The 57171-nt window shown below is 71.0% G+C and carries 51 protein-coding genes (2 of these 51 cut by a window edge); 31 read left to right on the top strand and 20 right to left on the bottom strand.

Annotated elements, in window-relative coordinates; all coding sequences use genetic code 11:
• Window positions 1-1127 carry the end of an Hsp70 family protein gene (locus OP04_RS49450; protein WP_198153783.1) on the top strand. 1750 nt of this gene lie to the left of the window's left edge, so 1127 of the gene's 2877 nt are visible here — the last part of the coding sequence; its start codon lies off the left edge, out of view; the stop codon is at window positions 1125-1127.
• Here the strand turns inward: OP04_RS49450 and pabB are convergent.
• The 4 genes from pabB to OP04_RS10340 all read right to left on the bottom strand — a co-directional run bounded on the left by pabB (window position 1096) and on the right by OP04_RS10340 (window position 4715).
• On the bottom strand, window positions 1096-3249 hold the full coding sequence (gene pabB, locus OP04_RS10355) for an aminodeoxychorismate synthase component I (protein ID WP_033339308.1): 2154 nt from the start codon (window positions 3247-3249) through the stop codon (window positions 1096-1098). The genes OP04_RS49450 and pabB overlap by 32 nt on opposite strands.
• 16 nt (window positions 3250-3265) lie before the next feature.
• Window positions 3266-3490 carry a hypothetical protein gene (locus OP04_RS10350; protein WP_033339307.1) on the bottom strand — a complete coding sequence of 75 codons (225 nt, stop codon included), beginning with the start codon at window positions 3488-3490 and terminating at the stop codon, window positions 3266-3268.
• 69 nt (window positions 3491-3559) lie between these two features.
• On the bottom strand, window positions 3560-4015 hold the full coding sequence (gene mscL / locus OP04_RS10345) for a large conductance mechanosensitive channel protein MscL (RefSeq protein ID WP_033339306.1): 456 nt from the start codon (window positions 4013-4015) through the stop codon (window positions 3560-3562).
• 61 nt (window positions 4016-4076) lie between these two features.
• On the bottom strand, window positions 4077-4715 hold the full coding sequence (locus OP04_RS10340; RefSeq protein ID WP_033339305.1) for a FadR/GntR family transcriptional regulator: 639 nt from the start codon (window positions 4713-4715) through the stop codon (window positions 4077-4079).
• Between the two features lie 74 nt (window positions 4716-4789).
• On the opposite strand from OP04_RS10340, the gene OP04_RS10335 reads away from it, so the two are divergent.
• From OP04_RS10335 to OP04_RS10320, 4 genes are all read left to right on the top strand, one after another.
• Window positions 4790-6025, top strand: a complete 1236-nt coding sequence (locus tag OP04_RS10335; RefSeq protein WP_051797408.1) for a CynX/NimT family MFS transporter — start codon at window positions 4790-4792, stop codon at window positions 6023-6025.
• Between the two features lie 155 nt (window positions 6026-6180).
• Window positions 6181-7581 (top strand): efflux RND transporter periplasmic adaptor subunit, encoded by a 1401-nt coding sequence (locus tag OP04_RS10330; protein WP_232323530.1) that lies wholly within the window; start codon window positions 6181-6183, stop codon window positions 7579-7581.
• A 163-nt stretch (window positions 7582-7744) separates the two neighbouring features.
• Window positions 7745-8467 carry a response regulator transcription factor gene (locus tag OP04_RS10325; protein ID WP_033339302.1) on the top strand — a complete coding sequence of 241 codons (723 nt, stop codon included), beginning with the start codon at window positions 7745-7747 and terminating at the stop codon, window positions 8465-8467.
• Window positions 8464-10065 (top strand): sensor histidine kinase, encoded by a 1602-nt coding sequence (locus OP04_RS10320; protein WP_232323529.1) that lies wholly within the window; start codon window positions 8464-8466, stop codon window positions 10063-10065. Before OP04_RS10325 ends, OP04_RS10320 begins: the two co-directional genes overlap by 4 nt.
• A 543-nt stretch (window positions 10066-10608) precedes the next feature.
• Here OP04_RS10320 and OP04_RS10315 read toward each other — a convergent pair.
• A complete protein-coding gene (locus OP04_RS10315; RefSeq protein ID WP_051797403.1) occupies window positions 10609-12285 on the bottom strand; it encodes an ArnT family glycosyltransferase in 1677 nt (558 codons plus the stop codon).
• 202 nt (window positions 12286-12487) lie between these two features.
• Between OP04_RS10315 and OP04_RS10310 the strand changes: the two genes are divergently transcribed.
• The 4 genes from OP04_RS10310 to OP04_RS10295 are packed head-to-tail and all read left to right on the top strand — an operon-like array spanning window position 12488 to window position 16202.
• A complete protein-coding gene (locus OP04_RS10310) occupies window positions 12488-13693 on the top strand; it encodes an efflux RND transporter periplasmic adaptor subunit (protein WP_033339301.1) in 1206 nt (401 codons plus the stop codon).
• 20 nt (window positions 13694-13713) lie between these two features.
• Window positions 13714-14412, top strand: a complete 699-nt coding sequence (locus OP04_RS10305) for an ABC transporter ATP-binding protein (protein ID WP_085066363.1) — start codon at window positions 13714-13716, stop codon at window positions 14410-14412.
• Complete coding sequence (locus OP04_RS10300; RefSeq protein ID WP_033339299.1) at window positions 14409-15605, top strand: ABC transporter permease; 1197 nt, start codon at window positions 14409-14411, stop codon at window positions 15603-15605. Before OP04_RS10305 ends, OP04_RS10300 begins: the two co-directional genes overlap by 4 nt.
• Before the next feature lie 9 nt (window positions 15606-15614).
• Window positions 15615-16202 (top strand): hypothetical protein, encoded by a 588-nt coding sequence (locus tag OP04_RS10295; protein ID WP_051797401.1) that lies wholly within the window; start codon window positions 15615-15617, stop codon window positions 16200-16202.
• 137 nt (window positions 16203-16339) lie between these two features.
• Here the strand turns inward: OP04_RS10295 and OP04_RS10290 are convergent, their stop codons facing one another.
• Window positions 16340-16690 carry an STAS domain-containing protein gene (locus OP04_RS10290; protein WP_033339298.1) on the bottom strand — a complete coding sequence of 117 codons (351 nt, stop codon included), beginning with the start codon at window positions 16688-16690 and terminating at the stop codon, window positions 16340-16342.
• A 181-nt stretch (window positions 16691-16871) separates the two neighbouring features.
• On the opposite strand from OP04_RS10290, the gene OP04_RS10285 reads away from it, so the two are divergent.
• The 6 genes from OP04_RS10285 to OP04_RS10260 are packed head-to-tail and all read left to right on the top strand — an operon-like array spanning window position 16872 to window position 22535.
• Window positions 16872-17738 (top strand): STAS domain-containing protein, encoded by an 867-nt coding sequence (locus tag OP04_RS10285; protein WP_033339297.1) that lies wholly within the window; start codon window positions 16872-16874, stop codon window positions 17736-17738.
• The gene (locus OP04_RS10280; protein ID WP_033339296.1) at window positions 17738-18166 is read left to right on the top strand and encodes an STAS domain-containing protein; all 429 of its coding nucleotides are present in this window, start codon (window positions 17738-17740) and stop codon (window positions 18164-18166) included. The genes OP04_RS10285 and OP04_RS10280 overlap by 1 nt, the downstream gene beginning before the upstream one ends.
• Window positions 18167-18168: 2 nt before the next feature.
• Complete coding sequence (locus tag OP04_RS10275; RefSeq protein WP_157239608.1) at window positions 18169-18588, top strand: anti-sigma regulatory factor; 420 nt, start codon at window positions 18169-18171, stop codon at window positions 18586-18588.
• A gap of 37 nt (window positions 18589-18625) precedes the next feature.
• Entirely contained in the window at window positions 18626-19621 is a 996-nt protein-coding gene (locus tag OP04_RS10270; RefSeq protein WP_033339294.1) for an ATP-binding SpoIIE family protein phosphatase, read from the top strand.
• Window positions 19618-20979: a sensor histidine kinase gene (locus OP04_RS10265; RefSeq protein WP_033339293.1), complete on the top strand. Its 1362-nt coding sequence runs from the start codon at window positions 19618-19620 to the stop codon at window positions 20977-20979. The genes OP04_RS10270 and OP04_RS10265 overlap by 4 nt, the downstream gene beginning before the upstream one ends.
• Before the next feature lie 5 nt (window positions 20980-20984).
• Entirely contained in the window at window positions 20985-22535 is a 1551-nt protein-coding gene (locus OP04_RS10260) for a fused response regulator/phosphatase (protein ID WP_033339292.1), read from the top strand.
• A 1108-nt stretch (window positions 22536-23643) separates the two neighbouring features.
• Here OP04_RS10260 and OP04_RS10255 read toward each other — a convergent pair.
• Genes OP04_RS10255 through OP04_RS10235 form a run of 5 tightly spaced genes read right to left on the bottom strand, consistent with a single transcriptional unit; the run spans window position 23644 to window position 29169 of the window.
• Window positions 23644-25182, bottom strand: coding sequence for an FtsX-like permease family protein (locus OP04_RS10255; RefSeq protein WP_033339291.1), 1539 nt, complete (start codon window positions 25180-25182; stop codon window positions 23644-23646).
• Window positions 25179-25865 carry an ABC transporter ATP-binding protein gene (locus OP04_RS10250; protein WP_033339290.1) on the bottom strand — a complete coding sequence of 229 codons (687 nt, stop codon included), beginning with the start codon at window positions 25863-25865 and terminating at the stop codon, window positions 25179-25181. Before OP04_RS10250 ends, OP04_RS10255 begins: the two co-directional genes overlap by 4 nt.
• A complete protein-coding gene (locus OP04_RS10245) occupies window positions 25862-26398 on the bottom strand; it encodes a PadR family transcriptional regulator (RefSeq protein WP_033339289.1) in 537 nt (178 codons plus the stop codon). The genes OP04_RS10250 and OP04_RS10245 overlap by 4 nt, the downstream gene beginning before the upstream one ends.
• Window positions 26399-26439: 41 nt before the next feature.
• Window positions 26440-27015 carry a DUF4352 domain-containing protein gene (locus OP04_RS10240; protein ID WP_051797399.1) on the bottom strand — a complete coding sequence of 192 codons (576 nt, stop codon included), beginning with the start codon at window positions 27013-27015 and terminating at the stop codon, window positions 26440-26442.
• Between the two features lie 60 nt (window positions 27016-27075).
• Window positions 27076-29169 (bottom strand): S9 family peptidase, encoded by a 2094-nt coding sequence (locus OP04_RS10235; protein WP_033339288.1) that lies wholly within the window; start codon window positions 29167-29169, stop codon window positions 27076-27078.
• Window positions 29170-29287: 118 nt separating this feature from the next.
• On the opposite strand from OP04_RS10235, the gene OP04_RS10230 reads away from it, so the two are divergent.
• The gene (locus tag OP04_RS10230) at window positions 29288-30547 is read left to right on the top strand and encodes an FAD-binding oxidoreductase (protein ID WP_033339287.1); all 1260 of its coding nucleotides are present in this window, start codon (window positions 29288-29290) and stop codon (window positions 30545-30547) included.
• Window positions 30548-30911: 364 nt separating this feature from the next.
• Here the strand turns inward: OP04_RS10230 and OP04_RS10225 are convergent, their stop codons facing one another.
• On the bottom strand, window positions 30912-32951 hold the full coding sequence (locus OP04_RS10225) for a SpoIIE family protein phosphatase (RefSeq protein WP_033339286.1): 2040 nt from the start codon (window positions 32949-32951) through the stop codon (window positions 30912-30914).
• Between the two features lie 151 nt (window positions 32952-33102).
• Here OP04_RS10225 and OP04_RS10220 point away from each other — a divergent pair, with 151 nt between their 5' ends.
• Both OP04_RS10220 and OP04_RS10215 read left to right on the top strand, forming a co-directional pair.
• Window positions 33103-37527, top strand: coding sequence for a HAMP domain-containing protein (locus OP04_RS10220; RefSeq protein WP_033339285.1), 4425 nt, complete (start codon window positions 33103-33105; stop codon window positions 37525-37527).
• The gene (locus OP04_RS10215) at window positions 37527-38081 is read left to right on the top strand and encodes a response regulator (protein ID WP_033339284.1); all 555 of its coding nucleotides are present in this window, start codon (window positions 37527-37529) and stop codon (window positions 38079-38081) included. The genes OP04_RS10220 and OP04_RS10215 overlap by 1 nt, the downstream gene beginning before the upstream one ends.
• A gap of 5 nt (window positions 38082-38086) precedes the next feature.
• On the opposite strand, the gene OP04_RS10210 is transcribed toward OP04_RS10215, so the two are convergent.
• From OP04_RS10210 to OP04_RS10200, 3 genes are all read right to left on the bottom strand, one after another.
• Window positions 38087-38389, bottom strand: a complete 303-nt coding sequence (locus tag OP04_RS10210) for a helix-turn-helix domain-containing protein (protein WP_033339283.1) — start codon at window positions 38387-38389, stop codon at window positions 38087-38089.
• Window positions 38386-38739: a type II toxin-antitoxin system RelE/ParE family toxin gene (locus tag OP04_RS10205; RefSeq protein WP_033339282.1), complete on the bottom strand. Its 354-nt coding sequence runs from the start codon at window positions 38737-38739 to the stop codon at window positions 38386-38388. The genes OP04_RS10210 and OP04_RS10205 overlap by 4 nt, the downstream gene beginning before the upstream one ends.
• 62 nt (window positions 38740-38801) lie before the next feature.
• Entirely contained in the window at window positions 38802-39122 is a 321-nt protein-coding gene (locus OP04_RS10200) for an STAS domain-containing protein (protein WP_033339281.1), read from the bottom strand.
• Window positions 39123-39262: 140 nt separating this feature from the next.
• Between OP04_RS10200 and hemL the strand changes: the two genes are divergently transcribed.
• Genes hemL through ccsB form a run of 6 tightly spaced genes read left to right on the top strand, consistent with a single transcriptional unit; the run spans window position 39263 to window position 45140 of the window.
• Window positions 39263-40582, top strand: a complete 1320-nt coding sequence (hemL, locus tag OP04_RS10195) for a glutamate-1-semialdehyde 2,1-aminomutase (RefSeq protein WP_033339280.1) — start codon at window positions 39263-39265, stop codon at window positions 40580-40582.
• Between the two features lie 3 nt (window positions 40583-40585).
• On the top strand, window positions 40586-41239 hold the full coding sequence (locus OP04_RS10190; protein ID WP_033339279.1) for a histidine phosphatase family protein: 654 nt from the start codon (window positions 40586-40588) through the stop codon (window positions 41237-41239).
• On the top strand, window positions 41239-41811 hold the full coding sequence (locus tag OP04_RS10185) for a TlpA family protein disulfide reductase (RefSeq protein WP_051797397.1): 573 nt from the start codon (window positions 41239-41241) through the stop codon (window positions 41809-41811). Before OP04_RS10190 ends, OP04_RS10185 begins: the two co-directional genes overlap by 1 nt.
• Window positions 41804-42598: a cytochrome c biogenesis CcdA family protein gene (locus OP04_RS10180; RefSeq protein ID WP_033339278.1), complete on the top strand. Its 795-nt coding sequence runs from the start codon at window positions 41804-41806 to the stop codon at window positions 42596-42598. The genes OP04_RS10185 and OP04_RS10180 overlap by 8 nt, the downstream gene beginning before the upstream one ends.
• Before the next feature lie 47 nt (window positions 42599-42645).
• A complete protein-coding gene (gene resB / locus OP04_RS10175; protein WP_051797394.1) occupies window positions 42646-44175 on the top strand; it encodes a cytochrome c biogenesis protein ResB in 1530 nt (509 codons plus the stop codon).
• Complete coding sequence (ccsB, locus tag OP04_RS10170) at window positions 44175-45140, top strand: c-type cytochrome biogenesis protein CcsB (protein ID WP_033339277.1); 966 nt, start codon at window positions 44175-44177, stop codon at window positions 45138-45140. The genes resB and ccsB overlap by 1 nt, the downstream gene beginning before the upstream one ends.
• A gap of 155 nt (window positions 45141-45295) precedes the next feature.
• Here the strand turns inward: ccsB and OP04_RS10165 are convergent, their stop codons facing one another.
• Complete coding sequence (locus OP04_RS10165; protein ID WP_033339437.1) at window positions 45296-45922, bottom strand: hypothetical protein; 627 nt, start codon at window positions 45920-45922, stop codon at window positions 45296-45298.
• Between the two features lie 214 nt (window positions 45923-46136).
• Here OP04_RS10165 and OP04_RS10160 point away from each other — a divergent pair, with 214 nt between their 5' ends.
• Genes OP04_RS10160 through OP04_RS10150 form a run of 3 tightly spaced genes read left to right on the top strand, consistent with a single transcriptional unit; the run spans window position 46137 to window position 49097 of the window.
• Complete coding sequence (locus OP04_RS10160) at window positions 46137-47585, top strand: menaquinone biosynthesis decarboxylase (protein WP_033339436.1); 1449 nt, start codon at window positions 46137-46139, stop codon at window positions 47583-47585.
• Complete coding sequence (gene mqnP, locus OP04_RS10155) at window positions 47582-48478, top strand: menaquinone biosynthesis prenyltransferase MqnP (RefSeq protein WP_033339276.1); 897 nt, start codon at window positions 47582-47584, stop codon at window positions 48476-48478. The genes OP04_RS10160 and mqnP overlap by 4 nt, the downstream gene beginning before the upstream one ends.
• Window positions 48471-49097 carry a UbiX family flavin prenyltransferase gene (locus OP04_RS10150; protein ID WP_033339275.1) on the top strand — a complete coding sequence of 209 codons (627 nt, stop codon included), beginning with the start codon at window positions 48471-48473 and terminating at the stop codon, window positions 49095-49097. Before mqnP ends, OP04_RS10150 begins: the two co-directional genes overlap by 8 nt.
• Here OP04_RS10150 and OP04_RS56690 read toward each other — a convergent pair.
• A complete protein-coding gene (locus tag OP04_RS56690; RefSeq protein ID WP_332309666.1) occupies window positions 49090-49353 on the bottom strand; it encodes a BldC family transcriptional regulator in 264 nt (87 codons plus the stop codon). The genes OP04_RS10150 and OP04_RS56690 overlap by 8 nt on opposite strands.
• A gap of 224 nt (window positions 49354-49577) precedes the next feature.
• On the opposite strand from OP04_RS56690, the gene OP04_RS10140 reads away from it, so the two are divergent.
• Window positions 49578-50027, top strand: a complete 450-nt coding sequence (locus OP04_RS10140; protein WP_033339274.1) for an Lrp/AsnC family transcriptional regulator — start codon at window positions 49578-49580, stop codon at window positions 50025-50027.
• A 2-nt stretch (window positions 50028-50029) separates the two neighbouring features.
• A complete protein-coding gene (gene cds1 / locus OP04_RS10135) occupies window positions 50030-51118 on the top strand; it encodes an L-cysteine desulfhydrase Cds1 (RefSeq protein ID WP_033339273.1) in 1089 nt (362 codons plus the stop codon).
• Between the two features lie 62 nt (window positions 51119-51180).
• Here the strand turns inward: cds1 and OP04_RS10130 are convergent, their stop codons facing one another.
• Both OP04_RS10130 and OP04_RS10125 read right to left on the bottom strand, forming a co-directional pair.
• The gene (locus OP04_RS10130; protein ID WP_232323528.1) at window positions 51181-52977 is read right to left on the bottom strand and encodes a DEAD/DEAH box helicase; all 1797 of its coding nucleotides are present in this window, start codon (window positions 52975-52977) and stop codon (window positions 51181-51183) included.
• A gap of 232 nt (window positions 52978-53209) precedes the next feature.
• Window positions 53210-54355 (bottom strand): hypothetical protein, encoded by a 1146-nt coding sequence (locus tag OP04_RS10125; protein ID WP_033339272.1) that lies wholly within the window; start codon window positions 54353-54355, stop codon window positions 53210-53212.
• Between OP04_RS10125 and OP04_RS10120 the strand changes: the two genes are divergently transcribed.
• Entirely contained in the window at window positions 54303-55658 is a 1356-nt protein-coding gene (locus tag OP04_RS10120) for a hypothetical protein (protein WP_157239591.1), read from the top strand. The genes OP04_RS10125 and OP04_RS10120 overlap by 53 nt on opposite strands.
• A 36-nt stretch (window positions 55659-55694) precedes the next feature.
• Window positions 55695-56153 carry a hypothetical protein gene (locus tag OP04_RS10115; protein WP_033339270.1) on the top strand — a complete coding sequence of 153 codons (459 nt, stop codon included), beginning with the start codon at window positions 55695-55697 and terminating at the stop codon, window positions 56151-56153.
• Between the two features lie 231 nt (window positions 56154-56384).
• Here OP04_RS10115 and OP04_RS56420 read toward each other — a convergent pair whose 3' ends face one another.
• Window positions 56385-57171, bottom strand: the 3' portion of a protein-coding gene (locus OP04_RS56420; protein WP_033339269.1) for a C40 family peptidase. The gene runs 785 nt beyond the window's last position; only the last 787 of its 1572 coding nucleotides appear in the window; its start codon lies off the right edge, out of view; it ends in the stop codon at window positions 56385-56387.

Below are 57171 nucleotides of genomic sequence, written 5' to 3'. Positions count from 1 at the left end.
CGATCGCCGGCTCGGACATCAACCTGATCGTGCTGGACGAGCTGCTGGTGCTGGACGTCGACCAGGCGACGACGAAGGACCGGCAGGACACGCGCGCGATCCTGAGCCGCGCCGACGGCACCATGCTCTGGGACGTCGGCACCGTGTGGTCGACGCCGATCGCGTTCTTCGGCTCGGACGCGGTGATCGAGTACAAGGGCATCGGCTTCGAGGACTACAAGCTGTACCGGGTCGACCTGAAGACCGGCAAGGACCGCTGGAAGCGGAACAACATCGACGCCTCGCTGCCGATCGACGATCACCGCGCCGAGCCGGTGCGCGTCTGGACCGGCGACGGCGGCCCGGCGAAGAACGCGGGCATGCTGGAGCCGACCGAGTACCGGCTCTTCGACTCGTTCACCGCGTCGCCGGAGTCGATGGTCCAGCTCACCGACGATCTGCGGATCCAGGTGGTCGACGTGGCCACCGGCCAGACCAAGAGCCAGTCCGGGCCGAACGGGGTGCCGATCGAGGACGAGTTCTGGACCGCGTTCGACAACCAGGTGGTCGGGCTGCTCAACGCGGAGGCCGCGGGCCTGCCCACGGTCGCCGGCTACAGCCTGAGCGACTTCGCGCAGAAGTGGAAGTTCCCGCTGGCGGCCGGCGAGACCGTGGAGAACATCAAGCCCTGCGGCGAGCACGTGGTCTGCGTGGCCGTGGACAGCTCGAACGACGACTACCGCACGGTCGCGATCGACACCACGAACGGTAAGCAGGTGTGGGTGCAGAAGTCCGAGTTCAGCGACGACGACGCCTGGTACGTCACACCGAAGGGCCTGATCTGGGGAGCCCAGTTCTTCGACACCATGCAGAACGCGAAGCTGCTCGCCTTCGACGGCAAGGAGGTCGCCTCGCTCGGCGACGCCAACATCTACGCGATCCGGGACGGCAAGGTGCTCGGCGTCGCCTACGCGGCCACCTCGTCCGGCTGGGCGGTGCAGGTCGGGGACATCGCGACCGGCAAGGTCACCAACGCGGCCGATTTCAGCTCCGAGATGCCGAAGAAGGTCGCGTTCGCCGGCGACCTCGGCGCGATGATCGACGACAAGGGCGTGCTCAAGGTGTTCCAGGTGAAGAAACTGGGCTGAGTGTGGTGGTGGCCTTGAGCAGCATCTCCGCGTACTCGGCCGCCGGGTCGGAGTCGAGCACGATCGCGCCGCCGGCCCCGATGCTCAGCGTGCCGTCGTGCCGGACCACGGTGCGGATCACGATGCTGAGGTCGGCCGTGCCGCCGAGGCCGAGGTAGCCGAGCGCGCCGGAGTAGACGCCGCGCGGACCGGCCTCCAGCTCGTCGATGATCCGCATGGTGCGTTCCTTCGGCGCGCCGGTCATCGAGCCGCCGGGGAAGCAGGCGCGGACCGCGTCGACCGCGGTCGCGGCGTCGCGCAGCCGGCCGCGGACCGTGGAGACCAGCTGGTGCACGGTCGCGTACGACTCCGTGGCCATGAACGCGGGCACGCGCACGGACCCGACCTCGCACACCTGGCTGAGGTCGTTGCGGACCAGGTCGACGATCATCAGGTTCTCCGCGCGGGTCTTCGCGTCGTCGGCGAGCCCGGCACGGAGCTCCTCGTCGCGGACCGGGTCAGGGGAGCGCGGCGCGGTGCCCTTGATCGGCTTGCTCTCCGCGGTGCGGTCCGGCAGCACGCGCAGGAACCGTTCCGGCGACGAGCTCAGCACGCTCACCTCGCCGAGCCGCAGCAGCGCCGCGTAGGGTGCCGGGTTCGCGCGCCGCAGCCGCCGGTAGAGGTCGAGATCGGAGACGTCCGGGTCCGGCACGGTGAGCCGGTCGGTCAGGCAGATCTCGTAGCTCTCGCCGGCCCGCAACCGCTCCTGCGCTGCCGAGACGTCCGCCATGTACCGTTCGCGGCTCTTGCGGAGCAGCGGCGCCGGGTCGATGCGCGGCGGCGGTGCGACGTCCCGTTTCACCTCGGCCGGGATCGACGAGATCAGCGCCGCGGTCTCGGCCGTCCACGCCTCCGCGTCGCCGGACGACGGCAGCGCCACCGCCCACGCGCACCGCTCCACATGGTCCAGCACCACGAATCTGTCCACAAAAGCCCACAATGCATCGGGGGTACGCGCCGCGTGCGCGCCCGGCCCGGCATCATTTTTCAGCTCATAGCCGAAATATCCGACGTAACCGCCGCGGAAGTCGAACGGCAGGTCCTCCCGGCGCGCGACCGGCCGCGCCGCGATCCGCGCCCGCAACACGTCGAAGATCGACCCATGCTCCTCCGAGACCCGCACCGCGCCGGAAGCCCGCGGAAGTCCCGGAATCCGTGCCGCGCCGGAGGCGTGCGCCGCCTCGGCGGGCGGGTGCGACGCCTCGCCTCCCGGCGGCGCCGCGGAAGACGGTCCGCCGGAAGGCACGTCCGCCGGCAGCGTCGTCACCCGGACCACGCCGTCGCCCGCCCGGTAGGACAGCGTCTCGCGGGACGTGCCGAGGAAGGAGAAGCGGGACAGGCCGTCCGCGACCATGCTGCTGTCCAGCCAGAACGCGGGCGTGACCTCCCCGCACAACCGGGCGAAGAGCTCCTCCGGATCGGGCAGGTGCTCTACCCGTACCGTGGCGGGATTTTCCTGATCGGGTGACCGCGGCACGGAAGATGCCGGCGGAACCGGTGACCGGCGCGGCCGGAGCAGGCCGTTGAGCCGCAGGAAGTTGCGGATGATCTCCTCGCCGTGCGCGGACGCGATCGACTCCGGGTGGAACTGCACGCCCCACCACGGCCGGGTCGCGTGCCGCAGGCCCATGACCACGCCGTCCTCGGCCCAGGCGGTCGCGATCAGGCGCGGCGGCAGCGGTTCCGGCACGGCCAGCGAGTGGTAGCGGACCGCGACGAAGTCCTGCGGCAGCCCGGCGAACAGGTCGGTGCCGGCGTGCCGGACGCGCGTGAGGTGGCCGTGCCGGGGCTGCGGTGCGCGGGCGACCGTGGCGCCCGCGGCGAGCGCGATGCCCTGGTGGCCGAGGCAGACGCCGAGCACGGGCAGGCCGCGGCCGGCCAGGAGTCGTGCGGACGTGCCGAAGTCCGCCTCGCGACCCGGGTGGCCGGGGCCGGGTGAGATGACCGCCCAGTCGTATCCGGCCAGGTCGGGGAGGGGTTCGTCGTTGCGGACCACGTCCGGCTCGTCGCCGGTCACGCCGGCGACGAGTTGGAAGAGGTTGTACGTGTACGAGTCGTGGTTGTCGACGATCAGCGCGCGCATCGCCGCCAATTCTGGCTCAGCCGCTGGTGGAGAGTTCACGCCAGTTGCCGGGGCCGGTGAGCATCGCCCGGACGATCTCCAGCGCCGCGTCCTCGCTGTCGTGCTCGGAGAACTGCGACACTCCCTCGGCACCGCCCGCGCGCGCCTCGACGTGCCAGGTGTCCCCGTTGACCCGGAGGAAGACGTCCTTGCGGGCGATCCGCCCCCATTTGCCGTTCCACCAGTGCTTTCGCTGTTCCATAGCGACACACCCTATCGAACATGTGTTCGATAGGGTGTGTGATCTTTCCAGTGTGATCTTCCAGAAGGCTCAGCCCTGGCGCGGCGGGAAGTGCTCGCGACGGATCTGCTCGTCGATCGCGGCCCGGTTCGCCGGGCTTCCGCCGCCGGACTGCAGCAGGTCGCGGATCTCGGTGAGCAGGCGCACCTCGTCGCTCGGCGCCGCCGGCTCCGGCTCCAGGCCGCGCTTGCGCCGCTCGGCGAGCTTGTTCATCGGGTAGACGATCAGGAAGTAGACGACCGCGGCGGTCAGCAGGAACGTGATCGCGGCGTTGATGAACGCGGCGTAGGTGAAGACCACGCCGGTGGCCGGCGAGTACTCGCCCGCCAGGTCACCGCTGCCGCCGGTGACCCACTTGATCAGCGGTTCGAGGAACGACTTGGTGAACGCGGTGACCACCGCGGTGAACGCGGTGCCGATCACCACGCCGACCGCGAGCTCGATCACGTTGCCGCGCATGATGAAGTCTTTGAAGCCCTTGAGCATCCGGTACTCCGAGAATGTGATGGGGGTGGGATCTCACCGTATTGCCCCATTGGCCGAACGGCTATTCGAGATATGCCCCGGCCTCCTTGGCGGCCAGTTCCGCGTCCCCCGCACGGATGGCCGCGACCAGCCGGCCGTGGTCGACGTAACTCTCCGCGGTCATCCCGTCGTCCTGGAACGACCGTGCCACCGTGGCCCGCATCGCGTTGCGGAACGACGCGTACAGCTCGGCCAGCATGCCGTTGTGCGCGGCGCCCAGGATCGCGGTGTGCAGTGCCACGTCCGCCTCGACGAACTCGTGCAGCCGCCCGGCCGCCCAGGCCGCCTCCCGCCGGGCCAGCACGCGCTCCAGCTCCGCCACGTCCGCGGGCGTGCGGCGGGCCGCGGCGAGCCGGGCCGCCTCCACCTCGAACGCGCGCCGCACCTCCACGACCTCGTCGAACTCCGCGTCCGCCATCCGCCGCCCGACCACGCCGGCCAGCTCGTCGCTGGACATCACGTACGTGCCGGAGCCCTGCCGGCTCTCCAGCACGCCCGCGTGCACCAGCGCCTTGACCGCCTCGCGGATCGTGTTGCGGCCGACGCCGAGCGCCTCCACCAGCTGCGGCTCGGTGGGGATGCGCCCGCCGACCGGCCACTCGCCGGACGTGACCTTCTCGCGCAGCTCCTCGATGACCCGCTCCACCAGCCGGTATGTCATTCCTTACACACTCCTCCGAAAGCCTGCCCAAATTCATCCCATGAATTTAGGATGGGCGCGTGTCGACCTCTCCCATGGTGCTGGAACCCGCCGTCGCCGTCGCCCCCGCGGGTAGACGCGGCCGCGGCACCCTCCTCGTTCTGGCCGCCATGCTGCTGGTCGCGCTCAACCTGCGCGTGTCCATCACCAGTGTCGGCTCCCTGCTCACCGAGGTGCGGGAGGGTCTGCACCTCTCCGGCCTGATGGCCGGCGTGGTCACCACGATGCCGACCATCGCGTTCGCCGTGTTCGGCGCGTTCACGCCGGTGCTGGTCCGCCGCTTCGCCGCGCCGCGCGTGCTGGTCGGCGCCATGGTCGCGCTGGTGGCCGGCCAGGCGCTGCGCGTCGCCACCGACTCCGCCGCGGTCTTCGTGGTCACCGGCGCGCTCGCGCTCTCCGGCATCGCGATCGGCAACGTGCTGATGCCGATGCTGGTCAAGCAGAACTTCCCGGAGCGGACCGGGCTGATCACCGGCGCCTACTCCGTCTCGATGTCCATCGGCGCCACGGTCGGCGCGGCCACGGCGGTGCCGATCGCGCACGCGTTCGGCTCCTGGCGGGCCGGGCTGGGCGTCTGGGCGATCCTCGCGCTGGCCGCGATCCCGCTGTGGCTGCCCGCCGCGCTGCGCCGCTCCACCGTCGTCGCCGTCACGAGATCAAAGGCCGCCGCGAGGGTACGACCGGAGGTCACCCGCCTCGGCTGGGCCATGGCGATCTTCTTCGGCGCGCAGTCGCTCAGCGGATATGCCGCGATGGGCTGGCTGCCCACGCTGTTCCGCGATGCCGGCTACTCACCGGAGAACGCCGGCGTGCTGCTCGCGGTGCTGTCCGTGGTCGGCGTGCCGATGGGCCTGATCATGCCGTCGCTCTCGGCCCGCCTGAAGAACCTGCACGGCCTGATCCTGGCGCTGTCCGGGATGATGATGCTCTCCTACCTCGGCATGATCTTCGCGCCGCACGCCGGGGCGTACCTCTGGGTGGTCGTGCTCTCGATCGGCCAGAGCTCGTTCCCGCTGGCGCTGACCGTGCTCGGCCTGCGCGCCCGCACGGCCGAGGGGACCGTCGCGCTGTCCGCGTTCGCGCAGAGCATCGGCTACCTGTTCGCCGCGCTCGGCCCGCTGCTGGTCGGCTACTTCTACGGCCTGACCGGCGGCTGGACCGTCCCGATGCTGTTCCTGGTCGGCATGGCGCTGCTGCAGGCGGTCGCGGGCCTGGCGATCGCCGCCCCCAGATTCATCGAGGACGAACCCGCGCTCACCCGAAACCCGTGATCGGGGCGTCCCTCATGTTGTTCTGACGACATCGGGGACGCCCCGGTCGTGGTGCGCGGCACGGCTCTGAGGTCGCTCCCAGCCGGGACCGAGTCGGCTGCGAGGCGGGGTGGCGAGACTTCGCCGGTCGGGCAACGACCGGATGGGGTGTGAGCGTGGTGCTGCGGGGTCGACGGATGCGGGTCGCGGTCGGCGTGGCCGCTGCGGCGGTCGTGGTGGCGGGTGCGTCCACCGCGTACGCGCTCACCGCGCGCGACGAGGAGTCCACGGCGAGGACGTCGCTGGTCGCGGTGGAGACCGGCGACGTGACGCTCGCGGTCGCGGCCACCGGCACGCTGGCGCCGGCCCAGACGCGCAGCCTCAGTTTCGGCACGTCCAGCACGGTCACCGCGGTCAACGTACGGACCGGCGACGTGGTGAAGGCCGGCGACGTGCTCGCCGAGGTGGACAAGGCGGACGCGCAGGAGAAGGTGGACAAGGCCACGGAGGAACTGGCGTCCGCGCAGGAGGCGCTCTCCACGGCCTCGTCGTCTTCTACGTCTTCTACGGATACCAGCTGCGTGGCGGACACCGGCGGGGGAGCGGTGTACTCCTACGCCACCATCGGGACCACGCCGACACCGTCGCCCTCGGCTCCGGCCGGCGGTGACCCGGCGCCGACCGTCACGGTCACGGTGACCGAGACGGTCACGGTCTACGTGACGGTGACCGCCTCGCCCTCCGAGTCCCCCTCGGCCTCGCCGTCCGCGTCCCCGTCACAGTCGCCGAGCACCGGCCCCACGCCGACGCGTTCCCCGTCCGGCGGCGGGTCGACCGGCCCCTCCACCGGCGGCGGGTCGAACGGCGGCTCCAACGGCTCCACGGGTGGCGGGTCGACCGGCGACTCCTGCGGGTCGACCGGCGGCAGTGGCGGGACCGGCGGCACCGGCAGCCGGTCCGGCGGCGGCGACGCCGTCTACAACGCGGAGACGAAGGTGACCAGCGCGAAGAAGGCGCTGGAGGAGGCCGAGGACGCGCTGGCCGGCGCCGTGCTCAAGGCGCCGATCGGCGGGAAGATCCTCTCCGTGGCCGGTGGCATCGGCACCAAGGTCAGCTCCGGCAGCACGTTCGTCTCGCTCGGCGACGTCGGCGGCATGGAGGTCCAGGCGAGCTTCCCGGAGGCGGACGCGGGCCGGCTCGAGGTCGGCCAGATCGCCTCCGTCACGCTCGCGGACCGGCCCGGCGAGACGTTCGCGGCCACGGTCACCCAGGTCGACCCGGTCGGCACCGCCACGGACAGCATGGTCACGTACGGCGCGCTGATCTCGTTCGACACCGTGCCGGAGGATCTGCTCGTGGGCCAGAACGCCCAGGCCACGGTCACGATCTCGGCGGTGGCGGGCGTGCTGCGGGTGCCCGCGTCCGCGGTGCGGGACGTGAACGGCGGCAACGGCGTGGTGACCGTGCGGGCGAACGGCGTGGACGAGCAGCGGACCGTGCGGGTCGGGCTGGTCGGGGACGCGTACGCGGAGATCACCTCCGGCGTCGCGGCCGGCGAGACCGTGGTCGCGGGCTGACGTCGTACCCCAACTGGGAACTTAAGGTTTTCTTCAGTTTTCTCCGAGATCCCTCCGAGGCGACGTGGATACAAGTGGGAGCCGGTGTCCCGGTAACCCCGATCTTTCGGTGAGCTGCCGTGAACAAGCGGACAATCGGGCTTTGACGGCAGGAGGCAACACGGTGCGGCAACCGGAAGCACGGACCACGAAGGTGCTCGTGGTCGACGACGAGCCGAACATCTGCGCACTGCTCTCGGCCACGCTCCGGCTGATCAACTTTGAGGTCAGGGTCGCGAACGGCGGCCACGAGGCGCTGACCGCCGCCACCGAGTTCGAGCCCGACCTGGTCGTCCTCGACGTGATGCTGCCCGACCTGGACGGCTTCCAGGTCGCCCAGCGGCTGCGCGCCGGCAACCGCCCGGTCCCGGTGCTGTTCCTGACCGCGCGCGACGCGGTCGAGGACCGGATCTCCGGCCTCACCGTCGGCGCGGACGACTACGTGACCAAGCCGTTCAGCCTGGAGGAGGTCGTGCTGCGGATCCGCGCGATCCTGCGCCGCAGCCGCGGCGACTCCGACGAGGCCGAGGACAACGGCCTGCTGCGGTACGCCGACCTGGAGCTCAACGAGGACGCGCACGAGGTCCGCCGCGGCGGCAAACTGGTCGAGCTGTCCCCGACCGAGTTCAACCTGCTCCGCTACCTGCTGGTCAACGCGGGCCGCGTGGTCAGCAAGGCGCAGATCCTGGACCGGGTGTGGAGCTACGACTTCGGCGGCGACGGCCGGATCGTCGAGTCCTACGTGTACTACCTGCGCAAGAAGATCGACCGCTGGGAGCCGCCGCTGATCCACACGGTCCGCGGCGTCGGCTACGCGCTCCGGCTCCCCCGGGGCGCCGAGGAGTGAGCCTGCCGCCACCCGCTCAGGGCTTCTGGCGCCTCCGCCGGTGGCGGCACTGGACGCTGCGGTCCCGGCTCGTGCTGGTGATCGCATCGCTGACCGCGGTGGCGCTCCTGCTCGCGAACCTCGCCGGCGTGTGGCTGCTGCGCAGCTACCTGACCGGCCAGCTGGACGACCGGATCGCCCGCGGCGACGATCCCATGGCCATCAACCGGGTCTGCAACATGTCGTCCGACGACGAGCCGTTCGGCTCCGGCGGGCCCGGCGGCGCGCCGCAGCGGGGCAACGGCTGGCAGGGCGGGTTCGCCGGCCCGGCACAGATCTTCAACGTCTACGAGACGGACGGCACGCTGCTCTGCACGGACCGGCAGACCGGCGACGCGCAGATCGAGACGTCGGACGTGCTCGCGCAGCTGGGAAAGCCGGAGCCGTCCACCGTGCGGCTGTCCGACGGCACCTCGTGGCGGATCGCGGTGCAGGAATCCAAGATCGCCGAGACCCGGGACGGCAGCCGGCTGCTGGTGCTCAAGGGCGCCTCGCTGGAGGACATCGACAACACCGCGGACGGCCTGCTGATGATCAACCTGGCCGTGGAGCTGGTCGTCCTCCTGCTGCTCGGCCTGGTCGCCGCCGTCGTCGTCCGGCTCGGCCTGCACCCGCTCACCCGGATGGAGTCGATGGCCGCCAAGATCACGGCCGGGGACCTGTCCCACCGGGCCGACGACGCCGACCCGCACACCGAATCCGGGCGGCTCGGGATCGCGCTCAACTCCATGCTGGCCCGCATCGAGTCGGAGATCCAGGCGCGTACCGCCTCCGAAGCCCGGCTCCGGCAGTTCGTCGCGGACGCCGGCCATGAGCTGCGCACGCCGCTGACCTCGATCCGCGGATTCGCGGAGCTCTACCGTCGCGGCGGGGCGCCGCCCGGACCGGCGCTGGACGAGACGATGTCCCGGATCGAGGCGGAATCGGCGCGGATGGGGCTGCTGGTCGAAGACCTGCTGCTGCTCGCGAAACTGGACGAGCAGCGGCCGCTCCAGCGCAAGCCGGTGGACGTGCTGCAGATCGCGGCCGACACGATCCGGGACGCACATGCGCGGGTGCCCGATCGGCCGGTGCGGCTGGACGCGTTCGGGCCGGACGACGGCGAGTTCGAGCCGGTGACGGTGCTCGGCGATGAGCACCGGCTGCGGCAGGTGGCGACGAACCTGGTCAACAATGCGCTGGTACACACGCCGCCGGAAGCGCGGATCACCATCCGGGTGGGGCGGTGGAGCCCGCCGCGCGTGTTGCCGCCGTCGTTGCCGTCGCGTCGGCAGCATCCGGTGATGGCGCCGGTGCGGGACGCGGATCAGGCGGCGTATGCGGTGCTTGAGGTGAGTGATACGGGGCCGGGGATTCCGCGGGAACATGCGGAGCGGGTCTTCGAGCGGCTCTATCGGGTGGAGTCCAGCCGTGCGCGGGGGAAGTCGCATGCCGGGGGGTCTGGGCTGGGGTTGTCCATTGTGGCGGCGATTGTGCAGAGCCATGGGGGGCGAGTGGAGCTGCTGACGTCGCCGGGACAGGGGGCTACGTTTCGGGTGTTGCTGCCGGCTGAGCAGTAGGGGTTTGGTGGTAGCGCTCGTGGTCGCGGCAGGGGCGCCCTGACGCCGGAGGTTCGGTCGCTTTCGCTGTCGGGCGCTCCGCGCCCGAAATTTCGGTAAATAACGGTCGTGGCGGGCCGCAGTAGCCCCGCTCAGATACCAAAGGCTCAGTAGCGCCCTGGCGGGTATCGATGGATGCCTGCGCGGCAGGTGTCATGGGGGAGATCGTTGTTGCGCTCACTGCTCTTTCAAGCCACCGGAAAGAGCAGTGAGCGCAACAACGATCGGCGGGCGCGCATCCGGCTCGGCTGGGGACCTGTGCATCGGTCAGGCTGGCCACAGCGGGTCTGATCGTGAGCCGCGCCGCCTCAAGCGGGCGGCGGCGTGAATCGCGGCCTTGGGCCGACCCGCGCGAACCGGCTCCGACAGGGGCGGGCAAAGCGGAGCGCCAGCGGAGTCTTTGCCCGCCCCGAGGTTTGCCCGCGGGAGCATGCGGGCCGGACCACGCCGGAAACGGGAAAATGATCTTCAAAGTTTTTGATCTTGAGGTTCATGCGCGCGCGGCTAGAGGTCTTCCTGGTAGATCAGGTAGCCGCCGGCCGGCGTGATGTCGAAGATGCGGGTGGTGCGGTCCAGGAAGGCGGCGAAGGTGGTGTCCGTGTCGGAGCCGGCCAGCAGCACGTAGGCGGGGTTCGGGGCGGCACGGACGACGGCGCTGTAGGCGGGGAAGCGGTCGCCGCGCTGGTTGAGGCGGGCGTCGATGACGGCGCAGATGACCCGCTCACCGGTGATGAAGATGACCCGGTCGCAGGTGTCGCGGTCGGAGTAGATGCGGGTGGCGCCGGTCGCGTCGAGCGCGGCGACCAGTTCCCGGTCGTCGTCGGCGGAGGCGGAGAGGCCGGGGGCGTTCAGGATGAGCGTGGCGGTGGCGGCGACGGCCAGCGCGAGTACGGCGGCGAGCACCACAGACCCGGTCAGACCGGTGAACGCGGCGAACGCGGTACGGGCGCGGCGGCCCCAGAGGCGGGCGGCGGCGCGCCACAGCGGCCACAGGACGGCGGGCAGTGCGATCAGCGTGTAGTGCAGGTTTTTCGCGCTGATCTCGGGGGTGAGCGCGGAGTCGCCGGTGGCGAGGAAGCCCCCGAGGGTGACGGCGGCGCCGATGATCAGCACGAGGCGGCCGGCCTGGCGTGGGACGGCGCCGACCGGGGCGTTGCCCAGGCCGCGGATCGCGGAGATCAGCGCGATCAGCAGCAGCGCGAGATATGCCGGACCCCACCACGCCTGCCAGGCCACGCACTCGCCGGGCGCGCACAGGCCGGTGCTGAGCGGGATCGCGGTGAAGAGCGTGCCGGTGGCGCGGTCCGCCAGCGGCATCTGGATCAGGTTGCCGCTGGCCAGCACGATCAGCTGGAGCGGGTTGCGCGGTGAGCCCAGCACGGCGTAGGCGATCAGCGGCACCACGCCGACCAGCGTGCCGGTGGCGACGATCAGCCAGACGAGCGCGCGCCTGAAGCTGAGCAGCAGCATGACGGCGGCGGCGCCGACGAACGGCAGCACCCACAGATGGGTCCAGATCATGAGCCCGGCGAGTATGCCCCAGCCGAACAGGCCGAGGCCGGGATGTTTGAGCTCGGCCCCGGCCAGGCGCACGGTGAGCAGCGTCAGAAGGGCCACGGCGAAGAGCATTTCCGGGTACGCCCCGGCGCCGGTCACCTCGTCGCGGATCACCCGGTCCGAGCCGAGCGCGAACAGCCCGACCGACAGCGCCGCGAACCAGGGGGTGTAGAGGCGGCGGAGCAGCATGTACGCCGCGAGGAGGAAGCCGGCGAAGCAGATCAGCGCGGGCAGCCGCACCGACCACCAATCCGTGCCGAGCACGCGCACGAACGGCGCGGCCAGGAACGCCTGCAACGAGCCCATGAATCGTGCGCTGTCCAGGAAGAGCGGCAGCTCCTGCCCCTGTGCGATGCGCAGCGCGGCCAGGCCGGCGGCTGCCTCCGCGCCGTCGCCGGGCGGCACCTCGCCGCGCACCAGCAGCAGCCGGTAGCCGAGCCCGAGCACGCCGAACGCGATCGCCCAGCCGGCCGCGGCCTGCCGCACCGGACTGTCCGACGGCCGCCGGTGACCGCGCGGTTCCGGCCGCCCGGTGAGCACCGGCACGCGCCCCTCACCGCGCCCCGCCCGACCCTCGTAGTCGTCCCGGAGCGCGCCTCCCGGCACGGCCGTCACGGCGCTCACCGGTCGAGTTTGCCACACCCCACCGGCGTTTATTGAGGTCTCGCTATCGGTGCCGGGATCGCTCGGAACGGAGCGTGACGGCGGGGCCGGTATCCGCCCGCTGAGCGTACGGTCAGTGACGGAAACGGCCCGACAAAAGCTTCTCAGTCGGCTCCGAGGTTGTCCTGGGGCTGCGTCGAGTGGGGGCGGCGACGCTACGCGCATGTCTGTGCGACGACCCTTCTTCGCTCGCCGCCCCTCCTGGATTGTCAACAGCGGCCTCGGCCTGGCAATCGTGGGTGTCGGCGTGTGGGCCTACCTTTCTTTCGCCCAGCCCGCGCGCAGCGAGGCGAGCACGAACACCGGCACCACGCGGACGCTCACCGTGCAGCAGGGCACGGTGACGTCCTCGGTCAGCGCGGACGGATCCGTGTCCAGTGCGACCACGGCGAGCGCGAGCTTCGGCACCTCCGGCACGGTCACCGAGATCAGCGTCAAGGTCGGCGACGCGGTCAAGAAGGGCCAGGTGCTCGCGAAGGTCGATCCGACCGCGGCGAACCGGAACCTGACCGCGGCCAAGGCCGATCTGACGGCCGCGCAGGACGCGCTGTCCCGTGCCGAGGAGGAGGACAGCGACACCACGTCCGCGGAGACGCAGGTGACGCAGGCCGAGCTCGCGGTCGAGGAGGCGGAGGACGCGGTCTCCGGCGCCACGCTCACCGCGACCATGGACGGCACCGTCATCACGATCAACGGCAGCGTCGGGGGTACGGCGAGCGGTTCATCGTCCAGCGGCTCCCAGAACCAAGGCGGTCAGAGCGACAGTTCCTCGTCCGCGTTCATCGAGATCGCGGATCTGAGCAAGCTGCAGATCACCGCCTCGTTCGCGGAGGCGGACGCGACCAAGCTGGAGGAGGGCCAGACCGCGACCGTCACCTGGAACGCGCTCACCGGCACCACCGCCACCGCGAAGGTCGCCTCGATCGACCCGAACAGCTCCAGCTCGGGCGGCGGCAGCGGCGAGTCCGTCACGTACGGCGCCACGCTCACGCTCGACGAGGTCCCGGCCGGCGCGAAGTCCGGCCAGACCGTGTCCGTCGCGGTCACCACCGGCACCGCGGAGAACGTCGTGATGGTCAACTCGGCCGCGGTCACGTCCAGCGGGCGCGGGCACACCGTCACCAAGGTCGTCGACGGCCAGCAGGTGGCGACCACGGTGGAGGTCGGCCTGGAGGGCGACACGATGACCGAGATCACCTCCGGTCTGGCCGCCGGTGACCAGGTGCTCTACACGATCGAGGAGAGCAGCAGCAGCTCCCAGCAAGGCGGCGGAGGCTTCCCGGGTGGTGGCGGTCTTACCGGCGGTGGCGGCCCCGGTGGCGGCGGCTTCACCGGTGGCGGCGGCACGCGCGGCGGCGGTGGCCGATGACGACCGCGGTGATGAACAGGATGACGGAAACGAAGCCCGCACTCGAGGTGCAGCAGGTCCGCAAGGTGTACGGCGAGGGCGAGGCCACCGTGCACGCGCTGGCCGGCGTCTCGCTGACCGTGGACCGCGGCGACTACGTGGCGATCATGGGCTCGTCCGGTTCCGGCAAGTCCACGCTGATGAACATCCTGGGCTGCCTGGACATCCCGTCCACCGGCCGCTACCTGCTGGACGGCGTGGACGTCAGCCGGCTCTCCGACAAGCAGCTCGCGCTGGTCCGGAACAGGCTGATCGGCTTCATCTTCCAGTCGTTCAACCTGATCCCGCGCACCACCGCGCTGGCGAACGTGGAGCTGCCGCTCGCCTACGCCGGCGTCAAACCGGCCGAGCGGCGCAAGCGCGCGCTGGCCTCGCTGGACATGGTGGGCCTGGCGGACCGGGCGGGCCACGAGCCGAACCAGCTCTCCGGCGGCCAGCAGCAGCGCGTCGCGGTGGCCCGCGCGCTGGTCACCGAGCCGGCGCTGCTGCTGGCGGACGAGCCGACCGGAAACCTGGACAGCCGGTCCACGGAGGACGTGCTGAAGATCTTCGACGACCTGAACGCGCAGAACCGCACGATCGTGCTGATCACGCACGAGGCCGAGGTGGGCGCGCGGGCGAAGCGACTGATCCGCCTCTTCGACGGCCAGGTCCGCTCCGACGAGAGAAACAAGCGATGAGCTTCTGGGAGATCCTCAAGTTCGCGGTGAAGGGCGTGAGCGCGAACAAGCTCCGCTCCGCGCTCACCATGCTCGGCATCCTGATCGGTGTGGCGGCCGTGATCCTGCTGGTCGCGGTCGGCAACGGCTCCGCGCAGGCGATCACCAGCCAGATCTCCGCGCTCGGCACGAACACGATCACGGTGATGAGCACGAACCGCGGCGGCACCACGAACACGTCGCTGACCACGGAGATCGCGGACGCGCTGAAGGACCCGACGCTGGCGCCGGACGTGAAGTCGGTGTCGCCGGTGGTCAGCGCGTCCGGCACGCTCACGTACGACGGCACCGACCACGAGATCAGCCAGTTCATCGGCACCGGCACGAGTTATCTGGGCGCGCAGTCGTACCGGATGGATCGCGGGGTTGCCTTCACGGACGCGGACGTCGCGCAGGGCCGCCGGGTGACCGTGATCGGCCAGACCGTGGCGGAGGAGCTGTTCGAGGGCGTCGACCCGGTCGGCAAGCAGGTCACGGTCGGCGGCGCGCTGTTCACCGTGGTAGGAGTGCTGGCCGAGAAGTCCTCGTCCGGCGTGCAGGACTCGAACGACCTCGCGATCGCGCCGCTCACCGCGGTCCAGCAGACGCTGGCCGGTTACGGCTCGCTCAGCTCGATCGTGGTCGAGGCGACCGCGGCGGACCGGGTCACCGCGGCGCAGAACGAGATCGCCACGATCCTCGACCAGCGGCTCAAGGTCGAGGACGGCGGCACCGCGCCGTACCGGATCCAGAACGCCTCCCAGCTGCTGGAGACGCAGACCGAGACCGCGGACACGTTCACCGTGCTGCTCGGCGCCGTCGCGGGCATCTCGCTGCTGGTCGGCGGCATCGGCATCACGAACATCATGCTGGTCACGGTCACCGAGCGGACCCGGGAGATCGGCATCCGCAAGGCGCTCGGCGCGCCCCGCCGGGTGATCCTGACCCAGTTCCTGGCCGAGGCCACGATCCTGAGCCTGACCGGCGGCGGCCTGGGCGTGCTGATCGCGGTGCTCGGCGCCCGGTTCGAGATCGTCGGCGTCCAGCCGGTCATCGTGCCCAGCTCGGTCGTGCTGGCGCTCGGCGTCTCGGTGGCGATCGGCCTGTTCTTCGGCGGCTACCCGGCGAGCCGGGCCGCGAGCCTCCGCCCGATCGACGCCCTCCGCTACGAATAGGAACCTGAGATGGCCTTCACACGATCAAAGCACCGGGGTACGGCCGACAGCGGCGACACGGTGGTGCTGGACCGGGTCCCCGAGGACGGTCTCGCGGCGGAGCTGGCCGCGGCCGCGCCGAAGCGCTACTGGAACAAGTGGACGATCTATCTCGCCGGTGCGCTGCTGCTGACCGGTGGCCTGGTGGCCGGCGCCCAGATCCAGCAGCGCTGGGGCACGACGGCGACGTCCGGGCCGGGGAGCGGTTTTCCTGGAGGGACGGGCGGTGCGGGCGGTTACGGCGGGCGGCAGGGCTTCACGGGCACCGGCGGTCAAGGTCAAGGTCAAGAGCAGCAACAACAGCCCGCCGCGGGTACGACCGAGACGAGCGCCGCCACCACCGAGGGCACGGTCAAGCTGGTCAACGGCACCACGGTCTACATCGTGACCTCGGACGGCCGGACCATCACCGTGAAGACCTCGGACGGCACCACAGTCCAGCTCGCCACGGACGGCGCGCTCAGTGACCTCGCCGAGGGCGACACCGTCACGGTCGCGGGCGCCACGGCCGGCGACAGCTCGGTGACCGCGACCACGATCACCGAGCAGCAGAAGTAGGTGTCCGACGGCGTGAGCTTCTGGGCGTCGCTCCGCTCCGCCGGCTCGACGCCTCGTGTCCGACCTGTAGACGTCGATTTTTCGCAAACGAAGAGCGTGTTTGCGAAAAATCACCGTCTGCGGTCGGCGGCGTCGAGTCAGGCTGACGCCGGCGCGCCGTCCACCGCTTCGTCCACGGTCGGGTAGGTCTGGAGCACCTCGACCAGCCCGCTCACCTCGAGGATGCGCAGCACGCCACGCTGCGGCGCCGCCAGCCGGACCAGGCCGCCGCTGTCGTCGGTGCTGTTCTTGGCGCGGACGAAGACGGAGAGGCCGGTCGAGTCGCAGAACGAGACCTCCGCCAGGTCGAAGACGAGCCGGGTGCGGCCCTTCTCCAACAGGTCGGTGATCTGATCCTGCAGCTGCGGCGCGGTGGCCATGTCGAGCTCACCAGCAACCGACACGACGACGACGTCATCGCGCTGTTCGGTCTTAACCGTCAAGGACATTTACCCGACCTCCTGTTATGGGCGAAACGCTACTCCACCTGCGGGCTGCGTGCAGTGTGAGGCCGATGCCGAATACTTGGCGTCGAGCAACTAACGGTCATCGCTCCGGTGATAGTGTCCCACCGGTCGGTGAACTCGGTGATCCCCAGGTGACGACCCGGGGACCTGTCAGGAGGCGAACGTGGCGCTCAGCACGGAGGCGTCGAGCCGGCTTGCCGCTCAGCTCGACGAGCATCAGGACAAAATCTCCGAACTGTGGGTGCGCCAGGTGGCCGCCACGCTGCGCGGACGCCTCAGTCAGGGCGAGCTGGACCGGCAGATCCGCGAGTTGTTCCGCGCGCTGCGCGAGACGCTGGCCGCCGGCACGACGCAGCTGCAGGGCGACGGCGGTGAGGTCCGCGCGCTGCTGACCGAGCTGTCCCGGGCCCGCGCGCTGCAGGGCTTCACCTCCACCGAGACCGCGATCAGCATCTTCGCGGTGAAGGAGGCGTTCGCCACCGCCACGGACGTTTTCAACGCCGAGTCGCAGGCGATGGGTGACTACATCTCGTTCGGTTCGTTCATCGACGAGCTGGGGCTGTTCACCTTCGCGACGTACGCGCAGGCGCGCGAGGAGGTCATCGCGGACCAGGCCGAGCAGCTGCTCGAGCTGGCCACGCCCGTGGTCAAGCTGTGGGACGGCGTGGTCGCGGTCCCGCTGGTCGGCACGCTCGACTCGGCCCGCGCCCAGGTGGTCATGGAGCGCCTGCTGCAGACGCTGGTCGACACCGGCTCGCCGTACGCGATCATCGACATCACCGGCGTACCGGCCGTGGACACCCAGGTCGCCCAGCACGTGCTGAAGACCGTGGTCGCGGCGCGGCTGATGGGTGCGGAGTGCATCATCTCCGGCATCCGCCCGCAGATCGCGCAGACGATCGTGGCGCTCGGCATCGAGTTCGGCGACATCGCGACGAAGGCGACGCTGGCCGACGCGCTGCGGCACGCGCTGCGCCGCAGCGGCAACAGCGACCTCGTCCGCCGTGGCGCGGCCCGCCGGGAGCACTGATGGAGCGGGTTCCCGTCCTCAAGATCGGGGACTTCCTGCTGGTGTCGATCCAGGTCGACATGGAGGACCAGATCGCCCTGCAACTGCAGGAGGATCTCTCCGCCCGGATCGTCGAGACCGGCGTGCACGGTGTGATCATCGATATCACCGCGCTGGACATCGTCGACTCGTTCGTCGGCCGGATGCTCTCCACGATCGCCGCGATCTCCAAGGTGCTGGATGCGGAGACCGTGGTGGTCGGCATGCGCCCGGCCGTGGCGATCACGCTGGTCGAGCTGGGACTCTCCCTCAACGGCATCCGCACCGCGCTGAACGTGGAGCGTGGCATGGAGCTGCTGGCCCGCGCGCGCGAGGACGAGCTGTTCCTCGACCTGGGCGACGACGATTCCGCCGAGACCGACTCGGACGGGGCGGCGGTGAGGTCATGACCATGGGTTTCGCCGGCGCCGCGGATGCCGGCGAGACGATCGTCATCTCCAGCGACGAGGACGTGGTCCGCGTCCGGCAACTCACCCGTACCGTCGCGGTGCGGGTCAAGCTCTCGCTGGTCGACCAGACCAAACTGGTCACCGCCGCGAGCGAGCTGGCACGTAATACCCTCGTCTACGGTGGCGGCGGCTCGGCCGAGGTCACCGTCGTCGACAGCGGGCGACGCCGGGGTGTACGAATAGTGTTCAGCGACCAGGGCCCCGGCATCGCCGACCTGGACCTGGCCCTCACCGACGGCTGGACCAGCGGCGGCGGGCTGGGGCTGGGCCTGAGCGGCTCACGGCGGCTCGTGGACGAGTTCGACATCCAGACAGTGGTTGGCGAAGGCACCCGCATCACGGTGACCAAGTGGTCGCGCTGAGGCGACCCCTCGGACACTGAGAATCAGAGGGGCGCACATGTCCGACGAGGGCACCTGGTTTCGCATCGACAACACCAGCGTGGCGTCGACGGTGCGGCGGGCCGCCGACCGCCTTGCGGAGGACCTCGCTCTGCCCGCCAAACGCGCGGCCGACCTGGCGATCGTAGCCGCTGAGCTGACCAGCAACCTGCTCAAGCACACGAAAGAGGGCACGCTGCTGCTGCACCCGGTGCGCAGCGGCGACGTGGCCGGGGTGGAGCTTCTCGCGGTCGACTCCGGGCCGGGCATGGCCGACCTGACGCGTTTCATGCGCGACGGGCACTCCACGTCCGGCACGCTCGGCATCGGCCTGGGCGCGATCGTCCGGCAGGCCACCTGGTGCGACGTGCACTCGGTGCCCGGTAAGGGCACGGTGTTCTCCGTGCAGGTGTGGCCGGGCGACGCGCCGGAGCCGGCCTGGGCGGCCGGGATCAGCCGGCCGATCACCGGCGAGACACAGATCGGCGACGGCTATGCGGTCCGGGTGGTCGAAGGGCGGCACCAGGTGCTGGTCAGCGACGGTCTCGGGCACGGCCCGCTGGCGGCCGCCGCCAGCCAGGCCGCGGTGAACTCGTTCCGGAGCGCGCCGGCCGTACCCCCTGCTGCTCTGGTCGAGAAACTGCATCGCGAGATCTCGCACACGCGCGGCGCCGCGATCGCGGTCGCGGAACTGGACGCGGCCGCCGGCGTGGTGCGCTATGCCGGCCTCGGCAACATCGCGGGCACGATCGTCGAGGGCACCAGCCGGCGCGGCATGATCTCGCTGCCCGGCATCGCCGGTCATCAGCGCCGCCAGATCCGGGAGTACGACTACCCGATCTCCCGCGGCGCGGCCGTGGTGCTGCACTCCGACGGCGTGGTGGACCGCTGGCAGCCCGGCGACTACCCGGGCCTCAGCTCGGCCTCACCGGTGCTGATAGCGGCCACCGTGATGCGCGACGCCGGCGTGCGCCGCGACGACGCGTGCGTCCTGGCCGCTAGATTGCCATCATGACCGACGTGCTGCTCCGCATGGTGCTGCGCCGCGAGCACGACATCTTCGTGGTCCGGCAGCGCGGCCGTGAGGTGGCGGCCGCGGTCGGCCTGGAGCATCAGGACCAGATCCGGCTCGCGACCGCGCTCAGTGATCTCGGTCGCCTGCTCCTGGCCGTGCCGGGCGACGCCGACGTGACATTTGTTGCGCAACCCGGAACTCCTCCTAGGCTGGTGGTGGAGATTGTCGCCGGGTCCGGGGCTGCAGCCGCGCTGGCCGGTGATCCTGCGGCGGCCGCGGCAAAGCGGCTGGTGGACGAGTTGGAGGTCGATGGTGGTGAGAGCAGGACACGCGTGCGCCTTTCCCGCCGCCTCCCGATCGGTGCGGCGCCGTTGACCGGCGAACGCATCGCCGACCTGCGCGAGCGGCTGGCCGCGAACGAGCCCGGCACACCGCTGGACGAGCTCACCGTGCAGAACCGGGAGCTGCTGGCCGCGCTGGACGCGGTCCGGGCCCAGCGCGACGAGCTGGCCGAGACCAACCAGGGCGTGATGGCGCTCTACAACGAGCTCTCCCAGGAGCTGGAGGAGACCAACCGTGGCGTGGTCGCGCTCTACAACGAGCTCGACGACAAGTCCGCGCAGCTGAAGGCCGCCAGCGAGGCGAAGAGCCGATTCCTGGCCAACGTCAGCCACGAGCTGCGCGCACCGGTCACCGCGGTCATCGGCCTCACCCGGCTGCTCTCCGACGCGGGCTCCGACCCGCTCACCGAGGAACAGACCCGGCACGTCGACCTGATCCGCGGCTCCGCGACCGACCTGCTCACGCTGGTCAACGACCTGCTCGACCTCGCCAAGGCAGAGTCCGGCCGGCTGGAGCCGGTCTGGACCGAGGTCGACCTGCGCGCGCTCTTCGGCCAGCTCCGCGGCACCTCCCGTGCCGTGATCACCCGGCCCGAGGTGCAGCTGGTGGTGGAGGACCCGCCGGCCGGCGCGGCCGTCACCTCGGACGAGGCGCTGCTCACCCAGGTGCTGCGGAACCTGCTCACCAACGCGATCAAGTTCACCGAGCGGGGCACGGTCTCGATGTCGCTGCGCGCCGCGACCGGCCTGGACGGCTGGGAGCTGGAGGTCGCGGACACCGGCACCGGCATCCCTCCCGAGCTGCACGAACGCATCTTCGAAGAGTTCTACCAGGTGCCCGGCAGCTCGGTCGGGCGCACCGGCACCGGCCTCGGCCTGCCCTACGCGCGCCGGCTGGTCACGCTGCTCGGCGGCACGCTCGGCCTGGCCAGCGAGCCCGGCACCGGCAGTGTGTTCACGGTCGTGCTGCCGCGCCGGCCGGTTCCCGCCGCGCCCGCGCCGCGTGACGCGGGGTGATCAGGATGCATGTCGATCCGGCCACCGTGCTGGTCGTCGATGACAGTGCGACCAAGCGGTACCTGCTGGTCAGCTGGCTGACCCGGGCCGGTTACGCGGTGGTCGAGGCCGAGACCGGCACCGAGGCGCTGGAACTGGTCGACGCGAAGCCGGTCGACCTCGTGGTGCTGGACGTCCGCCTGCCGGACATGTCCGGCTTCGACGTCTGCGAGAAGATCAAGGGCAATCCGAAGCACGCCGCGCTCCCGGTCGTGCACGTCTCCGCGCACGCGGTCGACGTGGCCGACCGCGCCCACGGGCTGAACCGCGGCGCCGACGCCTACCTGGTCGAGCCGATCGAGCCGGAGGAGCTGGTCGCCACCACCCAGGCGGTGCTGCGCTACTACCGCGCCCGCAAACAGGCCGAGCTGCTCGCGCAGCGGATGGCGCTGCTGGCCGAGACCACGCTCGCGATCAACTCCGCGCCGGACTTTCCCGGGCTGCTGGAGGCCGCGGCCCTGGGCACCTCCAAGATCTTCTTGAGCCCGGTCGCGGTGGTCGCCGCCACCGGGGACGGCGACTTCTGGGCCGCCACCAGCCAGGACCCGGAGCAGCAGCCGGTGGCGGGCCCCTGGCAGCCGGAGCAGACCGGTGACATCACGGTGGGCACCTCGTTCCGTACCGACCCGCCGGACGCCTGGAGCATGCTGGACTGGCCCGCGGACGACCAGGTCGGCGTCGCCACCACCCGCATCCGCCACGACCGGCCGCCCGTCCTCGTCGCGGTCCCGGCCGGACTGAACATCCCCGGCGCGCCGGTCCTGCGCCAGCTCGCGCAGGCCATCGCGGCCGCGGTCGAGGCCCAGCGCTCCTACGACGAGGAACACCGCATCGCGATCACGCTCCAGCGCAGCCTGCTGCCCAGCCGGCTCCCGGAGATCGAAGGTCTCGCACTCGCCCGCCGCTACGAGCCCGCCAGTGCGCACACCGAGATCGGCGGCGACTTCTACGAGCTCACCGTGATCGACGGCCGCCTGCTGGTCGCGATCGGCGACGTCGCCGGCCACTCACTGCACGCCGCCACCGTGATGGCGGAACTCCGGCACGCGCTGCGCGCCTACGCGGTCGAGGGCCACCCGCCGGGCGCGGTGCTCGCCCGCATCAACGACCTGATGCTGAAACTGCTCCCCGGCGAGGTCGCCACCGTCTGCCTGATGTCCATCGACTCGGACAGCGGCCACGTGCGGATGGCCAACGCCGGCCACCTGCCGCCGCTGCTCATCGTGGACGGCGAGGCCTCCTACATCGAGGACCGCGGGCCGCTGCTCGGCCTGCGCGCGAATCGTCCCGACGACACGGAGTTCGTCATTCCGGCGGGGGCGACGCTCGTGCTCTACACCGACGGGCTCATCGAACGCCGTGACGCGACCATTGATGATGGTCTCCACGCGCTCGCGGTCTCCGCGACCACCGGCAGCGACGCTACGCTCGACCTTTTCTGTGACCGGCTTCTGGCCGAACTCACGGGGGACGAGATGAGCGACGACATTGCGGTCGTTGCGCTGCGCAGGCACTGAAAAGCTTTCTACATTCATTTTCCCGCTTCCGGCGTGGTCCGGCCCGCATGCTCCCGCGGGCAAACCTCGCTGCGCGCCAAGACTCCGCTGGCGCTCCGCTTGCCGCTTCGCGCCGGAGCCGGTTTCGTCGTGGTCGGGGAAGAGCGACGCGATTCCCGGCGTGGTTGCGGTGAGCGAGGCGCGGTCCAGTGCCGCCTTTGTCGCGGGCGCTGCCGTGCCGGAATCGCGGTCCAGTGCCGTCTTGTCGCGGGGGCGAGGGCTTACGCGACCGAAATTTCGTGCTATTGGTTGTTTTGGGTGGGCCGGTTGCTGTTTTGTCTCCGGCGGGCCTCCGGCGGGCGCCTCCGACACCGGGGCGGTGGAAAGGCAACGTCAACTGCGATGCCCAGAAACCTGGGTGGCTGGGTTTCGTGCGGCCTGTCTGCCCCGTCTGTCGTCGATCCGGGACAAGCCGAGCAGATCATCGGCAGGGCCGCCAGCTTTGGCTGTCGTGTGGCGGTAGCGCGGTTCTCGCGTTTGGGCGGTCGCCTTGGGTTGATCGGCGGCGGTCCGTGGGTGGTCCGGTTTTGAGGGTGACGTTGGGCGGGCTGTCGGCGGTTGCGTCGTGGTCGGGTTCAGGCTTGCGTTTCGCTGTTTGCTGCCGGTTGTGTGGTGGCGGCCCTGCCGATGATCTGCACCCCTGCGGGCGGGTCGACGGCATACGGGGCAGCCAGGCGGTCACCTGTGCGGGTGCTTGCGCATTAAGGACAAAAGCCCGCCGCGGGCGGGCGTGGGGCTGTTCAAGATCTTTGCGTCTCTGGTGGCCCTTTCGCGGGCGGGGAAAGGGCCACCAGAGACGCAAGGATCTTGAGTGCCGGATGTTGGGATGGTGGTCTCGGGTTGGTGCGCGCCCGCACGGGTTTCCGGACCACGGCGGGACCGGCAGGGAGGAGCGCCAGCGACGACCGGTGCCCGCGGGAGCATGCGGACCGCAACCACGCTGGAAGTGGGAAATGAATTTGATCTTGGGTTACTGGCTTTGCGGCGTCGAAGACCGGGCCCGCCTCGATCAAGCAGGCACTCCGTGCCCGAAATTTCGCGAAATAGCAGCCCGGGAGCCGAGTGCAGGTCAGGTGGTGCGGAGTTCCTCGACGGAGGTGCTGCTGCGGAGGAAGAGCATGCTGAGGGCGATCATCGTCAGGACGGCGAGGGTGGCGCCGGCGGTGAGGAACAGGAGGCCCTCGAGCGGGACGGGGATGAGGCGGGTGATGGGGGCGATGTCGACCTCGCGCAGGTTGGCGGGGTCGGCGCAGGCGGGGGCGGTGTCGGCCAGGCAGACGGTGCCGGAGATGCCGCCGGAGGTGACCTCGTGGCCGATGCTGCGGGTGATCAGCCAGCCGGAGGTGGCGGCGACCAGGACGGCGGGGAGCGCGGGCGCCAGGAGTTGCCAGACGATGGAGCGGCCGATCACGCCGCGGGGGACGCCGGTGGCGACCAGGGCGGCGTAGGCGCGGCGGCGTGAGACCAGGCTCTCCGCGGCGGCGACCAGCAGTGCGGCGGCGGCGATGGTGATGCCGACGGCGATCGCGAGGTCGACCAGGTCCATGGCGTCGGTGTAGAACGCGTTGCGTTCGGCGTCGAGGATCATCGGGTCGCCGATCGCGTTCCGCCAGAGCTCGCCCGCCTCCCGGTCCACGTCGAACTGGGCGGTGAGCTGCGACCGGAAGCCTATCGAGATGCCGCCGATCAGCACGGCGGCCAGGAGTGCGGCGAGTACGCGACTGCCGTTCCACGGGTCGGCCATCAGGCGGCCGCCGGCCAGCAGCGTGGACGGTGCGCGGCCCCACCGGCGCAGCGCGGCGCCGGCCACGTAGGAGATGGATCCGGTGCCGGCGATCACGCCGACGGCCATGCCGACCGGCACGACGATCAACATCATGACGATCACCCAGGTGGGTACGGCCTGGAAGCGTATCGCCAGCGGCACGAGGCCGAGCGCGGCCGCCACGCCGATCACGAGCACGATCGCGGGCCAGGTGCGTGGCGGCGCGGTGCGGCGCACCTGGCGGACCACGCCGAACGGTGTCACCCGCACGCGGCGCAGCAGCAGCGCGGCCAGCAACGATGCGATTGCCGGCAGCGCGGCACAGATCGCGGCGATCGCCCAGGCGGGCGGCAGCACGTCCGTGGGCAGCCACAGCTCGCCGGCCGCGTTGCGACGGTCCAATAGTTGCCGGCCGCCGAGGAAGATCGCGAGGCCGGCCAGCGTGCCGAGCAGCGTGGCCAGGCCGGCCTCCACCGTGACCACGGCGAGCGTCTGTGCCGGCGTGGCCCCGGCCAGGCGGAACGCGGCCAAGCGCCGATCGCGGGCCGGTGCGCCGAGCCGGGAGCACTGGACGGCCAGCGCCAGCACCGGGATGCAGAGCAGGATCAGCGCGCTCGCCACGCCGGGCCGCAGGCCGGGCTGTTGCAGCAGGTCGGACTGGTACTGCGGGGACAGGTTCGCGCCGCTCGGCTGGTACGGCTGCGGGATGCGGATGGCGAGGACGGTCGCGGCGCTGAGCATCGCGACCGAGGCCATCGCGGCGCTGACCCCGGTCAGCCCGACCCGGAGCGTGTCGGTGCGGGTGCCGGCCAGCGCGAGGCGGACCGCGGTGCCCGGCCTCATCGCGCGGCCGCCAGCGCGACGTCGGCCAGCTCGCCGTCGCGCATGATGACCTCGCGGTCGGCGTAGCCGGCGATCCGCGGCTCGTGCGTGACCAGCACGACCGCGGTCCGGTGCGCGCGGGCCAGGCGGACCAGGTGTGCCATCACCTGCTCGCCGGCGAGCGTGTCCAGCGCGCCGGTCGGCTCGTCCGCGAAGAGCACTCTCGGCTCGGTGACCAGCGCGCGGGCCAGCGCGACCCGTTGCTGCTGGCCGCCGGACATCTCGCCGGGACGCTGCTCGGCCAGCTCCGCCACGCCGAGCCGGTCCAGCCAGGTCAGTGCCGCGGTCCGCGCCGCTCGCCGCCCCGTGCCGGCGAGAAGGAGCGGAAGTGACACGTTCTCCGCCGCGGTGAGCTCCGCGACGAGCTGGCCGAACTGGAACAGCACGCCCAGCTCGGAGCGGCGCAGCCGGGCGCGGGCGGACTCCGGCATCAGGTCGACGCGCTGCTCCCGGTAGACGACCTCGCCGGCGTCCGGCCGGAGGATGCCGGACAGGCAGTGCAGCAGCGTGGACTTGCCGCACCCGGACGGGCCGGTGACGGCCACGATCTCGCCGGCCGCGACCTCGAACGTGACGCCGCGCAGCGCGGGCGAGTTGCCGTACGACTTGACGAGGCCGCGCGCGGACAGAATCGCATCGTTCATGATCGAACCCCCCGGTTCGGATCGGCGACGCGTGCGATGGTGGTGTCCATCCACCGCAGGTCGGCGTCGAGATGAGAGATGGCGAAGTCGGCGGCGATGACGTCGCCGAGCCCCGACTCCGGGTCGAGCTTCGCCGCGGTCAGCTCCCGCAGCCGCTGCTGGTGCGCGGCCCGCTGCGCCGCGAGGTAGACGCCCGCCCGCCGCCCGTCCGCCGCCAGCAGTGCCACGACCACCTTGGCCAGCAGCGCGCTCGCCACGAACGGGGCCGGCGCCTCCACCTCGGACAGCCAGGCGTCCAGCCGCTCGCGGCCCTGTGCGGTGAGCGCGAAGCTGGTCCGCTCCGGCCCGCCCTCGCGGTCGCGGTCCCCCTCCGCGACCAGGCCGTCCCGCTGCAGGCGCCCGAGCGTGGCGTAGACCTGCCCGAACGCCAGCGGCTTGGCCCGCGGCATGTGCGCGTCGTGGGCGCGCTTGAGCTCGTATCCGTGCTTGGGCCCCTCCGCGAGCAGCCCCAGGAGCACATGGCTGGTGGACATGGCCGCTACTATTCACTCAGCGAATAGTGAATGTCAACCGTTCATCGGGGCGTGACGCGGACGCCGCCGGAGGATTGGCTCTCGTGGAGCTCAAGGCGGGTGATGGTGGTACGGCGGGGGATGTCGAAGACGACGATGCCGGTGACGGAGCGGCCGGGCCGCAGGTCGGAGGGGAAGACCTGCTGCCCGCCGTTGGCGACGAGGCCGGCCGTGGTGTCGGCGGCGTAGACGTGGCCGGTGGCGAGGACGGCGCGCTGGGCCGCGTCGGAGACCGTCATGCGGCGGGTGCCGAGGTTGCTGGCGCTCAGCTCGACCAGGCAGAACTGGCCGGTGGCGGACTCGCGGGAGAACAGCCCGTCGATCGTGTCGAGGCCGCAGCGCAGGCCGTGCACGGTGAACGCGATCCGCTCGTCGCGGACCGGCTGGTTGAGGCCGGCGGTGGGGAGCAGGCGGTTCATCGAGGCCTGGTAGAGGTCGCGGCCCCAGGTGATCACGGCGAGGCCGGCGCCGAGGCAGCAGCAGGCGGAGACCACGGCGGCCGCGAGCCCGATGATCAGCGCGAGCTTGGCGCCCTGGCTGGAGAACGGGATGAGCGGCTGCTTGTCGTGGCTGCTCATCCCGCCTCCGTGCCCTGATATATCCGCCTAAAGCCCGATTCTAGGCTTCAGCGGCGGGTGTCAGGCGGCGTTCGCGCGACCCAGCCGGTCCAGGATCCAGGCGAGGACGAACGCCTCCTCCTTCCACGCGTCGTACCGGCCGCTCGGCCCGCCGTGGCCCGCCCCCATCTCGGTCTTGAGCAGGAACGTCCCGTCCGGCACCACGTGCCGCAGGCGGGCCACCCACTTCGCCGGCTCGTGATAGAGCACGCGGGTGTCGTTCACACCCGTCATGGCCAGAATCTGGGGGTACGCCTGCTGCGTAACGTTCTCGTAGGGCGTGTACGACTTCATGTACTGGTAGACCTCGGCCGATTCGAGCGGGTTGCCCCACTCCTCCCACTCGATCACGGTGAGCGGCAGCGACGGGTCCAGGATCGAGTTCAGCGCGTCGACGAACGGCACCTCGGCCACGATGCCGGCGAACGACTCCGGCGACAGGTTCGCGATCGCGCCCATCAGCAGGCCACCGGCCGAGCCGCCGCGCGCCACCATCCGGTCGCTGGACGTCCAGGCCGCCTTGATCAGGTGCTGGGCGCAGGCGACGAAGTCGGTGAACGTGTTCCGCTTGGTCAGCGTCTTGCCCTCTTCGTACCACCGCCGGCCCATCTCGCCGCCGCCACGCACGTGCGCGATCGCGAAGACGACGCCGCGGTCCAGCAGCGACAGGCGGGCGATGGAGAAGTACGGATCCATGCTGGACTCGTACGACCCGTAGCCGTAGAGCACCAGCGGGGCCGCGCCGTCCCGCACGATGCCCTTGCGGGCCACCAGCGAGATCGGGACCCGGGTGCCGTCCTCGGCCGTGGCCCACTCGCGGTGCTGCTCGTAGGCGTCCGGGTCGAAGCCGCCCAGCACCGGCTGCTGCTTGCGCAACGTCATCACGCGGGTGACCAGGTCGTAGTCGTAGACCGAGCTCGGCGTCACGAACGAGGCGTAGTGCAGCCGGATCGAGTTCGTCTCGTACTCCGGGTTCGCGGTCAGGCCGACGTCGTACAGCGGCTCCGGGAACTCCAGGTCGAAGCTGTCCGTGCTGCCGATCGGGAGCACGCGCACCCCGGTCAGCCCGTTCCGGCGCAGCGACACGACCAGGTGGTTCGTGAACGCGTCGACGGACTCCAGCCGGGTGCCCGGCTCGTGCGCGATTATCGGCACCCAGTCGCCCGGGTTGTCCACGGACGTGTAGGCCAGCGCGAAGTCCTCCGCGCCGTCGTTGTGCAGGATCAGGAACCGGTGGCCGTGGTGCTCCACGGAGTACTCGACGCCCTGGCGGCGCGACGCGATCAGGATCGGCTCGCCCAGCGGCGCGTGGGCCGGGATCGCCCGCACCTCGCTCGTGATCTTGCTGCTGGCCTCGATCAGGACGAACTTCTCCGACCGGGTCAGGCCCACGCCGACCCAGAAGCGCTCGTCCGGCTCCTCGAACACGATCGCGTCGTCACCGGTGGGCGTGCCGATCACATGCCGCCACACACGGTACGGCCGCCAGGCGTCGTCCACGGTCATGTAGAACAGCACGGAGCCGTCCGCGGACCAGGCGCTGCCGTACGACACCTCCGGCACGGAGTCGGTCAGCAGCTCACCGGTGGCGAGATCCTTGACCTGCAGCGTGAACCGCTCGTCCCCGGCGTAGTCCACGGAGTAGGCCAGGCGGCTGCCGTCCGGGCTCACGTCGTACGTGCCGAGCGCGAAGAACTCGTGCCCCTCGGCCAGCACGTTGCCGTCGAGCAGCACCTCCTCGCCGGGCAGCGGCGCGCCGTCGGCCGGGATCGGCGGGTCGGTCTCGCCGGGCGCGACCGGGCGCCGGCAGTGGATGCCGTACTGGCTGCCCTCGACCGTGCGCGAGTAGTACCAGTACGCACCCTTGCGGGACGGCACGGAGAGGTCCGTCTCCTGTGTCCGGTCCTTGATCTCGGTGAAGATCTTCTCTCGCAGGCCGGCCAGGTGCGCGGTGACCGCGTCCGTGAACTCGTTCTCCGCGGTCAGGTAGGCGATCGTCTCCGGATCGTCCTTGTCGGTCAGCCAGGCATAGGGGTCCACGACCGTGTCGCCGTGGTGCGTGCGCTCGGTGGGCACGCGCTTCGCGATCGGCGGTCGGGGTGTCTCGGTGGTCACGCCTCCCCACGTTACCGGCCGTTTCCGGGCGTGCCCCGGACCGCGCACCAGGCTCTTGTGGAATGTCGTTCGAACATGTGTACGATAAGCCGCGGTTGCCGACGGGTGGGGGAAGATCATGGGAGCGAGCACCGGTGACGCCGTGCTGCGTCGCCTGATGGAGATCTGCGGCCCGCAGTTCGCCCGCGCCGGCGGCCCGGCCGACGCGGTCGCGGGCACGGAGCCGCGCTGGGTCGCGGCCCCGCCGCACGCGGAGGCCGCCGGCCACGTGCTGAGCCAGGCCGCGCGGGACGGGCTCTCCGTCGTCGCGCGCGGCGCCGGTTCGAAGATCGACTGGGGCGTACCCCCGGCCGGCCTGGATCTTGTCCTGGACATCGGCCGGCTGGCCGGCGTCCGTCGCCACGCGGACCCCGGCCTGCTGGTCGAGGTCGGCGCCGGCACCCCGCTGCGCGCGGTCCAGACCGTGCTGGCCGGCGTCGAGCGCCGCATCGCGGTCGACCCGCCGTCCGAGGGCCCGACGATCGGCGGCGTCCTCGCCGCCGACGAGACCGGCCCGCTCCGGCACCGCTGGGGCTCCCCGCGCGAGCAGGTGATCAGCATCCGCTGCGTCACGCTCGACGGCGAGTTCCTGGAGCTCACCGGCGATGCGCTGCGTGCGTTCGGCGACGCCGGCGGTTTCCCCGGCGCGTTCGGTCACGCCGGACTGCTCGGTGGTTACCCGCGCCGTCCGGCCCGCCTCGCCGGCTGCGCCGACCCGCTGCCGGGCATCATCACCGCTGCCACGCTGCGGGTGCTGCCCCGGCCCGGCGCCAGGCTCTGGGTCTCCCGCACCGTCACCAGCCCGCTGGAGGCCCGCGACCTGGTGCTCGGCATCCGCGCCTCGTCCGCGCACCCGGACGCGGTCGAGATCGACCTGCCCGCCGGTCGACCGGCCGGGGTTCCCCGTCAGCGCGGCACGCGGGACACCGCGGGCACGCTCTCCATCCTGCTGGAAGGCGATCCGGCACCGGTCGGGCTGCGGTCCGCGGTCCTGGTCGAGCTGCTCGGCGGCGATGCCGCGGCCTCGGGTGCGCCGCCGCACTGGTGGGGGCGCACGCCGTTCGACACCGGCGAGGTCGGTCTGCGCATCGACGTGCCGCCGGCGGATCTGCACGCGGCGGTGTATGCGTTGCGCGACGCGGTCGGCGCCCCGGTGCCGGTCCGCGGCCGGGCCGGCGTCGGCGTCATCCACGCCGCGCTGCCGGCCACGCTGACCCCCGCCCGCGTCTCGGCCGTCCTCGACGCGCTCCGCGGCATCCTCCTGGCCCGCGACGGCTCCTGCATCGTGCTCACCGCCCCGGCCCCGGTCCGCGCGGTCGTCAACCCCTGCGGCCCGTGAGGGTGGCCGGCCGAAAGCCCGGTTCGGCTGCGTGCGCGGAGCCGAAGACCTAGCAGTCTTCCGGCGCCGGATCCGTGTGCAGGCGACCGTCGGGCGCTCCGCGCGCCGGATCCGGTTGCAGGCGACCATCGGGCGCTCCGCGTGTCGGATCCGGTTACAGGCGGCCACCGGGCATTCCGCGCCCGAAATTTCATGAAATAGCGTTCAGCCGCAGAGCCACGGCCGACGCGGGCGATTGAAGGCCGGCACACGGGAGCAGCCCCGGGCTGGGGTTGGGCTCAGCCACCCACGGAACCGCCGGCCCGCGGGAGCGAACGGGCCGGACCACGGCGGAAGTGGGAAAATCCAGATCTTGATCTGGATTTCAGGGCTCGTTGCGCAGCACGAGGATCGCGATGTCGTCGCGGGGCGGGTCTATCGAGAAGCCGATCGCGGTCGTCTTCAGGCGGGCCGCGACCACGTCCGCGCTGTAGCCGGCCAGCGGTCCCGCGGCCGCGCGCAGCCGTTCCGGGCCGAAGAGCTCGCGGCCGCGGCGGCGTTCCGTGACGCCGTCCGTGTAGAAGACCAGCGCGTCGCCGGGGGCGATCCGCAGGTCGGTGGCGGGGGAGGCGATCGCGTCGATCAGGCCGAGCGCGGTGCCGCCGGTGCCGACGAACGTGGCCCGCCCGTCCGCGCCGATGAGGACCGGACGGTCGTGTCCGGCCAGGTAGAGCGTGGTGTCGAGCTTGCCGTCGCCGTTCTTGCCGACCGCGGCGAGCGCGAGCGTGCAGTAGCGCCCGCCGCCGCGCTCCACCAGCGTGTCGTTGAGCCGCGCCAGCACCTCCGGCAGCGGCTTGCCGTCGCGGGCCAGCACGCGGATGACGTCGCGGACCAGGCCGGTGACGGCCGCGGCCTGGACGCCCTTGCCGGACACGTCGCCGACCACGACCAGCCAGCGGCCGTCCGGCAGCGGCGTGACGTCGTAGAAGTCGCCGCCGACCTCGGTGTCGGAGCCGGTCGGCACGTACTCCGCGGCCAGCCCGATGCCGGGCACGACCGGCAGCACCGGTGGCAGCAGCGACTGCTGGAGCGTGCGGGCGACGCGTCGCCGTTCGTCGTGGATGCGCGCGTTGTCGATGGCGAGGCCGGCGCGGCGGGCCACGTCCTCCAGCACCGCGACCTCGTCCGGGTCGTGGCGCTGGCGCGTGTGGCGGCCGATCGCGAGCGTGCCGAGCGCCTGGCCGCGCGCGATGAGCGGGAGCGCGATGCCGTCCGTGGGCGCGCCGAGCGGGGCCTGGCTGCCGGTGCGCGACACCTCGCGCAGCCGGGCGAGCGCGGAGTCCGGCCCGCTCTCCTTGAGCGCGGCGTGCAGCTGCGGGAGCGCGGACTCGTCCGCGTGGATCGCGGTGGCCAGTTCGAGGCGGCCCCACTCGTCCGTGGTGTGGACCGCGCACCACTGGCCGAGGCGCGGCACGACCAGCTGCGGGATCAGCGCCATGGTCAGCTCGACGTCCAGCGACTGGGCGAGCAGCTCGCTGGCCTCGGCGAGGAACGTGAGCCAGGTCTGCCGGCGCAGGTCGGCGCGGCGGAGCCGATCGTTTTCCAGGTGCAGCGAGAGGCGCTCGGCGACGAGCGTGGCGAGCGGCGCGGCGTAGCCGGACGGGGCCGCGTCCAGTTCGAGCTCGCCTTTGTACGGCCGGTGCACGGCGAGCGGCACGCGCACGGTGGGCGAGTCGGGTCGCGGCGCACGGCCGTAGCGGGCGAGCTGCTGCTGGCCACCGCCGTCGCCACGGTCGAGGCGGACGACGCCGCCGGCCGCGCCGACCAGCTCGCAGACGCGCGCGAGCAGGTCGGTGGCGAAGTCGCCGAGCGCATCCTCGCCGTACGGATCCGGTGCGGACTGCAGCAGCGTGGTGAGCGCCTTCGCGCTCGGTGCGGCGCCGGTCTCCGGCGGCCCGATCTCCGGAAGCCGCTCCTCGGCGAACCCCTTGCGGTCGAGGCGGAACCAGACGCCCTTGCCGTGCCGCAGGTGGGTGGTGCCCCAGCGGCTGGAGAAGTGGTCGACGAGCAGCAGACCGCGCCCGCGCTCGGACACTTCCGAAATATCAGTTTCCTCGGTACGCGGACGCGCGGTCAGCGTCTCCAGCTTCCCGGCCGCGAAGTCGGTGACCGTGACGGTGAGGCCGTGACCGTCCGCAACGACCTCTATCTCCAGCTCGGTCCGCGCGTGCACGACCGCGTTCGTGGAGAGCTCCGTGGTCAGCAGCAGGGCCTCGTTGAGCAGCTCGTCCAGGCCGCCCTCGCCGAGAACCGCGCGCACGACGGCCCTGGCCGCGGCCGGTGTCCGCCGGTCCGCGGGCAGCCTTACCCGCCGCACGTGCTCCTGGCGGACCTGGTCCGGCCCGCCACTGGCCTCGGCTGACACGCTTGCATCCTCCACTGAAAGGGTGGCCCTCTCCAAGCCGGACGCTCGCACCTGATGGGTGAAAGGCGCAATGATGACATGGTCGACCGCGCGCTCGGCGTGGTAAGACGCCCGGAACATCCCTAATCCGCGAGCTTGCGAGGACCATTCCATGACTACGGCGAAACAGACCCGCGCTGCCGCAGTCGCGGCCGAACCTGTGAGCACTCTCACGCACCCGTCCGAGGAGACCGCGTTCCTGGCCGAGCTGGCGGATGCGCTCCGCGACGTACGGATGGGTGATCTGAAGGTCCGCCTGCCCCGGCGCAGCGGGCTGTCCGGGGAGGTCGCCGACGCGTTCAACGACGTGGTCTCGCTCCAGGAGCGGCAGAACCTGGACGTTCGCCGGATCAGCCGAATCGTGGGCCGGGACGGTCAGCTCGCGGAACGCCTGGACGACGAGGCGTACGAGGGCGACTGGGCCAAGTGGGCGCGTGCGATCAACTCGCTGATCGACGACCTGGGCCGCCCGACCACGGAGATCGCCCGCGTGATCGTGGCCGTGGCCGAGGGCGACCTGTCGCAGCACATGGCGCTGGAGATGGACGGCCGCCCGCTGCGCGGCGAGTTCCTCCGCATCGGCCGCACGGTGAACACGATGGTCGACCAGCTGTCGTCGTTCGCGGACGAGGTCACGCGCGTGGCCCGCGAGGTCGGCACCGAGGGCAAGCTGGGCGGCCAGGCGGACGTGCGCGGCGTCTCCGGCACCTGGAAGGACCTCACCGACTCGGTGAACACCATGGCGTCGAACCTGACGCACCAGGTGCGGTCGATCTCGGACGTGGCCGGCGCGATGGCGCGCGGCGACCTGTCGCAGAAGATCACCGTCTCCGCCAAGGGCGAGGTCGCGGACCTGGCCTCCACCATGAACGGTGTGACGGACACGCTCCGGCTCTTCGCCGAGCAGGTCACCAGGGTCGCCAGGGAAGTGGGTACGGAGGGGAAGCTCGGCGGCCAGGCCGAGGTGCCGAACGTGGCCGGCACCTGGAAGGACCTCACCGACTCGGTGAACTCGATGGCCTCCAACCTGACCGCGCAGGTCCGCAACATCGCCCAGGTCTCGACCGCGGTGGCGAACGGCGACCTGTCCCAGAAGATCACCGTGCAGGCCCAGGGTGAGATCCTGGAGCTGAAGGACACGGTCAACACGATGGTGGATCAACTCTCAAGCTTTGCCGACGAGGTCACGCGGGTGGCCCGCGAGGTGGGCATCGAGGGCAAGCTCGGCGGTCAGGCGCAGGTCCGCGGCCTGGCCGGCACCTGGCGCGACCTCACGGAGAACGTGAACCAGCTGGCCGGCAACCTGACCTCCCAGGTCCGCAACATCTCCCAGGTCTCCACCGCTGTCGCGAAAGGCGACTTGTCGCAGAAAATCACCGTTGATGCGCGCGGCGAGATCCTGGAGCTGAAGAACACCGTCAACACGATGGTCGACCAGCTCTCGTCGTTTGCCGACGAGGTCACGCGGGTGGCCCGTGAGGTGGGCACCGAGGGCAAGCTCGGCGGTCAGGCCCAGGTCAAGGGCGTGAGTGGCACCTGGCGCGACCTGACCGACAACGTGAACTCGATGGCCTCCAACCTCACCGCCCAGGTCCGCAACATCGCGTCCGTCACCACGGCCGTGGCCAAGGGCGACCTCGGACAGAAGATCACGGTCGACGCCCGCGGCGAGATCCTGGAGCTGAAGTCCACGGTCAACACGATGGTGGACCAGCTGAGCAGCTTCGCCGACGAGGTCACGCGAGTGGCCCGTGAGGTGGGCACGGAGGGCAAGCTCGGCGGTCAGGCCCAGGTCCGTGGCGTGGCCGGCACCTGGCGCGACCTGACCGACAACGTGAACTTCATGGCCTCCAACCTGACGTCCCAGGTCCGCAACATCTCTCAGGTCTCGACCGCGGTGGCCCGGGGCGACCTGTCGCAGAAGATCACGGTCGACGCGCAGGGCGAGATCCTGGAGCTGAAGTCCACCGTGAACACCATGGTCGACCAGCTGTCGTCCTTCGCGGACGAGGTCACGCGGGTGGCCCGCGAGGTGGGCACGGAGGGCAAGCTCGGCGGTCAGGCGCAGGTCAAGGGCGTTTCCGGCACCTGGCGCGACCTGACCGACAACGTGAACTCGATGGCCTCCAACCTCACCTCACAGGTACGGAACATCGCCTCCGTCACCACGGCCGTCGCCCGCGGCGATCTGTCGCAGAAGATCACCGTCGACGCGCAGGGCGAGATCCTGGAGCTGAAGTCCACCGTCAACACCATGGTCGACCAGCTCTCGTCCTTCGCTGAGGAGATCACCCGCGTCGGCCGGGAGGTCGGCATCGAGGGCAAGCTCGGCGGTCAGGCCCGGGTGCGCGGCGTGGCCGGCACCTGGCGCGACCTCACGGAGAACGTCAACCAGCTCGCCTCCGCGCTCACCACCCAGCTCCGCGCGATCGCGCAGGTGTCCACGGCCGTGACCCGCGGCGACCTGTCGCAACGGATCGCGGTCGAGGCGATGGGCGAGATCGCGGAGCTGAAGGACAACATCAACCAGATGGTGATGACGCTCCGCGACACCACGAAGAAGAACGCGGAGCAGGGCTGGCTCGACTCGAACCTCGCGCGCATCGGCGGCCTGCTCCAGGGCCAGCGGGACATCAGCGAGGTCTGCCGCATGATCATGCACGAGGTGACGCCGCTGGTGGAGGGCCACGTCGGCGCGTTCTTCATGATCGACCACGGCGACTCGAACCACAACGACGCAGCCACCCGGCTGCGGCTCATCGCCTCCTACGGCTACGTGGCCCGGGACAACGAGGTCACGTTCGCACCCGGTGAGGGGCTGGTCGGCCAGGCCGCGATCTCCCGCGAGATGATCCGGGTCGGCGCGGCCGCGGACCAGCGGCTGGTCATCCGGTCCGGCATCGCGCAGACGCCGCCCGCGGACCTGGTCATCACGCCGGTGATCTTCGAGGGCGAGCTGCTCGGCGTGATCGAGTTCGCGGCGGTGAGCCCGTTCTCCGAGCTGCACCTGTCGTTCCTGAAGCGCCTGGTCGGCACGATCGGCGTCGCGCTCAACACGATCCAGGCGAACCGGCGTACCGAGCAGCTGCTGGCCCAGTCGCAGCGGCTCGCGCACGAGATGCAGGAACAGTCCGCGGAGCTGCAGCGTACGAACGCGGAGCTGGAGGACAAGGCCAAGCTGCTGTCCGAGCAGAAGGGCAACATCGAGACGAAGAACCGCGAGATCGAGATGGCGCGGATCGGGCTCGAGGAGAAGGCGCAGCAGCTGTCCCGGGCGTCCGCCTACAAGTCGGAGTTCCTGGCGAACATGAGCCACGAACTGCGTACCCCGTTGAACTCGCTCCTGCTCCTGGCTCGTCTGCTCGCGGACAACTCGGAGGAGAACCTGACCGCGAAGCAGATCGAATTCGCCCGGACCATCCACAGCGCGGGCTCGGATCTGCTGTCCCTGATCGACGACATCCTGGACGTCTCCAAGATCGAAGCCGGCCGGATGGACGTGGAGGCCACCGCGCTGGCGCTGGACGAGGTGTGCGGCTACGTCGAGCAGGCGTTCAAGCCGCAGGCCGAGGAGAAGGGGCTGGACTTCTCGGTCGCGCTCGCCGACGACCTGCCCATGTCGATCATCACGGACGCGCAGCGGCTCCAGCAGATCCTCCGCAACCTGATCTCGAACGCGGTGAAGTTCACCGAGGCGGGCGCCGTCAACCTGGACATCGGATACGCCCCGGCCGAGCTGCGGTTCGAGGTGCCGACGCTGGTGGCGGCGGACCGGGTGATCGCGTTCTCCGTGACGGACACCGGCATCGGCATCTCCGACGACAAACTGTCGCTGATCTTCGAGGCGTTCCAGCAGGCGGACGGCACGACCAGCCGCAAGTTCGGCGGCACCGGCCTCGGCCTGTCGATCAGCCGCGGCTTCGCCAATTTGCTCGGCGGCCTGATCACGGTCTCGTCCGCGCCCGGCCACGGCTCCACGTTCACGCTCTACGTGCCGGACGTGCTGGTCCCGGACTCGGTCGTCCCCGCGCCGCCGCCGCAGCAGCCGGTCCAGACGCTCCCGGCCGGCCCGGTACTGACGCCCATGCCGATGCTCACCATGCCGATCGAGGAGGAACGCGGCAACCAGCCCGGCAGCCGCCAGCTCGACGGCGCCACCGTGCTCATCATCGACGACGACGTGCGCAACGTGTTCGCGCTGACCAGCGCGCTGGAGCTGCACGGCATGACCGTGCTGTACTCGGACAACGGCGCTGACGGCGTCCGGCTGCTGGCCGAACACCCGGAGGTCGACATCGTCCTGATGGACGCGATGATGCCGGACCAGGACGGGTACGAGACCACCCGCAGCATCCGCCGCAATCACCGCTTCGCCGAGCTGCCGGTCGTGTTCCTCACGGCCAAGGCCATGCCCGGCGACCGCGAGTCCGCGATCGCGGCCGGGGCCAGCGACTACATCACGAAGCCGGTCGACCTGGACGAGCTGATCTCACTCATGGCAGCCTGGGTCAACGGCACCGGTCGGGAGATCAACTGATGACGGACGTGGCGAGAGCGCTACTGGTGGACGACCGCCGGGAGAACCTGCTGGCCCTGGAGGCGATCCTGCAGGGCATCGCGGTGCATCCGGTGGCCGTGGAGAGCGGCGAGGCCGCACTGAAACAGCTCATGATGGACGACTTCGCGGTGATCCTGCTGGACGCGCAGATGCCCGACATGGACGGTTTCGAGACGGCCGCACACATCAAGCGGCGCGAGCGTACCCGCCACGTCCCGATCATCTTCCTCACCGCCGCCGACCGCGACTCCCACCTGGCCGTCCGCGGCTACTCGGTCGGTGCGGTCGACTACCTGACCAAGCCGCTGGACCCGTGGGTGCTGCGCGCCAAGGTCTCCGTCTTCGTCGACCTCTGGTCCAAGAACCGCCAGCTCCAGATGCAGGCCGAAACGGTCCGCGAGCGCGAGTCCCAGTGGTCCGCCATGACCGAGGCCGTCGACGAGTCCCTCTCCGTCCTCCGCGACGCCACCTCCGACCCCGAGGCCGTCACCCGCGCCGTCCGCATCCTCGAAAAGGCCCGCTGGGGCAGCTAGGGAGTTCAGGCCGCGGCCTCGGGTCGCGGCCTGAACCCGATGGTGAGGTCGACACCGAGAGCCCGCGCGAGGCGTTCCAGGATCGGGATCGTCGGCACGGTGCCGCCCGCTTCGAACCGTGCGACCGCCGACTGCGTCATTCCCGATTCCCTGGCCAGCTGACTCTGACTCCAGCCGCGCGCCTGCCGCAGGTCGCGTACCGACTTGCCCAGCTCATAGGCCAGGCGAGTGGCTTCGTACGCCTCGGCCGCCCCTGGCTCCGCCATCCGCCGGTCGCGGATCTCGCTCCACTTGGTGTGCTCGTTCATCCGAGTTCCCCCTCATCGACGGTGTGGTTCTCGTCCACGCAGCGGGTGAGCGCCCTGCGTGCGCGCTCGACTTCCCGTTCCTCGCGGAAACGGGTCTTGTGGAAGACGGTCAGCAGGATGATGCGCCGTCCGGTCGCGATCCAATATGTAATTCGGATCGCATCTCGATCAAGGTGAAACCGTAACTCCCGCAGCTTCCGGTCCAGCTGCTTGGTGTACGGCTCATCCAGCAGCGGTCCTCTCTCCGCAAGCAGCTCTATGTAGAAGGTCGCCTTGGCGAAGTGTTCCGTGGACAGCTTCTCCAGCCATTCGCTGACCTCTGGTTCCTGCTCGATGCTACCCCAAGCCATAGCGCAGATGCTATAAGTTGGAGCGTGATCGCACCGTCCCGCGGACGGGTGAACTTAATCGATCAGGCTTGGATCATCAGGGCGGAGCGCAGGCCGGTGATGTCGAGGACGCGGAGGAGGAAGTCGCCGACGTTCGTCAGGATCAGCACGCTCTGGGCGAACGAGGCCTTCCGGGACAGCACGACCAGCGTGCCCAGGCCCTGGGAGTCGCAGAACGTGATGCCGCCCATGTCCAGGATGATGCGCGGTGGCGGGTCCGTGACCATCTCATTTACTATGCTCGATAGTCGACCGACCGTGAGCATGTCGATCTCCCCGGCGAGCTTGAGCACGACCTCGCCGGGGGTCCGCTGTACCGCGATGGACAGCTCAGGACGCTCCACGCGGTCAGACTATCGCGATCTGCGCTCGCTAGCCTGTTGAGAAACCCGTCCGGGGTGTCGACGATGCCCGGTGACACGGACAACTCCTGGTCAGGGGTGGTTGCCCGGGTTGCGCCGGGCGCTGACAGAATGGGCGAACCGTGAGCGACTCACACATTGCCGAGACGGCCGAGGCTCCGGCCTCCCAGGCCCTGTTCGACCGTGCCAAGGCCATCGTGCCGGGCGGGGTCAACTCCCCCGTGCGCGCGTTCCGGGCGGTCGGCGGCACGCCGCGCTTCATGGTCCGCGGCGAGGGCCCGTGGATGTGGGACGCGGACGGCCGGCGTTACGTCGACCTGGTCTGCTCCTGGGGGCCGCTGCTGCTCGGTCACGCGCACCCCGAGGTGGTCGCCGCGGTGCAGGCCGCGGCCGCGAAGGGCACCAGCTTCGGCACGCCGACGCCGGGTGAGGTCGAGCTGGCCGAGGAGATGGTCGCGCGCACCGGCGTGGGCGCCATTCGCCTGGTCAACTCCGGCACCGAGGCCACGATGTCCGCGATCCGGCTGGCCCGCGGCTTCACCGGCCGCTCGAAGATCGTCAAGTTCGCGGGCTGCTACCACGGCCACGTCGACGCGTTGCTGGCCGCGGCCGGCTCCGGCGTCGCCACGCTCGCGCTGCCCGACTCGCCCGGCGTGACCGGGGCGTCCGCCGCCGAGACGATCGTGGTCCCCTACAACGACATTGAAGCCGTCGAGGCAGCTTTCACGAAAAATCCGGATATCGCGGCCATCATCACGGAGGCGGCGCCGGGCAACATGGGCGTGATCGCGCCGAAGAGCGGCTTCAACCGAAAACTCGCGGAGATCGCCCGCAAGAACGGCGCGCTGCTGATCGTCGACGAGGTGATGACCGGCTTCCGGTTGTCCCGCAACGGCTGGACCGGCCTCGACCCGGTCGACGCCGACCTGTTCACCTACGGCAAGGTGATGGGCGGTGGCCTGCCCGCTGCCGCGTTCGGCGGTCGCGCCGACGTGATGGCGAAGCTCGCCCCGGCCGGCCCGGTCTACCAGGCCGGCACGCTCTCCGGAAACCCGCTCGCGTGCGCGGCCGGCCTGACCACGCTGCGCCTCGCGGACGACAAGCTCTACGAGAAGCTGGACGCGACCGCGGCCACCATCGGTGGCCTGGCCACCGAGGCGCTGTCGGACGCGGGCGTGCCGCACCGGCTCTCCACGGCCGGCAGCATGTTCTCGATCTTCTTCACCGACGCGGAGGTCACCGACTACGCGTCCGCGAAGACGCAGGACGGCGACGCGTTCAAGGCGTTCTTCCACGAGATGCTCGCGCTCGGCGTGTACCTGCCGCCCAGCGCGTTCGAGTCGTGGTTCGTCTCGGGCGCGATCGACGACGAGGCACTGGAGATCATCGCTGCGGCGCTCCCGCGGGCGGCACGGGCCGCCGCGGCGAGCCGGAGGGGGTAAGGCGTGACGAGCAGCAAGACCGTCGTGCACGTGCTGCGGCACGGAGAGGTGCACAACCCGGCAAAGATCCTGTACGGCCGGCTTCCCGGCTACCACCTGTCCGAGCTGGGCGTCCAGATGGCGAAGGCGGCCGCGCAGGCCGTCGCGGAGCGGGACATCACGCACGTCGTGGCCAGTCCGCTGGAGCGTGCGCAGCAGACGGCCGAGCCGATCGCCGGCCAGTTCGGACTGCCGATCGCGGTCGACGACCGGCTGATCGAGAGCGCGAACTGGTTCGAGGGCAAGCGCGTCTCGGTCGGCGACGGCTCGCTGCGTGACCCGCGCAACTGGTGGGTGATGCGCGACCCGGTGACGCCGTCCTGGGGCGAGGCGTACACGGTTATCGCGAAGCGGATGTACGCCGCGCTGGAGGCGGCCCGGGTCGAGGCCGAGGGCCACGAGGCGCTCTGCGTCTCGCACCAGCTGCCGATCTGGACGCTGCGCAACCACGTGGAGCGTAAGCGGCTCTGGCACGACCCGCGCAAGCGCCAGTGCGGCCTGGCCAGCCTCACCTCGTTCCACTTCGAGGGCGCCAAGATCGTCGGTGTGATGTACTCCGAGCCCGCCGCGCACCTGATCGCGATGTCGCCCACGGCCCGGACCGCCAAGGGCGCCTGATGCCGCTCACCCGCGCCAAGGCCGTTGCGGCGGGCGTCGCTCTCCTGGTCGCCGGCGCGGTGGCGGGCACCCTGCTCGCCGGCCGCGGCGACTGGGCGGACTCCTGTGCCACCGGCGACAACGGCGTGATCGCGTGCGCGGCCGGCGAGCGCCCGGACGCGCCCGTGGTCGCCGGTGAGCTGCTGGACGGCACGGCGTACGACCTGACCTCGGCCCGTGGCAAGATCGTCGTGGTCAACTTCTGGGGTTCCTGGTGCTCGCCGTGCCGCGCCGAGGCCAAGGAGCTGGAGCAGACCTACCAGGCCACCAAGTCGACCGGCGTCGACTTCCTGGGCATCAACAACCGCGACGACCGGGATGCCGCGATCCAGTTCGAGAAGGGCCGGGTCACGTACCCCAGCCTCTTCGACCCGGCGAACCGGCTCGGTCTGGACTTCGACATCCCGCCGGGCGCCACGCCGTCCACCGTCGTCCTGGACCGGGAGGGCCGGATCGCGCTGGTCATCCGCAGGTCCGTGCTGGCCAGCGAGCTGACGCCGCTGGTGCAGAAGGTGGCCGCGGAGAATGGGTGAGACGTTCGCGAACACCGCCTCCAGCGGCCCGCTCGCGCTCGCGGTGCTGGCCTCCGCGCTGGCCGGCCTGGTCAGTTTCCTCTCCCCGTGCGTGCTCCCGCTGGTCCCGGGCTACCTGTCGTTCATCACGGGCCTGACCGGCGCGGACCTCGAAACCCCCGGCAGCGGCACGACGGCGACCCAGACAAAGATCAAGACCGCCGCGAGGGTACGGGGACGCGTCGTCCTCGGCACGCTGTTGTTCATCGGCGGCTTCACCACGGTGTTCACGCTCAGCGCCGTGCTGGTCGCCCAGGCCGGGACCGTCATGCGCGAGCACCAGCGCGCACTGGAGATCGGCGCCGGCGTGCTGATCATCGTGCTCGGCCTGGCGTTCATGGGCCTGATCCCCGGCATGCAGCGCGAGTTCCGGATCAACAAGCTGCCGGACGCCGGCCTGATCGGCGCACCGATCTTCGGAGCCGTCTTCGCGCTGTCCTGGACGCCGTGCATCGGCCCGACGCTCGGTGCCGTGATGGCGCTGGCGCTGGCCAGCGGCGAGTCCGGCCGTGCCGCCGTGCTCGGCGTCTCGTACGGCCTCGGGCTCGGCGTACCCTTCCTGATCTTCGGTCTGGGTTTCCGGCACCTGCTCGGTCTGTTCAAGGCCGTGCGGCGCAACAGCCGCTGGGTGACCCGGATCGGCGGCAGCCTGCTGGTCCTGGTCGGTCTCGCGCTGGTCACCGGCGCGTGGAACCACTTCCTCATCTGGCTGCTGACCAACGTGGGCGTCGGAGACGTGCTGCTGTGACAAGACCATGGGCGCTGCTGCGGAACTCGTGGCGGCAGCTGACCAGCATGCGTACCGCGCTGACGCTGCTCTTCCTGCTGGCGATCGCGTCGATCCCCGGCTCCGTCTTCCCGCAGCGGAACGTGAGCGCCCAGCAGGTCTCCGACTACTACCAGGAGCACCCGGACCTGGCCCCGACGCTGAACAAGCTCGGCGTCTTCGACGCGTACGCGTCGTTCTGGTTCTCCGCCATCTACGTGCTGCTGTTCGCGTCGCTGATCGGCTGCATCATCCCGCGCCTGCGCGAGCACTGGCAGGCCGTGCGGATGACACCGCCGGAGGCGCCACGCCGCCTGGACCGGCTGCCCGCGTCCGCACCCGCGGAGGAGACCGACGGCACGCCCGCCGAGGCCGCCGCGCGGATCCGCACGATGCTCCGCAAGGGCCGATGGCGTGTCACCGCCCGTGAGCAGGACAACGGCTCGTGGACGGTCAGCGCGGAGAAGGGTCACCTCAAGGAGACCGGCAACCTGCTCTTCCACGTCGCGCTGCTGTCCGTGCTGGCCGGCGTCGCGTTCGGCAGCTGGTACGGCTGGCACGGCAACCGCATCCTGGTCGCCGGCGAGGACACCGCGTTCTGCAACAGCGTCCCGCAGTTCGACGAGAGCGGCCTCGGTGCCCGCGTCGACGAGGCCGACCTGCCCGGCTTCTGCCTGGAGCTCACCGACTTCCAGGCAGAGTTCCTGGACACCGGCATGCCGTCGTCCTTCGAGGCCACGGTCACGGTGGAGGAGAACGGCGCCGTCACCGCCGGGCGCCGGTTCGCGGTCAACTCGCCGCTGCGGCTGCACGGCGCGAGCGTCCACCTGCTCGGTCACGGCTACGCGCCGATCATCCGTTACACCGATAGATACGGCGTCTCCCAGGAACGCGTCACCCCGTTCCTCTCCACAGACAGCATGCTGACCAGCGACGGCGTCGCGAAGTTCCCGGACGCCAACGTGGACCCCGCGACCGGACAGCGCCAGGACGACCAGCAGATCGGCTTCCAGGGCATCTACGTGCCGACCATGCCGGAGAACGGCATGGTCGTGCAGTCGGTCTTCCCGGCCGAGAACAACCCCGGCCTGACGCTGATCGCCTACCGTGGCAACCTCGGCGAGGACGCCGGCGTCCCCAACTCGGTCTACTCGATCAACCAGGCGCAGATCGACAAGGGCAAGCTGACCCAGGTCGGCGAGGCGAAGCTGCTCAAGCCCGGCGAGTCCTGGACGCTCGACGACGGCAGCACGGTCACGTTCGTCGGCACCCGCGACTACGCCACGATCGCCATCCGCAGCGATCCCGGCCAGCTGTTCGTGCTGTTCAGCAGCGTGCTCGGCCTCATCGGACTCACGCTCTCGCTCAACGGCCGACGGCGGCGCGTCTTCTTCCGCATCACCGCTGCCGACCTGCGAGAATCGTCCACGACAACAAGTAGTAGTTTCATGGAGGCCGGTGGGCTGCCGCGCACCGACTATCCGGGCTTCGCCGACGAGTTCGCGCAGCTGGTCGCCGCGACCAGGCCGGGCGGCGGCACCGCTGAAGGGACCGAGTAATGGCTGAGCTCTCCGATCAGCTGCTGGTGGTCACCGTCCTGGCCTACCTGGTCGCGATGATCTGCCACGCCGCGGAGTACGCGTTCGGCACCAAGAGCCACATCGGCCGCGCCGCGCTCCGCCCCGAGCGCGAGCTGGTCATGTCCGGCGGCCCGGCGCTGGTCGAGAAATCGTCCGATCCGGTTGCCGAGGCGCCCAACCCCTGGCGCTCCGTCCTGATCGGCCGCGCCGCCGTCGCGCTCACCGGGCTCGCCGCCGCCGCCCACATCGGCACGCTCATCACCCGCGGCATCGCGGCCGAGCGCGTGCCGTGGGGCAACATGTACGAGTTCATCCTCTCGGCCACGTTCATCGGCATCGCCGCCTGGCTCGTCGTGCTCGTCCGGTGGCCGAACCTGCGCCACCTCGGCCTGTTCGTCGCGCTCTTCCAGGTGCTGCTGCTCGGCGTCGCCGGCATGGTCGCCTACACGCCGGTCGGCCCGCTGGTCCCCGCGCTCGACTCGGCCTGGTTCATCGTCCACATCGCCGCGGTCTCCACGTCCTCCGGCATCTTCCTGCTCGGTGCCGTGCCCGCCGTCCTCTACCTGATGCGCGCCGGCTACGAGAAGGGCAAGCGCTCCTTCCCGTACACGCTGGCCAAGAACGTGCCCGCCGCCGCAGCCCTCGAACGCCTGACGTTCCGCCTGCACGCGTTCGCGTTCCCGATCTGGACGTTCGGCGCGCTCATCGCAGGCCCGATCTGGGCCGAGGCCTCGTGGGGCCGCTACTGGGGCTGGGACCCGAAGGAGGTCTGGGCCTTCATCTCCTGGATCGTCTACGCCGGCTACCTGCACGCCCGCGCCACCCCCAGCGTCAAGCGCAACGTCGCCACCTGGATCGCCATCATCGGCTTCCTGACCATGCTGATGAACCTCTTCGGCGTCAACCTCTTCTTCGGCGGCCTCCACTCCTACGCCGACGTCTGAGCCGACCTGGGGCGCCCCCAGACCCCGGGCCCGCACGCGCGATGGTCCGGCCCGCGTCCTTCCGCCGTGCCCGGAGACAAAGCCGGGTCCAGATCTTCCCGCTTCCAGTCTGGAAGCGGGAAGGTCGTGATCGTGGGTTTGGGGCTCGGCCCGGGTCAGCAGGTGCCGGCGGACCAGAAGGTGTAGCGGGCCTGCCATTCGACGCAGTAGCCGGCGTCGCCCTCGCCGGTGGTGCTGGGGGCGGTGTCGGGGGTCCAGGGGAAGTCTGCCTCGCCGCTGCGGACGCGGGCGTAGTCGACCTCGGCGTGCGGGACGTGCATCGGGGTGGCGCTGTTGTCGTGGTAGATCTCGACGTACTGCTCCATGCGGCCGGTGGGGCCGATCGGGACGCCGGTCTCCGTCAGCAGGTGCCAGGCGCTGTCCCACCAGGCCCAGGCCTGCCACGATCCGGAGGGCGTGACGCGCAGGTCGATCCAGACCTCGTCGCCGGGCGAGAGGCGGATCGCGTCGTGGAAGCGCCACGTCGCGGATGCGCTGTCGTAGGTGTAGAGGCGCTGGCGGCCGCCGCCCCAGCCGGTCTCGGCCCAGCCCGCCTCCAGCCAGGCGACGCCGTCCGGCGTCTCGCGTTTGGCGAGCAGGCGGGCGGCGACGAAGTCGTGGGTCCCGGCGCGGACGTCCGGGTCGCTGATCGTGAAGCGGGCGGACGCGCCGGACCACTCGCCGATCGTGGTCGCGCCCAGGTGGTGATATCCGGACATCCGGCCGCTCGCCGGACTGGGCACCGGAAGCCGATCGTGCACCGGAAGCCGATCGTGTACCGGCGTCAGCGCCGCCAGCATGGCCAAAGCCGCGAGTCCCCGCATACCGCTCCCCGTTCCCTCACCGAGGACAACTCCCGGCGTAATCGAGGAGATACGCACGGTGATTATGTGGCGCGAGTCCGGTTATGGGACCGCCCGCGCGACCGGCGTGGCCGAGTGGTCCAGACTGGTGGTCATGGCGGCGTACACGGACCTGAAGGACTTCCTCGCCGCGCTGGAGAAGTCCGGCGATCTCCGCCGGATCAGCGCGCCGGTCGACCCCACGCTGGAGATCAGCGAGATCGTCACCCGCACGGTACGGGCGCACGGCCCGGCGCTGCTCTTCCAGCGACCGACCCGGGGCGACATGCCGATCGCGATCAACCTGTTCGGCACGCCGGAACGTACCGCGATGGCGTTGGGTGTGGAAACGCTCGACGAGATCGGTGAACGGATCGGCAACATGCTCAAGCCGGAGCTGCCGGTCGGCTGGTCCGGCATCCGGGACGGCATCGGCAAGGTGCTGCAGCTCAAGTCGATGCCGCCGAAGAAGCTGAAGACCGCGCCCTGCCAGGAGCTGGTCTTCAAGGGTGACAAGGTCGACCTGAACATGCTGCCCGGCCTGCAGGTGTGGCCCGGTGACGGCGGGATCTTCCACAACTTCGGCCTCACCCACACGAAGCACCCGGAGAGCGGCAAGCGCAACCTGGGCCTCTACCGGCTGCAGCAGCACTCGCACAACACGCTGGGCATGCACTGGCAGATCCACAAGAACTCCACGGCCCACCACGCGGTCGCGGAGCAGCTCGGCCGGCGGCTGCCGGTGGCGATCGCGATCGGCGCGGACCCGGCCGTCTGCTACTCCGCGTCCGCGCCGCTGCCGGCCGACATCGACGAGTACCTGTTCGCGGGCTTCCTGCGCAACGAGCGCGTCGAGATGGTCGACTGCCTGACCGTGCCGCTCCAGGTCCCGGCGAACGCGCAGATCGTGCTGGAGGGCTACCTGGAGCCGGGCGAGCGCGCGCCGGAGGGCCCGTTCGGCGACCACACCGGGTTCTACACGCCGGTCGAGCCGTTCCCGGTGCTGCACATCGAGGCGATGACCATGCAGCGTGACCCGATCTACCACTCGATCGTCACGTCGCAGCCGCCGCAGGAGGACCACGGCCTGGGCAAGGCCACCGAGCGGATCTTCGCGCCGCTGCTGCGCTTCATGATCCCGGACATCGTCGACTACGACCTGCCGGCCGAGGGCGTGTTCCACAACGCGGCGATCGTCTCGATCCGGAAGCGCTACCCCAAGCACGCGCAGAAGGTGATGAACGCGATCTGGGGCGCGCACATGATGTCGCTGACCAAGCTGATCATCATCGTGGACGAGGACTGCGACGTGCACGACTACTCCGAGGTGGCGTTCCGCGCGTTCGGCAACGTCGACTACTCGCGGGACCTGCTGCTCACCGAGGGTCCGGTCGATCATCTGGATCACTCGTCGTACCAGCAGTTCTGGGGTGGCAAGGCCGGCGTCGACGCGACCCGCAAGCTGCCTACCGAGGGTTACACCCGGGGGTGGCCGGAGAGCATGGTCATGTCCCCGGAGATCGTGCAGAAGGTCGACAAGCGCTGGAAGGAGTACGGGCTGTGACCGACACCGCCGCACGGCCCAACCCGGTCAAGGGGTTCCTCCGGCTGGTGATGATCGAGCACTCGATCTTCGCGCTGCCGTTCGCCTACCTGGCCGCGTTGACCGCCATGCGGTCCCAGGGACCGAACGTCCAGTGGGGCACGCTCGCGCTGATCACGGTCGCGATGGTGTCCGCCCGCACGGTGGCGATGGCGGCGAACCGGATCATCGACGTCCGGATCGACGCGCAGAACCCGCGCACCGCCAACCGCGAGCTGGTCACCGGCGCGATCTCGATGCGCGTCGCCTGGGCCGGCCTGATCGTCTCGCTGGTGATCTTCTTTGTCTCAGCAGGGCTACTTAACCTGCTGTGTCTGCTTTTGTCGCCACTCGCGCTCTTCGCGCTGGTGATCTACTCGTACGCCAAGCGGTTCACCAACTATCCCCAGGTCTTCCTGGGCGCGGCGCAGGCCGTGGCCCCGGCCGGCGCCTGGATCGGCGTGACCGGCGAGTGGTCCTGGGAGGCGGTGGTGCTCGGCCTCGCGGTCGGCACCTGGATCGGCGGCTTCGACTGCATCTACGCCTGCCAGGACGTGGAGATCGACCGGGAGATCGGCGTCGGCTCGGTCCCGGTCAAGCACGGCGTCGCGGGCGCGCTGCTGATCTCGTCCGTCACGCACGTGCTGACGGTCGCGCTCTATGCGTGGTTCGGCTACCTGACCGGCTACGGCTGGTTCTGGTGGATCGGCCTGGCCGGGATCGCCGGTGTGCTGATCTACGAGCACCGCATCGTGCGCCCGGACGACCTGTCCCGCGTGAACCGCGCGTTCTTCACGGCGAACGGGCTGATCGCGGTCGCGCTCTTCGCGTTCGCGCTGCTGGACCTGGTGATCCTGCAGGGCCTTCGTGGCTGAAGGACGGACGCCGTGGGTGGTGGGCGTCTCGGGCGCATCCGGGACGCCCTATGCGGCGGCGGTGCTCCGGGCACTGTTCGAGGCCGGCGAGTCCGTCGACCTGATCGTGTCCCGCGCCGCCCGGCTGACCATCCTGGACGAGACCGGGATGTCGTTCCGCGACGGCCACTGGCAGGACGACCTGGCCGCCTGGCTGGGCACACCGCCCGGCGACGTCCGATACTGGCCGGCCGGTGACCTCGCCGCGGGTCCGAGCAGCGGCTCGTACCCGGTGCGTGGTCTGGTGGTCGTCCCCGCGTCGACCGCGGCCTGTGCCGGCATCGCCATCGGCCTGTCCAAGGACCTGCTTCAGCGCGCGGCCGAGGTGTCGCTCAAGGAGCGACGCCGAGTGGTCGTGGTGCCGCGCGAGACGCCGGTGACCAGGTCACACCTGGAACACCTGATCACGCTGCACGATGCGGGCGCGGTGGTGCTCCCGGCCAGCCCCGGTTTCTACGGGGCTGGCGCGGGAGCCTCTGCACAACAGCTCGTCGACTTCGTGGCGGGAAAGGTGCTGGACGCGCTGGGCGTGCCCCACACACTCTTCCGCCGTTGGACGGGTGAGCTGAACGCTAATTGAGCGACGGCGGGTTGTACCCGCCGTGCCCACCTCCGTTGCCGTTACCCTCGGGCGGTAGGTCCCTGTTCAGCTCCTCCAGGGCACCTTCACCCTCGAGCAGCTGCCGGACCTCCGACTCGCGGAAGCGGCGGTGACCGCCCGGTGTTCTGATGCTTCCGATCCGGCCGGCGGCCGCCCAGCGAGTGACCGTCTTCGGGTCGACGCGGAACAGCGCAGCCACCTCGCCCGGCGTCAGCAGACGATCTCCAGTGTCCACGACCCCTCCTAGCGTCGATCGATGCTTCGGGGGTTCTTGATTACTTTCCGTGTCCACACCGAAGCACTCTAGGGACGTACGGCCATTGAATCACCGCCCGCGAAGCGTGTCCGTGGAACATGGAAAACGCACTGCTTGGGCCGTTCGGCGGTACTATCTGCGAGCAAAGTTCTGATTTGCGATGGATCGCCGCGCGCGGCCGGGGGCGATAGTGTTTACACACCGTGGATACAACTGACCTGAAAATAGTGGAGCTGCTGCGCAGTAATGCGCGCATCTCGTACGCGGAGCTGGCCCGCCAGGTCGGCCTCTCCGCCCCCGCCGTGCACGAGCGGGTCGGCAAACTCGAAGCCAACGGTGTCCTGCGCGGATACCAGGCCGAGGTCGACCCGGATGCTGTCGGGCTGGGCGTCACCGCGTTCATCGGCATCGTGCAGGACTCCGGCGGTGACACCGACGACGTCGGCGCCGCGCTGCGCGAGATGCCGGAGATCGAGGACTGCTACTTCATGGCCGGCGTCGAGTCGTTCCAGATCAAGGTGCGGGTCGGGTCGATAGCCGAGCTGGAGCAGATCGTGGTGCGCATCGGGCGCATCCCCGGCGTCGCCAGCACCCGCACCGCCATCGCGCTCTCCACCAAGTTCGAGCACCGACCGCAGCCGGTGGTGAGGTGAGCGTGGACTTCTCCCGCACGGACGAGCCGGCCCGCATCTGGGTGACCGAGGCGATCGCCAAGGTCGAGGCGGATGCGAACCGGTCCGCCGACACGCACCTGCTGCCGTTCCCGCTGCCGCCGGAGTGGGGTGTCGACCTCTACCTCAAGGACGAGTCAGTGCACCCCACCGGCTCGCTCAAGCACCGGCTCGCCCGCTCGCTGTTCCTCTACGGGCTCTGCAACGGCTGGATCGGGCCGGAGACCGCGATCGTGGAGGCGTCCTCCGGCTCCACCGCGGTCTCGGAGGCGTACTTCGCGCGCATGCTCGGCCTGCGGTTCATCGCGGTCATGCCGGCCACCACGTCCGCCGAGAAGATCAGCCTGATCGAGTTCCAGGGCGGCAGCTGCCACCTGGTCGACAGCCCGTCCGCCGTGGTCATCGAGGCCCGGCGCCTGGCGGACGACCTCGGCGGGCACTTCATGGACCAGTTCACCTACGCGGAGCGCGCGACGGACTGGCGCGGCAACAACAACATCGCCGAATCGATCTTCGCTCAGCTGTCGCTGGAGCGGCACCCGGTGCCGGCCTGGCTGGTCACCGGCGCGGGCACCGGCGGCACCAGCGCCACGCTCGGCCGCTACGTCCGGTACCGCCGCCACGACACCCGCATCTGCGTCGTCGACGTGGAGAACTCGGCGTTCTTCCCGGCGTACCGCGACGCGGACTGGACCGTCGAGACCGGCAAGGGATCCCGGATCGAGGGCATCGGCCGCCCCCGCGTCGAAGCGAGCTTCCAGCCCGCCGTGGTCGACCGCATGATCGCCATCCCGGACGCGGCCTCGCTCGCCGCCATGCGGGCCGCCAGCGCGGTCCTGGGCCGCCGCGTGGGCGGTTCCACCGGCACGAACCTGTGGGGCGCGTTCCAGCTCCTGGCCGAGATGCGCGCGACCGGCAGGACCGGCTCGGTCGTCACGCTGCTCTGCGACGGCGGCGAGCGCTACGCGGACACGTACTACTCCGACGCCTGGGTCACCCAGCAGGGCCTGGACCTCACGCCGCACCTCGAGCAGGTGGGCAAGTTCCTCGCCACCGGCGTCTGGCCGTCCTGACGCGTTGAGGGCCGCCACCCGATCCGGGTGACGGCCCTCAATTCACGAACAGATCAAAACCCTCAGTGGGTACGCGCGGGGCGCCGGTGCGGACGCTCGCCACCGCTCGGGCGGTCGTCGCGCGGCCGGTCGTCACGGGGACGGTCGTCGCGCGGACGCTCGTCCCGCGAACGCCAGCTCGGACGCCGGTCGGCACCGAAACCGCCACCGCTCGCCCGGTCGCCGCCGAAGCCGCCGCCGGTCGGACGGTCACCACCACCGAAGCTCGGACGGTCGCCGCCGAAACGACGCTCGCCGCCACCGGCCTGGCCACCCTCGCGGGGGCCGTCGAAGCGGCGCGGACGGTCCTCACGCGGGCCGTCGAAGCGACGCGGGCCACGGTCACCGTCGAAACGACGCGGGCCACGGTCACGGTCGCCGCCACCGTTGCCGAAGCGACGGCCGCCGCCACGGCCACCCTCGGAACGACGCGGCTCCGGCTCCTCGATCACCGGGATGCCGGACGGCTCCTGCGCGCCGACCAGCTCGGTCAGCGCGGCGTCGCCGGCCCGCACGCGGGTCTGCGCCGGGCTGACGCCGGCCTTCTCCAGCATGCCGAGCGTGGTGCGACGCTGCTTCGGCAGCACCAGCGTGGCGACCGCGCCGGACTCGCCGGCACGGGCGGTGCGACCGGCCCGGTGCAGGTAGTCCTTCGGGTCCTTCGGCGGGTCGACGTGCAGCACCAGCGAGATGCCGTCCACGTGGATGCCACGCGCGGCGACGTCCGTGGCGACCAGCACGTTCGTCCGGCCCTCCTTGAACTCCGCCAGCGTGCGGGTGCGGGCCCGCTGCGTCTTGCCGCCGTGCAGCGCGCCGGCGCGGACGCCGACCGCGTGCAGCTGCTCGACCAGCCGGTCCACGCCCATCTGCGTACGCGCGAAGATGATCGTGCGGCCCTTGCGGGCGGCGATCTGCGCGGTCACCGGGAACTTGTCCTGCGGCGGGATCAGCAGCATGTGGTGATCCATGGTCGTCACGGTCGCGACGGCCGGCGCGGTCGAGTGCGTCACCGGGTCGACCATGAACCGGCGGACCAGCGAATCCACGTCCTTGTCGAGCGTCGCGGAGAAGAGCAGCCGCTGGCTGCCCTGCGGCGTCTTGGACAGCAGCTCGGTGACCTCGGGCAGGAAGCCCATGTCGGCCATCTGGTCGGCCTCGTCCAGAACCGTGACCTCGATCTTGTCGAGGCTGCAGACGCCCCGGTTGATCAGGTCGCCGAGGCGGCCCGGCGTGGCGACGATGATCTCGACGCCCCGGCGGAGCGAGTCGATCTGACGGTCGTACGGCACACCGCCGACCGCGGTCTTGATGAACACGCCCAGCGGCTTGCCCAGCGGCATCAGCGCGTCCGCCACCTGCATGGCGAGCTCGCGCGTCGGCACCAGGATCAGGGCCTTGGGGTGGTGCGGCTCGGCACGGCCACCGGCGGCCACGCGGGCCAGCACCGGAAGGCCGAACGCCAGCGTCTTGCCGGAGCCGGTCTGGCCGCGGCCGAGAACGTCCTTGCCGGCCAGCGCGTCGGGAACGGTGACAGCCTGGATCTCGAACGGCGTCGTGATGCCCTCACGGGCAAGCGCCTTCACCAGGCGGTTGGGAAGACCGAGGTCTTCGAAGCTCGGGCCCTGCTCTTGCTCTGCCACGTCGGCGGGGTCCACCGCGTCGTCGCGCTCAACCATGGTGGCGGGCTCCGTTACGTCGGTGGGCGTCGCCGGGACGGCGGCAGAAGCGGTCTTCGCGGGAGCGGAGACGGACTCGGCGGAAGGGTCCGCGGACGAGTCGAAGAGGGACGGGAACGTGCTGGGGTCAACGAAAGTCGTCAAAGAAACCTCTCAACGGGGCGCATGCTCGCTAAGTGGCCCCGCCGCGGCGAGGGGAGTCGCCGCGAATGCCCTGCAAGAACGCCCTGCGGCAGGCGCTGATCGCGCCGACCGGAACCAATGGATGAATGACAGCCTACCCGTCAACCAGCGGCGATCCGGGGGCATTCCCGTCCTGTAGTGGCGGGGCTCACTGTGTTACCCCGCCACCGTAACGTCCGAATTGTTCTTGCGTTTACTGCCCGAACAACCCCTTGACCAGGTCACCCAGCACAATCGCGGCGACGATTCCGATCACCACGATGGCCGCGAAGACGCTCCCAAGGATGACCACCACACGGGTGGAATTGTTCGAATTGGAATTGTCGCTCCACCGTTGCGGCGACAGGATGTGCCCGGTCAGTGACCCCGTGTTCTCGATGGCCGGATTGGCCGGCACGGCCCGCGCCGCGGGCTCACCCGAACGGGCCGGCGGCGAGTAGACGGTGCCGGATTCCCGGCGCTGACCGCGCGCCCACTGGTTGTACTCGGCGGACGCGGCCACCCCGTGCGGATCGTCCGGGCTGTCCGGCGAGTACCCACGCGCGACCGGCGTCACGTTCGACTCACTGCGCTGCGGCCACTGACGGCCTGCCTCGGGAGCCGGCCACGGCGGCACGCCACCCGCGTTCCCGGGCCGCACCTGCGCGTGCGCGGCGGACGAGGACGTCCAGGTGGTCCCGCCCGCGGGCGGCGGCGGGAACGGCGGCATCGGAGACGGCGACGGGAACGGCGGGGCGGGCGACGGCGTCGGCGGCGCGGGCGGCATCGGCACCGGCGGACCCGGGTGCGGCCCCGGCTGACCGGGCCGGTTCGGATCCGGGAACGGCGTCGGCACCGGCCCCGGTCCGGGCGCGGGCGGCTCGGCCGGCTGCGGCGGCTCCATCGGGTCCGGCGGCCGGACCGGGTCCGGCTCGGTCGAGGTCGGCGCCGCGGCCCCGTAGACACGCGGATATCCGCTGCCCGAGGTCCCGCCGCTCAAGGCCCCACCGGGCGCGTCCGGCGCAATGCGGTTCATCCCGGGTACGGACGCGCGCGCCCGGGTCGGCTCGCCCGGTGCCACGCTGCCGCTGCGCTGCGCGGGAAGCGAGTAGTCCGGCTGCACCGGCGCCGCCGCGCCACCGGCGGGCTGCCCGTAGGACGTGGGCTGCCCGTAGGACGTCGGCGACGACGCGGCCTGTCCGTAGGAGGTCGGCGACGCGGCCCGGAACGGGGGCGGCCCGCTCGTCACCGGCGGCGACGAGACCGGCGCCCCACCGGAGACCGGCGAGGGCGGCCCGGAGACCGGCGTGCTGCTGCCGAACGCGGGGAACGGCGTGGCCGAGATCGGCGCACCGGACACCGGCGCCGTGCCCGCGGACGAGCCGGACGACGCGGTGCCCGCCGGTGGACCGGAGACGGACGCGTTGCCGAACCCCGGGAAGGACGAGGCGGGCGCGCCACCGGACACCGGCGTCGTGCCCGAGGGCGGCCCGGAGACGGGCGCGTTGCCGAAGCCGGGGAACGACGAGGCGGGCGCGCCACCGGACACCGGCGTCGTGCCCGAGGGCGGCCCGGAGACCGGCGCGTTGCCGAACCCCGGGAAGGACGAGGAGGACCCCGGCGCCCCGCCGGAGACCGGCGTGGTGGACGCGGGAGGCCCGGAGACCGGTGCACCGCTGCCGAACGCCGGGAACGGCGTGGCCGAGATCGTCGCCCCACCCGAAACCGGTGCCGAGGACCCGGGCGGCCCCGAGACGGGCGCGCTGCTGCCGAACGCCGGGAACGGCGTGGCGGTAGCCGGCGCCCCGCCGGAGACCGGCGTCGCGGACGCGGGCGGCCCCGAGACCGGCGTGCTGCCGAACGCGGGGAACGGCGTGGCCGAGATCGGTGCGCCGGAGACGGGCGTTTCCGCGCCTGGCGAACTGCCGAACGCGGGGAACGGTGCGCCGCCCGAGACGGGAGCATCCGAGGCGGGCGTGTCCGTGGCCGGCGCGCTGCCGAAGGCCGGGAACGGCGTGTCGGAGGCCGGTGCGCCGCCGGAGACGGGCGTGTCCGAGGCCGGTGCGCCCCCGAACGCCGGGAACGGCGCGTCGGAGGCCGGTGCGCCGCCGGAGACCGGCGAATCCGTGGCCGGCGTGCTGCCGAAGGCCGGGAACGGCGTGTCGGAGGCCGGTGCGCCGCCGGAGACCGGCGCGTCCGAGCTCGGAGCCCCACCGGAGACCGGAGCGGAGGAGAAGGACGGCGGGGCCGACACGGATGCGCTGCCGGCAACGGCCGCCGCGGACGAGGCCGGGGGTGCGGACGCGGGCCGCGGGTCGTCGTGGCCGAGCGCGAACGCGTTCGGCCAGGACGTGCTCTGCACGCCGAGCGGCGATGCGGCCGCGGCCGCCGAGGCCGGAGCGGCCGGGGAAACCGGGCTGAGCGCCGGCACAGTGTCCGGGGAGGCCGGCACGATGGCCGGGGACGCGGGGCTGTCGGCCGACGAGCCGGCCGCGGACGAAACCGGATCAGCGTCCGAACCGGCACCGGCCGACACGGCAGCAGACGACACGGCACCGCGTGAGGCGGCTGCGGACGACACGTCACCGGACGAGGTGGCAGCGCTCGACGACGCCGCGCTGAGCGGCGACACAGCGGCAGCCACGACTCCCCCCGCGGCCTGAGACGCGGCGGAAGACTCGGAAGCAGACGAATCCGGCTTGTCGGCGTCGCGGATCGGCGCGGGCTCGCTCTGGGCGGTGGCGACCGCCGCGTTGAGCGAGGCGTCAGCCGTCTCCCGCTTCGGCATCGCAAAGCTCGACCAGGCCGATGCGCCGTCACCCGCCGCACCGGAACCCGCCGTGCCGAAGCCCGCCGCACCGGAACCCGCCGTGCCGAAGCCCGCCGCACCAGAGCCCGCGGTGCCGAAGCCCGATGCGCCAGAGCCGGACGCACCAGAACCGGGCGTGCCGGCGCCAGACACGCCGGAAGCGGACAGGCCGGCGCTCGGCGCGGTGGACGTGGCCGGGCTGTCGCCGGTGAAGTCGGCGAAGCCGGGGCTCGCGGACATGTCCGGCGTGGTGAACGCCAGGACCGGCGCGGGCGTTATCGGCCCGGATGCCGGTGTCAGTGGGGCCGGCGGCTCGCCGGACGCCTCTGCCAGGTCACCGGCCCGGTAGGTCCGCCCCTCGGCCGGCACCCGGGACGGAAGCGCCCCGAAACCGGCCGGATCACCCGCGGTAGCACCGGTTACGGAAGCGCGTCCCACCTGGGCACGTGCCACCGCCGCCGGGTTGCTCTCGGACGCGTCGGCGCCCTGCACCCGATCCTCGCTCATGACCTTTGCCTCCCACGCTTCACCCTCGCATAAACGTGCCATACCCGCGAGTCACGGGACAGGCGACCCGGGATCAGCCGTTCGCGGAGGCGGAGGCGCTGCCGGACGCGGACGAGGACGCGCTGCTGGAGGCCTTTGCGCTCTCGCCGGCGGCCGAGGACGCGCTGGCCGATGTGCCGCTGGACGGCGTATTCGACGGTGGGCCGGACGAGGTGGCCGAGACGGACGGCGTGGGCGTCGGCGTCGGGGTGGGCGTCGGCACCGTCGGCGTCGGGGACGGCGTGGTCGGCTGCGGCGTCGGCGAGCTGGGCTTGGACGGCGTCAGCGACGGCCTGGGCGTCGTCGGCGTCGGTGTGGGAGTCGGGGTGGGGGTGGGCGTTGGAGTCGGCGTGGGGGTCGGCGTCGGGGTGGGCGTCGGCTTCGGCTTCTCGTTGCCGTTGGCCGGCGCCTCGACCGCGCCGAAGACACGGGTGGCGGCGAAGAACCGCGACCAGTGGATCGACTGGATCTTGACGACCTCGCCCGTGGTCGGCGCGTTGATCATCTTGCCGTCGCCGACGTACATGCCCACGTGGTAGACGTCGCTCCACCGGCTGCTGGTGCTGAAGAAGACCAGGTCGCCCGGGAGCATCGCGGTCTTCGGGACGGTCTTGCCGCGGGTCGCGTAGTACTGGTCGTTGGCGACGCGGGGGAGACCGTAGTAGCCGGCGCCCTGCCGGTAGGCGGCCCACATCAGGCCGGAGCAGTCGTAGGTCTCCGGGCCCTCGGCGGCCCACTCGTACCACTTACCGCGCTGTGCCATCGCGAACGCGAGCGCGGCCAGCGCCTTGGGGTGCGCGGTCAGGCCGTCCGTCGTCGTG

This window comes from Catenuloplanes japonicus (assembly GCF_000717135.1).
Lineage (GTDB): Bacteria > Actinomycetota > Actinomycetes > Mycobacteriales > Micromonosporaceae > Catenuloplanes > Catenuloplanes japonicus.
The sequence above is the reverse complement of the archived record's forward strand: the minus strand, read 5'-3'. Positions and strand labels throughout refer to the sequence as shown.

Excerpts from the sequence above, each read along its gene's own strand:
- pabB (WP_033339308.1), bottom strand. The coding sequence starts at position 3,249 with ATGCGCGCGCTGATCGTCGACAACCACGACTCGTACACGTACAACCTC.
- OP04_RS10350 (WP_033339307.1), bottom strand. The coding sequence starts at position 3,490 with ATGGAACAGCGAAAGCACTGGTGGAACGGCAAATGGGGGCGGATCGCC.
- mscL (WP_033339306.1), bottom strand. The coding sequence starts at position 4,015 with ATGCTCAAGGGCTTCAAAGACTTCATCATGCGCGGCAACGTGATCGAG.
- OP04_RS10340 (WP_033339305.1), bottom strand. The coding sequence starts at position 4,715 with ATGACATACCGGCTGGTGGAGCGGGTCATCGAGGAGCTGCGCGAGAAG.
- OP04_RS10335 (WP_051797408.1), top strand. The coding sequence starts at position 4,790 with ATGGTGCTGGAACCCGCCGTCGCCGTCGCCCCCGCGGGTAGACGCGGC.
- OP04_RS10310 (WP_033339301.1), top strand. The coding sequence starts at position 12,488 with ATGTCTGTGCGACGACCCTTCTTCGCTCGCCGCCCCTCCTGGATTGTC.
- OP04_RS10305 (WP_085066363.1), top strand. The coding sequence starts at position 13,714 with ATGACGGAAACGAAGCCCGCACTCGAGGTGCAGCAGGTCCGCAAGGTG.
- OP04_RS10300 (WP_033339299.1), top strand. The coding sequence starts at position 14,409 with ATGAGCTTCTGGGAGATCCTCAAGTTCGCGGTGAAGGGCGTGAGCGCG.
- OP04_RS10295 (WP_051797401.1), top strand. The coding sequence starts at position 15,615 with ATGGCCTTCACACGATCAAAGCACCGGGGTACGGCCGACAGCGGCGAC.
- OP04_RS10290 (WP_033339298.1), bottom strand. The coding sequence starts at position 16,690 with ATGTCCTTGACGGTTAAGACCGAACAGCGCGATGACGTCGTCGTCGTG.
- OP04_RS10280 (WP_033339296.1), top strand. The coding sequence starts at position 17,738 with ATGGAGCGGGTTCCCGTCCTCAAGATCGGGGACTTCCTGCTGGTGTCG.
- OP04_RS10275 (WP_157239608.1), top strand. The coding sequence starts at position 18,169 with ATGGGTTTCGCCGGCGCCGCGGATGCCGGCGAGACGATCGTCATCTCC.
- OP04_RS10270 (WP_033339294.1), top strand. The coding sequence starts at position 18,626 with ATGTCCGACGAGGGCACCTGGTTTCGCATCGACAACACCAGCGTGGCG.
- OP04_RS10265 (WP_033339293.1), top strand. The coding sequence starts at position 19,618 with ATGACCGACGTGCTGCTCCGCATGGTGCTGCGCCGCGAGCACGACATC.
- OP04_RS10260 (WP_033339292.1), top strand. The coding sequence starts at position 20,985 with ATGCATGTCGATCCGGCCACCGTGCTGGTCGTCGATGACAGTGCGACC.
- OP04_RS10255 (WP_033339291.1), bottom strand. The coding sequence starts at position 25,182 with ATGAGGCCGGGCACCGCGGTCCGCCTCGCGCTGGCCGGCACCCGCACC.
- OP04_RS10250 (WP_033339290.1), bottom strand. The coding sequence starts at position 25,865 with ATGAACGATGCGATTCTGTCCGCGCGCGGCCTCGTCAAGTCGTACGGC.
- OP04_RS10245 (WP_033339289.1), bottom strand. The coding sequence starts at position 26,398 with ATGTCCACCAGCCATGTGCTCCTGGGGCTGCTCGCGGAGGGGCCCAAG.
- OP04_RS10240 (WP_051797399.1), bottom strand. The coding sequence starts at position 27,015 with ATGAGCAGCCACGACAAGCAGCCGCTCATCCCGTTCTCCAGCCAGGGC.
- OP04_RS10230 (WP_033339287.1), top strand. The coding sequence starts at position 29,288 with ATGGGAGCGAGCACCGGTGACGCCGTGCTGCGTCGCCTGATGGAGATC.
- OP04_RS10220 (WP_033339285.1), top strand. The coding sequence starts at position 33,103 with ATGACTACGGCGAAACAGACCCGCGCTGCCGCAGTCGCGGCCGAACCT.
- OP04_RS10215 (WP_033339284.1), top strand. The coding sequence starts at position 37,527 with ATGACGGACGTGGCGAGAGCGCTACTGGTGGACGACCGCCGGGAGAAC.
- OP04_RS10210 (WP_033339283.1), bottom strand. The coding sequence starts at position 38,389 with ATGAACGAGCACACCAAGTGGAGCGAGATCCGCGACCGGCGGATGGCG.
- OP04_RS10205 (WP_033339282.1), bottom strand. The coding sequence starts at position 38,739 with ATGGCTTGGGGTAGCATCGAGCAGGAACCAGAGGTCAGCGAATGGCTG.
- OP04_RS10185 (WP_051797397.1), top strand. The coding sequence starts at position 41,239 with ATGCCGCTCACCCGCGCCAAGGCCGTTGCGGCGGGCGTCGCTCTCCTG.
- OP04_RS10180 (WP_033339278.1), top strand. The coding sequence starts at position 41,804 with ATGGGTGAGACGTTCGCGAACACCGCCTCCAGCGGCCCGCTCGCGCTC.
- resB (WP_051797394.1), top strand. The coding sequence starts at position 42,646 with ATGCGTACCGCGCTGACGCTGCTCTTCCTGCTGGCGATCGCGTCGATC.
- ccsB (WP_033339277.1), top strand. The coding sequence starts at position 44,175 with ATGGCTGAGCTCTCCGATCAGCTGCTGGTGGTCACCGTCCTGGCCTAC.
- OP04_RS10160 (WP_033339436.1), top strand. The coding sequence starts at position 46,137 with ATGGCGGCGTACACGGACCTGAAGGACTTCCTCGCCGCGCTGGAGAAG.